The sequence below is a fragment of the Halomicronema sp. CCY15110 genome (assembly GCF_016888165.1).
GTDB lineage: Bacteria > Cyanobacteriota > Cyanobacteriia > Phormidesmidales > Phormidesmidaceae > Halomicronema.
Genome location: NZ_JACSWC010000436.1, coordinates 1 through 40,817 on the forward strand (window position 1 = coordinate 1; position 40,817 = coordinate 40,817).

At 56.2% G+C, this 40,817-nt stretch carries 32 protein-coding genes, 1 tRNA gene and 1 pseudogene; 16 read left to right on the plus strand and 18 right to left on the minus strand.

The features are described from left to right. The 3 genes from JUK32_RS26050 to JUK32_RS26060 form a co-directional block, all read left to right on the plus strand. Positions 1-1,753: ATP-binding protein (locus JUK32_RS26050; RefSeq protein WP_204141805.1), on the plus strand; the 1,753-nt coding region annotated here is incomplete at its 5' end. A gap of 533 nt (positions 1,754-2,286) precedes the next feature. Then, positions 2,287-2,868, plus strand: coding sequence for a transposase (locus JUK32_RS26055; protein ID WP_204141832.1), 582 nt, complete (start codon positions 2,287-2,289; stop codon positions 2,866-2,868). A 95-nt stretch (positions 2,869-2,963) separates the two neighbouring features. Then, positions 2,964-3,209, plus strand: a complete 246-nt coding sequence (locus tag JUK32_RS26060; protein ID WP_204141806.1) for a hypothetical protein — start codon at positions 2,964-2,966, stop codon at positions 3,207-3,209. Positions 3,210-3,508: 299 nt separating this feature from the next. Here JUK32_RS26060 and JUK32_RS26065 read toward each other — a convergent pair whose 3' ends face one another. The 5 genes from JUK32_RS26065 to JUK32_RS26085 form a co-directional block, all read right to left on the minus strand. Continuing rightward, positions 3,509-6,490, minus strand: a complete 2,982-nt coding sequence (locus JUK32_RS26065; protein ID WP_204141807.1) for a cation-transporting P-type ATPase — start codon at positions 6,488-6,490, stop codon at positions 3,509-3,511. A 225-nt stretch (positions 6,491-6,715) separates the two neighbouring features. Beyond that, complete coding sequence (locus JUK32_RS26070) at positions 6,716-7,258, minus strand: DUF5602 domain-containing protein (protein WP_204141808.1); 543 nt, start codon at positions 7,256-7,258, stop codon at positions 6,716-6,718. After that, positions 7,251-8,132 (minus strand): sulfate ABC transporter permease subunit CysW, encoded by an 882-nt coding sequence (gene cysW, locus JUK32_RS26075; RefSeq protein WP_204141809.1) that lies wholly within the window; start codon positions 8,130-8,132, stop codon positions 7,251-7,253. The genes JUK32_RS26070 and cysW overlap by 8 nt, the downstream gene beginning before the upstream one ends. Next, on the minus strand, positions 8,125-8,967 hold the full coding sequence (cysT, locus tag JUK32_RS26080) for a sulfate ABC transporter permease subunit CysT (protein ID WP_204141810.1): 843 nt from the start codon (positions 8,965-8,967) through the stop codon (positions 8,125-8,127). The genes cysW and cysT overlap by 8 nt, the downstream gene beginning before the upstream one ends. Before the next feature lie 93 nt (positions 8,968-9,060). After that, on the minus strand, positions 9,061-10,251 hold the full coding sequence (locus tag JUK32_RS26085) for a sulfate ABC transporter substrate-binding protein (protein ID WP_204141811.1): 1,191 nt from the start codon (positions 10,249-10,251) through the stop codon (positions 9,061-9,063). 236 nt (positions 10,252-10,487) lie between these two features. Between JUK32_RS26085 and JUK32_RS26090 the strand changes: the two genes are divergently transcribed. Next, positions 10,488-11,519 carry a sulfate/molybdate ABC transporter ATP-binding protein gene (locus JUK32_RS26090; RefSeq protein WP_204141812.1) on the plus strand — a complete coding sequence of 344 codons (1,032 nt, stop codon included), beginning with the start codon at positions 10,488-10,490 and terminating at the stop codon, positions 11,517-11,519. A gap of 516 nt (positions 11,520-12,035) precedes the next feature. Then, positions 12,036-12,830 (plus strand): Crp/Fnr family transcriptional regulator, encoded by a 795-nt coding sequence (locus JUK32_RS26095; RefSeq protein WP_204141813.1) that lies wholly within the window; start codon positions 12,036-12,038, stop codon positions 12,828-12,830. A gap of 52 nt (positions 12,831-12,882) precedes the next feature. On the opposite strand, the pseudogene JUK32_RS28885 reads toward JUK32_RS26095, so the two are convergent. Together JUK32_RS28885 and JUK32_RS26105 are read right to left on the minus strand one after the other, a co-directional pair. Then, positions 12,883-13,676, minus strand: a pseudogene (locus JUK32_RS28885) (metal ABC transporter permease). A 559-nt stretch (positions 13,677-14,235) separates the two neighbouring features. Further along, positions 14,236-14,308, minus strand: a tRNA-Val gene (locus tag JUK32_RS26105). 88 nt (positions 14,309-14,396) lie between these two features. Here JUK32_RS26105 and JUK32_RS26110 point away from each other — a divergent pair. From JUK32_RS26110 to mazG, 3 genes are all read left to right on the plus strand, one after another. Then, positions 14,397-14,948: a metal-binding protein gene (locus JUK32_RS26110; RefSeq protein ID WP_204141814.1), complete on the plus strand. Its 552-nt coding sequence runs from the start codon at positions 14,397-14,399 to the stop codon at positions 14,946-14,948. A gap of 18 nt (positions 14,949-14,966) precedes the next feature. Continuing rightward, positions 14,967-15,431, plus strand: coding sequence for an MEKHLA domain-containing protein (locus JUK32_RS26115; protein WP_204141815.1), 465 nt, complete (start codon positions 14,967-14,969; stop codon positions 15,429-15,431). 72 nt (positions 15,432-15,503) lie between these two features. Continuing rightward, positions 15,504-16,322, plus strand: a complete 819-nt coding sequence (mazG, locus tag JUK32_RS26120; protein WP_204141816.1) for a nucleoside triphosphate pyrophosphohydrolase — start codon at positions 15,504-15,506, stop codon at positions 16,320-16,322. A gap of 23 nt (positions 16,323-16,345) precedes the next feature. Here mazG and JUK32_RS26125 read toward each other — a convergent pair whose 3' ends face one another. After that, positions 16,346-18,271 (minus strand): transglycosylase domain-containing protein, encoded by a 1,926-nt coding sequence (locus JUK32_RS26125; protein ID WP_375541609.1) that lies wholly within the window; start codon positions 18,269-18,271, stop codon positions 16,346-16,348. Between the two features lie 240 nt (positions 18,272-18,511). Here JUK32_RS26125 and tyrS point away from each other — a divergent pair, with 240 nt between their 5' ends. Next, complete coding sequence (gene tyrS / locus JUK32_RS26130; RefSeq protein WP_204141817.1) at positions 18,512-19,726, plus strand: tyrosine--tRNA ligase; 1,215 nt, start codon at positions 18,512-18,514, stop codon at positions 19,724-19,726. A 54-nt stretch (positions 19,727-19,780) separates the two neighbouring features. After that, entirely contained in the window at positions 19,781-20,506 is a 726-nt protein-coding gene (gene pyrF / locus JUK32_RS26135) for an orotidine-5'-phosphate decarboxylase (RefSeq protein WP_239113123.1), read from the plus strand. Between the two features lie 126 nt (positions 20,507-20,632). On the opposite strand, the gene rpsU is transcribed toward pyrF, so the two are convergent. The 4 genes from rpsU to JUK32_RS26155 all read right to left on the minus strand — a co-directional run bounded on the left by rpsU (position 20,633) and on the right by JUK32_RS26155 (position 23,782). After that, a complete protein-coding gene (rpsU, locus tag JUK32_RS26140; RefSeq protein ID WP_072041352.1) occupies positions 20,633-20,824 on the minus strand; it encodes a 30S ribosomal protein S21 in 192 nt (63 codons plus the stop codon). A 124-nt stretch (positions 20,825-20,948) separates the two neighbouring features. Further along, complete coding sequence (locus JUK32_RS26145; RefSeq protein ID WP_204141818.1) at positions 20,949-21,239, minus strand: RNA-binding protein; 291 nt, start codon at positions 21,237-21,239, stop codon at positions 20,949-20,951. 688 nt (positions 21,240-21,927) lie between these two features. Further along, positions 21,928-22,494 carry an RNA 2'-phosphotransferase gene (locus tag JUK32_RS26150; protein ID WP_204141819.1) on the minus strand — a complete coding sequence of 189 codons (567 nt, stop codon included), beginning with the start codon at positions 22,492-22,494 and terminating at the stop codon, positions 21,928-21,930. Positions 22,495-22,741: 247 nt separating this feature from the next. Continuing rightward, entirely contained in the window at positions 22,742-23,782 is a 1,041-nt protein-coding gene (locus tag JUK32_RS26155) for a hypothetical protein (RefSeq protein ID WP_239113124.1), read from the minus strand. Positions 23,783-24,059: 277 nt separating this feature from the next. Here JUK32_RS26155 and glmU point away from each other — a divergent pair, with 277 nt between their 5' ends. The 3 genes from glmU (at position 24,060) to JUK32_RS26170 (ending at position 26,915) form a co-directional block, all read left to right on the plus strand. Beyond that, positions 24,060-25,445 (plus strand): bifunctional UDP-N-acetylglucosamine diphosphorylase/glucosamine-1-phosphate N-acetyltransferase GlmU, encoded by a 1,386-nt coding sequence (gene glmU, locus JUK32_RS26160; RefSeq protein WP_204141820.1) that lies wholly within the window; start codon positions 24,060-24,062, stop codon positions 25,443-25,445. Between the two features lie 121 nt (positions 25,446-25,566). Beyond that, the gene (locus JUK32_RS26165; RefSeq protein WP_204141821.1) at positions 25,567-25,947 is read left to right on the plus strand and encodes a hypothetical protein; all 381 of its coding nucleotides are present in this window, start codon (positions 25,567-25,569) and stop codon (positions 25,945-25,947) included. 308 nt (positions 25,948-26,255) lie between these two features. Continuing rightward, positions 26,256-26,915, plus strand: a complete 660-nt coding sequence (locus JUK32_RS26170; RefSeq protein ID WP_204141822.1) for an HAD family phosphatase — start codon at positions 26,256-26,258, stop codon at positions 26,913-26,915. 64 nt (positions 26,916-26,979) lie between these two features. On the opposite strand, the gene JUK32_RS26175 is transcribed toward JUK32_RS26170, so the two are convergent. Together JUK32_RS26175 and JUK32_RS26180 are read right to left on the minus strand one after the other, a co-directional pair. Next, positions 26,980-27,246, minus strand: a complete 267-nt coding sequence (locus tag JUK32_RS26175) for a hypothetical protein (RefSeq protein ID WP_204141823.1) — start codon at positions 27,244-27,246, stop codon at positions 26,980-26,982. Between the two features lie 161 nt (positions 27,247-27,407). After that, positions 27,408-27,977, minus strand: coding sequence for a DUF6232 family protein (locus JUK32_RS26180; protein ID WP_204141824.1), 570 nt, complete (start codon positions 27,975-27,977; stop codon positions 27,408-27,410). A 214-nt stretch (positions 27,978-28,191) separates the two neighbouring features. On the opposite strand from JUK32_RS26180, the gene JUK32_RS26185 reads away from it, so the two are divergent. Further along, complete coding sequence (locus tag JUK32_RS26185) at positions 28,192-29,514, plus strand: DUF58 domain-containing protein (RefSeq protein ID WP_204141825.1); 1,323 nt, start codon at positions 28,192-28,194, stop codon at positions 29,512-29,514. A gap of 109 nt (positions 29,515-29,623) precedes the next feature. Here JUK32_RS26185 and JUK32_RS26190 read toward each other — a convergent pair whose 3' ends face one another. The 3 genes from JUK32_RS26190 to cobN all read right to left on the minus strand — a co-directional run bounded on the left by JUK32_RS26190 (position 29,624) and on the right by cobN (position 35,238). Next, positions 29,624-30,382 (minus strand): hypothetical protein, encoded by a 759-nt coding sequence (locus JUK32_RS26190; RefSeq protein ID WP_204141826.1) that lies wholly within the window; start codon positions 30,380-30,382, stop codon positions 29,624-29,626. A 562-nt stretch (positions 30,383-30,944) separates the two neighbouring features. Continuing rightward, positions 30,945-31,298, minus strand: a complete 354-nt coding sequence (locus tag JUK32_RS26195) for a helix-turn-helix transcriptional regulator (protein ID WP_204141827.1) — start codon at positions 31,296-31,298, stop codon at positions 30,945-30,947. A gap of 82 nt (positions 31,299-31,380) precedes the next feature. After that, positions 31,381-35,238 (minus strand): cobaltochelatase subunit CobN, encoded by a 3,858-nt coding sequence (cobN, locus tag JUK32_RS26200; RefSeq protein WP_204141828.1) that lies wholly within the window; start codon positions 35,236-35,238, stop codon positions 31,381-31,383. Between the two features lie 347 nt (positions 35,239-35,585). Between cobN and JUK32_RS26205 the strand changes: the two genes are divergently transcribed. Both JUK32_RS26205 and JUK32_RS26210 read left to right on the plus strand, forming a co-directional pair. Then, a complete protein-coding gene (locus tag JUK32_RS26205; protein WP_204141829.1) occupies positions 35,586-37,919 on the plus strand; it encodes an ATP-binding protein in 2,334 nt (777 codons plus the stop codon). A 79-nt stretch (positions 37,920-37,998) separates the two neighbouring features. Beyond that, positions 37,999-39,273: a serine hydrolase gene (locus JUK32_RS26210; RefSeq protein WP_204141830.1), complete on the plus strand. Its 1,275-nt coding sequence runs from the start codon at positions 37,999-38,001 to the stop codon at positions 39,271-39,273. A gap of 40 nt (positions 39,274-39,313) precedes the next feature. Here JUK32_RS26210 and JUK32_RS26215 read toward each other — a convergent pair whose 3' ends face one another. Continuing rightward, complete coding sequence (locus JUK32_RS26215) at positions 39,314-40,168, minus strand: universal stress protein (protein ID WP_204141831.1); 855 nt, start codon at positions 40,166-40,168, stop codon at positions 39,314-39,316. Positions 40,169-40,817: the final 649 nt, after the last annotated feature.

The following is a 40,817-nucleotide window of genomic DNA, read 5'->3' on the forward strand; positions in this document are numbered from 1 at the left end:
GGCGGGAGGCGTGGCGGGAGGCGTGGCGTTAGGCGTGGCGGGAGGCGTGGCGGGAGGCGTGGCGTTAGGCGTGGCGGGAGGCGTGGCGTGGATTTTAGGAGTACTGCGGGTCTATTTTTGGTTGCCGGAGTTGCTGTGGCTGTTGTGCCTTGGCTTCCTCGTGCCAGAGGGCAAAGTAGATCGCTTACTGCGCTGGCTGCCCCCCCAGTTTGATGAACTGATTATCTTGCCCTTGCCCTTCATGGCTGAGTTCATTGCCCAGGCTCATCGCCAAAATCCGGTGGCGGCGCGGCAAACCCTTGACTATTTCATTACCTCTACCAATCAACAAGCGGTGGCCGCCCAGGCCATGGCGCAAATTGCCGTTGATGCGCTGGCCCGTTGTGATACCGTGGCCGCCATTGCCGCCATTGCCGATGAGTTAGCCTGGGTGCCCTCGCCCCCCCCCCGACAGGTGGGGCCATTGCTGCCAGAGTTTATTGAGGTGAGTCAGGCGGTGCGGGCAGCTCAAGCCAGCACCTCGGCCTATCGCCAATGGGAATCGTTGGGGCCACCCCTGCGGCAGCTCTCCCAACTCAAGCAGGGTCTGGTGCAACAAGACCCGCTGCTCGCCACCACCTATGGCAGCATTGTCGAAAATTGGCTCGGGGTGCTCAATACGGCCCAAGCCAACCTGCAAGCCCAAGCCCTGCGGTCAGGCGAAATTCCCCCGGTGTATATTGCTGGAGCAGCCCTGGCTCCGGATACAGCGGGGCAACGCTTTCGGGGACGACAAGACCTGTTTCGCGAGATCGAAACTCTGGCGCGGGCGGATGCGCCCCCCACCCTATTGCTCTACGGCGGCAGACGCACGGGCAAAACCTCGGCGCTCAAACATTTGCCCCGCCGGGTTGGCCCTGATTTGGTGCCGCTACTCGTCGATTTGCAAGGGGCGGCCATGAACACCACCCTGGCGGGGACGGCCAAGTTTCTTGCCACAGCGATGCAGCAAGCCGCCCGGCAAGCCCGCAACCTGACGTTACCTGCCCCCGATCAATTAGCTTTGGAAAAGGAACCCTTTGCCGCGTTGCAGCAGTGGTTTGCCACGATTGAACAAACGGCCCGAGGCAAACGCTTTTTGCTCTGCCTCGACGAATTTGAACGCCTGAGCGAAATCGTAAACACTACGGGCAGCCGCGCCCCCCTCAACTTCCTCCGCTACATCATTCAGAACCAACCGGGTTGGATTCTTCTATTCAGCGGTTCACACACGCCAGATGAGCTAGAACCTTACTGGAGTGATTACCTGATCAATACGCAATCTCTACGACTGAGCTATCTCGAACCAGCAGATGCCCGAGCGCTGATCCAGCACCCCATTGATGATTTTCCTGACGTTTATGAACCCGAAGCGGTAGACGCCATTCTTGCGCTCACTCGCTGTCAGCCCTACTTTGTCCAGTTGACTTGTCTCGTCTTGGTCGAATATCTCAATCGTCTCCCCGACCGCCACAAAGCAACTGCCGCCGACGTTAACACCATCGTTCCGAAAGTATTGGAGCGGGGGGGCGAGGTACTTCGAGAGCGCTTCCAAACCCTGCCTCAAGAACATCAAGCAATTCTTCATCAGCTGGCTAGCAGGGGGGCGATTTCTGAGGCCAGTAAAGCGAGTTTGCAAAAGCTGGTGCAGCAGGAAATTTTGGAATTGGGCGATCAGGGTTGCCAATTCCAAATTCCGTTGTTTCAGCGCTATGTCCAGTCCATCATGGTTTAGTTAGCGGCCTATAAGGTTGGAATCCTGCCAAGAAGGACTCTAGCCGCTGTGAGCTGAAACTCCTTTGATGCGCTATCTCCTTTGATACCTGCACCATCTGCGACTTCACCAAAGGCGCATTAGGAACACAGGCCAGATTCAGGCAAACCTCGCCTGTGGAAGTTGCCATCCCAGTGATCACCGTGAGGGAGTTATGCCAGGGCTTGGTGCTCAATTTACATCGGACGCAAACAAATGAACTCGTGATCGCCACCAAACCGACTTCCACATCTCAAGGACATACGACTGAGGGGGCGCGTTCCCCTTAATCGGCCTGGGCATCCTGACCTTGTTCTGCTGTCGCCATGCCCATGCCATACGACCCTGACCACCATCACCCTCCACATCTTCGTAGGGGCGCACGGCCCGGCCGTGCGCCCCTACCCAACCCTGATGCGCCCCTACCCGCCCGACCCTGGATGCATCCCCCTGGCCCAACGATTCGCAGCAGACCGGTTGGGGAATTCTGATCCTATTCCTAGTCGCCTATGCCCATGCCATACGACCCCGACCACCATCACCGTCGATCGATTCGCCTCCAGGGATACAACTATTCATCCGCCGGGGCCTATTTCATCACCCTCTGCACCTTTCAGCGTCAATGCCTATTTGGGCAAATCATCGACGGGGTAATGCAATTGAATGAATGCGGTCAGATCGTGTTTGAAGAATGGTTGAATTCCAGCAGCATCCGGCAGGAAATTGAATTTGATCAATGGGTCATTATGCCCAACCACCTGCATGGCATTGTATTGATCACCCCTGTAGGGGCGCACGGCCGTGCGCCCCTACCCGAACCTGCACCCCGACGGGTGGGGGTGGCATACCGTAAACCCCGATCGCTGTCATCCTTTGTTGCGGGGTTCAAATCGGCCACGACCAAACGCATCAATACCGCCCGCAATTCAACAGGCACCCCGGTTTGGCAGCGCAATTATTACGAACACATCATCCGCAGTGAAGCTTCCTGCCAACGGATTCGGCAATATATCCACAGCAACCCTGCGACCTGGCAAGATGACCAGCTCCATCCGTCTAATCCATCCAAGTTTGAGCGCGATCGCGATAAATCATAAAACCGCGATCGCTTGGCTACCTGATTGCCCCCGGCGCTTTTGCTGCGTCGCGATACCACAGCAAGTGAAGCCTGTTCCCTTCCCTCCCTGGTGCTATGGCGCGGGAGCAATGTGCCGTAGTTGTCAGAGACATGGGCGATCGCACTGACAACATCCGAGTCATCCGCGTCGATACTGCCCTTCTTGCGCAAGCCCTCGACCTCTATCAATTTCGCCCCGATAAAGACTGGGGGCTGACCGACGGTATTTCCTGCATCGTGATGCAGCGGCAAGATTTGGTGGATGTAGTCACCAGCGATCGCCACTTTCGCCCAGCCAGTTTCCACATAGCAATGACATGAGACTGAAGGGGCGATCGGCAGCTCACTGGGGCAGAAAAATATCAGCCACCGAGCCTTGCTCAGCCCCCCAATGTTCAACTAAGCGGGTTAGCGGACAAGGCTAACCTGAAACTGCCAGGGCAACGCTCTCAACGAGAATCAAGCTGACGGCGACCCAAGTCCATACCGTAATTTGGCCAGAGATACGGCTGAATAAGGAATAGAGTACGCAAAAGCTGAGAATCCAGAAGATCACCGTATGGAGCAGATTGATTTGGCTGAAGGTGATTTTTATCGTTTCCTACTGATCTTGAGTCGTTTTAGGGCAAAGTCTGGAGATGTTTGGGGATAGGGTTTTGGTGCCCAGAAGGGGAAAACCTTCGAGCGATCGCCTTCCGCACCTCCTCAGCTCCTAAGACCATGAGCGGACATAGCAACAGCATGACCCACTGCGCTGGATTTAAAGGGGCCGTAGAGAAGATGGCTCGGAGGGGCGAAATCTGAATAATGGCGATGATCAGCGTCCATTCAAACAACATGCCCAACCAGATGAGGGGATTAGAAAACCAGCCCAACCGCCAGATCGAAGCTTTCTCCGAGCGACAGGCAAACACGTTGCCATCCTGACAGGCGACGATCGCCGCCAAGGTCAAGGTGGTCGCCTGGGCATAGATCAGCAGCACCGGGGCAGTAGCCGCGTGGCTCAACAGAGCGGGCGTCACCGCTTGAATCTCGCCCAAGCCATAACCGTGGGTGCGCCAGACCCAGAAAAAGGCGGCCATGCCCAACACCGCTTCCCACAGCCCCAACCAGCAGTAGGCTCGCAATAACAGCGCTCGATCCATCAGGGGATGGGTGGGCGATCGCGGTGGCTGTTGCATGAGGCCCGGTTCTGCGGCTTCGGCTCCCAAGGCGAGGGCGGGCACCATGTCGGTGCCCAGGTCGATCGCCAGAATTTGCATAATTACCAGTGCGGGTGGAATCTTCAGCGCCACCATGAGCAGGAAGGGCACCAGCTCCGCCACATTGGACGCGAGGATATAGGTGATGAACTTGCGGATGTTTTGGTAAACGGTGCGACCTTGCTCGATCGCGCCCACAATGGTGGCAAAGTTGTCGTCAGTCAGCACAATGTCGGCGGCCTCGCGAGCCACGTCAGTCCCGTTCAAGCCCATCGCGACTCCAATGTGGGAGGACCGCAGCGCCGGGGCATCGTTCACTCCATCGCCGGTGACTGCGACGATCGCGCCGGTTGCTTTGTAAGCCTCTACCAGCCGGAGTTTGTGTTCCGGCGACATGCGGGCAAACACTAGCTTCGAGCGGTATTTCAGCATTTGCTGGAGCTGGGCCCCCGAGAGGTGACCCATACTTTCGCCCGTCACTACCCGCACCTGCTCATGGGGATTAAAGCTGTCGTCGAGCAGGCCAATTTGCTGGGCGATCGCCTCAGCGGTCAGGCCATAGTCGCCAGTTACCATGGTCACGCGAATGCCCGCTTGATGACACTGAGCGATCGCCTCCGGCACTTCGGGACGGGGCGGATCAAACATCGCCACCAGCCCGAGAAACGTCAATTCCTGCTCCAAATCCTGCGCTTTCATATCCTTCAGCTCAGCGCCACCGGGCCGCACCGCCACCCCCAGCACCCGAAAGCCTTGACGGGCCAGGGCGTCGTTAGCGGTGACGACCGTTTGCCAATCTTGATGCTGCAATTCGGCGAGCGCCCCATCGCGCACAATATGTTGACAATGGCGCACAACTTCCAACGGCGCACCCTTGGTGAACGCTACCTGTTCTGTCGGTTGGGAAAAGGTCTGGGGCCAGAGGTCATCGCGCCCGTCCAACACCACGGTCATCATGCGGCGGCGCGAGTCAAAGGGGATTTCCCGCCGCCGGGGATAGCGCTGCTGCAATTCCTCCACGTTGAGGCCGCTTTTGGCCGCCGCGACGATTAGCGCCGCTTCGGTGGGGTCGCCCATCTCTTGCCAGCGACTGGGGGCCGTCAGATGCATCAGGCGAGCGTTGGAGCACAGGGCTGCTCCCATCAGCAACAGCTGGGCTTTCCAAGCCAGGGGCGCATCTTCGGATAAATGCACCTGGCCTATCGTCGGGTCATACCCGGCTCCGGTGACGGCAATGTGACCGGCGGGAAGACCGTGCTCTGACGGGGGGAGGTCGTCCTGCGATCGGGGCGGCAGCCAGAGATAGCGCACCGTCATTTCGTTTTTGGTCAGGGTGCCAGTTTTGTCAGTGCAGATCACGTTCACCGCGCTCAAGGTTTCCACCGCTGAAAGTCGCCGCACCAGGGCGTTGTGCCGCACCATGCGCTTGACGCCGATCGCCAGCGAGAGCGTCACGGTGGGCAACAGTCCCTCGGGGACCAGCGCCACGATAATGCCGATCGCAAAAATGAAGCTCTCTTTCACCTCCATGCCCACGAGCCAAGAAGTCAGGGTAAAAATCAGGACTCCCATACTCAGGGCGATCGCCGTAATCACCCGCACAATATGGCTGACCTGGACTTCGAGGGTGCTGGGCTCTCGCTTCACCTCGGTGGTCAAGTGAGCCACCTGACCAAATTCGGTCTGGGTGCCCGTCGCATAAACCACGGCAGTGCCCCGCCCGGAAGACACCGTCGCTCCGGCCAGCACCAGATTGCTGATTTCAGCAGGATTGGCTTGCTCATGGTGGGGGGTTTCACCGGGGCGCGCCAACGGCTTACCGCCCCGCACCGGCAGGGCCTCTCGCTGGCGAACCGGGTGGGGGTTGCGGGCGACGGGCAGGGATTCTCCCGTGAGCACCGACCCGTCCAGATACAGACTTTCCGCCTTGACCAGACGGGCATCGGCGGAAACGCGATCGCCTTCCTCCAACTGCATCACATCGCCTCGCACTAACTCCCTGGCGGGAATCTGCGTCAAGGTGCCATCGCGGAAAACCTGCACCTGGCTCGGCAGCACATTCTTCAACGCCGCCAGAGCCTGCTCTGCCCGAAACTCTTGCCAAAAGCTGAATACAGCATTGATCCAGATCACTGCCCAGATCGCCCAGCCCAGGGCCGCCGTGTGGGAGATGAAGGCCAAAATGCCCGCCACCCACAGCAGCAAGGCCATGAAGTGGGTGAGCTGATCGGTAAAGCGCAACCACAGGGGTCGCCGGGGTGGTTCGGGCAACTCGTTCGCCCCAAATTGCTGAAGGCGTGCTTGAGCTTCAAATGCCTTGAGTCCCTGAGGCGTTGTGCCCAAGGTTGGGTACACCCCTTCGATGGGCAGCGTCCAAATAGGACCGTGGGTGGATGTCATCGCTAAGCCCCTTGAAGTGTGGGAAGCGTAACCTGATCAGTTGTTCGTGGCTTTGCCTGCAAGCCTGAAATGCGAAGCACAGTGCTGAACCTCACACCTACAAATCATCGAGCCTTTTAGAGGAAGAGGCGCTTAGGCTTAATATTTGTTGTTGGGCGATTCACCTTCGGTGAGGCTATAGCCCGATCGGGGAGGCTTCGCGATCGGGCTATAGCCTAACGCCTTTTATCGAGACGCTGCCAATACCCCTTCCCCCCCCAATCGGCTTGGTAAGCGAGCCGATTGGGGGGGCAGTAGGCAAAAATGTTCCCCTGCCTCTGGAGAACCGCTTGCACTGCTGCGGTGATCGCAGTGATCGACGTTGAATTCGAACGTGCCATCAGAGATCCCATAAAGGGCAATTTGTCCATAGCCAGGGACTGCCGCTACAGCGATAGTGCCGCAGTGATCGCTCGGCCCTGTTGTCGTAATCTGCTGACGCTCAGCGTGGGGCAGGGTGAAGAAATGGAAATCCAGGTGCGGGACGGTGTAAACCCCTTCCGGCAAGTGGCCTTGAGGATTCCAGTTAAGCCTAATTTCGGTTAAGGGGGGCTTGGCGATCGCCCTTGGCGGCAATGGCAGATTTACCTCCATCGTCGCTTTAGGGAGATTTTCCAGGGCGGCTTCCGGCACAATGACGCCGATTTTCGAGGGGCGATCGCCCAGGCCCATCACCACGTAGATGTGAACGATAAGGAGCCTCTCTTCATTACCTCTGCGATTAATCACCTCGACGATGGACGCCGGGATTGCGTTCTAAAAAGTGCTTGAGCACCAGGGTGACGATCGCTAGACAGGCCAGCAGCACAGCGGCAGCATAGGCCGATTGGGTGTTGTACTGGATATAAGCGTCTTCAACATAAAGGGGTAAGGTCTGAGTTTTACCGGAGATGTTGCCGGAGACCACGGCAACCGCGCCAAACTCCCCCATGGCACGGGCATTGCAGAGAATTAAGCCGTACAACAAACTCCATTTAATCGAGGGCAGGGTCACTCGCCAGAACGTTTGCCAGGAAGAAGCGCCCAGGGTATGGGCCGCTTCTTCTTGATCGGTACCGTTTTCTTCTAACGCGGGGAGCACTTCGCGGGCGATGAAGGGCATGGTGACAAAAATGGTCGCCATCACCATACCGGGCAGGGCAAAAATCACCTTGATTCCACCAGCTTCTAACGCCGGGCCAAACCAGCCCCGACTGCCGTAGAGCAGCACGAGCATTAACCCTGCTACCACGGGAGAAATGGAGAAGGGCAGATCGATAATGCTGATCAGCAGGGTGCGACCGGGGAAGGTCTTGTGGGCGATCGCCACCGCTGCCGAGAGGCCAAAAATCGTATTTAGCGGCACCGAAATCAAGGCCACAATTACCGTCAACCCTACCGCGTTAAGAAAGGGACGGCTGGTAAACGTTGCCAGAAAACCAGCGATGCCGCCATTAAATGCCTGGACAAAGACATTCAGAGCCGGGAGCAAAATAATTAGCGCCAGGTAGAGCGTCACAAAGCCGATCAGCCCCCATTTGCGCCAGTCAGCAGATGGTGAAATCCTCTTGGTCGGGGATGCATTAGACCGAGTTAGGTTGGGATTTACAACAGGATTAGCCATAACGTTTTCCAAGGGATTGCAGGACATTAATGAGCAATAAACTCAACAGCGAAATCAGCAGCAGCACCGTACCGATGACGGTGGCTCCGGCATAGTCAAACTGCTCTAGCCGCTGAAAGATAAGCACCGGAGCAATCAGGTCTTGAAAGGGGATATTGCCTGCAATAATCACCACCGAGCCATATTCCCCGACGGCACGGGAAAAGCCCATCGCCACGCCAGTCAGCAGAGCCGGCAAGAGGGGCGGCAAAATGACTCGCCGAAAGGTCTGCCAATCCGAGGCTCCCAGGGACCAGGCCGCTTCTTCGATCTCCGCTTCCATTTCCTGCAGCACGGGCTGCACCGTGCGCACCACAAACGGCAGTGAAATATAGACCATGGCCACCAGCACCCCCAGACGAGTGAATGACACTTTGATGCCCAACGGGTCGAGCAGAGAACCGATCCAGCCATTGGAGCTGTAAATCGTGGCCAGGGTCAAGCCCGCCACGGCAGTCGGCATGGCAAAGGGCAGGTCAATGATGGCATCGAGATATCGCTTCCCCGGAAACTCGTACCGCACCAGCACCCAGGCCACCATCAGCCCGACCAAGCCATTGAGACTGGCGGCGGCCAGGGCGGTGAGAAACGTCACGTTATAGGTGGATAGGGCGACGGGGTCAGTGGCAATGCGCCAGATTTCGCTGGCATCGAGCGTGCTCGCCCGGACGACCAGGGCGACAATCGGCAACAGCAGAAAAAAGATCAGATAAATCCAGGTAATGCGCCAGGGCCAGGAGAGATGCCGGAGGCGCTGCCAGAAGGGTTGAAGCGAGGCAGAATCAAGATAAGTCATGGCAAGGTTTGAAAGGGCGATCGTCAACAGTTGCAGAAAAGACGAGGAACGTGAACGTCGGCGTGGCAAGCCCCGTTCAGTTCCCCATCGAAATTACTGGCCGATTTTGGCTTGAATCTTGTCAAACTCAGCGCCATCGGCAAAGAACTTGGATTGCACGGCATCCCAACCGCCTAAATCGTCCACCGTAAAGAGTGTTTCAATGTCGGGATACTGGTCAGCAAATTCCTCGGAGACCCCCGGATCAACTGGACGAAACCCGACTCTGGCAAAGGCCCGCTGGGCCTCGGGAGTAAATAGAAATTCCACAAAGGCTTCAGCAACTTCGCGGGTGCCGTGCTTATCCACATTGGCATCGACCACGGCAATGGGATTATCGATGGAGATGTTTACATCCGGGATGATGTAGGGCTGCACTTCCCCATTCAGGGCGGCCAGCAGGACTTCGTTTTCGTAGTTAATCAGCACGTCTCCCTGACCCCGCTGGTAGAAAACGTCTGTGGCCTCCCGAGCATTTCTGGGTAGCACAGGGACACTTTGATACACCTTGGTGACGTAATCCAGCGCGATCGCTTCATCCACTCCGGTTTGGGTCAGTTGCCCCCACAGGGCCATGAAGTTCCAGCGGGCACCGCCGGAGGTCTTCGGATTCGCCGTCACGACGGAGACATCAGGCCGGGCCAGGTCTTCCCAGCCTTGAATATTTTTAGGATTGCCGTCGCGCATCACTAAAACGGCGACTGACTTATGCACGATCGCGTCATTAGGGGCTTCTTCCTCCCAACCCGGTTCAATCAAGCCTCCTTCTTCCAGTTTCTGGGTATCCAGGGCTAAAGCCAGAGCCACTACATCAGCTTCTAGTCCGTCTAAAACAGCACGGGTTTGTGAGCCAGAACCGCCATAGCTCTGATTAATCACCACGGTCTGCCCGGTTTCGGCCTGCCACTGCTCCACAAACTGAGGAATGATTTCTTCGTAAGCCGCCTGGGTGACGGCATAGGACACCAGAGTGAGCTCCACCGTTTCACCAGCGGCGGTGGCTGTGCCAGAAGCTACTCCGGCCTCTGTATCAGACTGGGTGACAGCGCTGCCGCAAGCGGCGATCGCGCCAGCCACACCAATGCCCACCAGGGTAAGTAGCGCCGTCCTACGCGATACGGCCTGGCCCCACAGCGGTCGATTCAACCAGGTTCCGATGACTCCACGAGACGATTGACTCGCCGCGCGATGGCCCTCTTGGGCCAGTCTTTGACCATCGCGCGGCGCAGGATTAGGTAATGCCATAAAAAAACTCCAAAGACGAGAACCAATGATCGAAGCGCTTCGTTCTTGGAAAAGACTGTAGCACGAAAAAATCGAATTTGAATCGCAAATGTTTTGAGATTCATTTTGAATTTAATTTGACTTGACATGGAAGTGATTTGTGCTTAATTGGTATAAGCCAGGGTTCACTAGTCGCCTTGGTCCTAGTTTCCGGAATGTCAGCAAACCCTTGAAATACTTAAGTTTTAGGAATCACCATGGGTATCAAAATTGAAAATGTGGCAAAGCGGTTCGGGTCCTTTCAGGCTCTGGAGCCCGTTTCCCTGGAGGTGAAGACCGGATCCTTGGTAGCCCTGCTGGGGCCATCTGGTTCGGGTAAGTCCACCCTGCTGCGGATCATTGCGGGGCTAGAAACCCCCGATACAGGCAATATTTATCTGTCAGCCCAGGACGCCACCGATCGCAAAGTGCAGGAGCGCAACGTCGGCTTTGTGTTTCAGCACTATGCGCTGTTCAAGCACATGACCGTGCGCAAAAATGTGGCCTTTGCCCTGGAAATTCAGGGCTGGCCCCAGGCCCGTATCCAGCACCGCGTCGAGATGCTGTTAAATCTGGTGCAGCTAGAGGGATTGAGCGATCGCTATCCGGCCCAACTGTCTGGCGGTCAGCGCCAGCGGGTCGCTCTGGCCCGTGCCTTAGCCATTGAGCCCCAGGTGCTGCTGCTGGATGAACCCTTTGGAGCCCTGGATGCCAAAGTTCGCAAAGACCTGCGGGACTGGTTGCGGCGACTCCACGATGAAGTGCATGTCACCACGGTATTTGTCACCCATGACCAGGAAGAAGCCATGGAAATTGCCGATGAAATTGTAGTGATGAATCAGGGCCGCGTGGAGCAAATCGGGTCGCCCGCCGAGGTGTACGAAAACCCGGCCACGCCCTTTGTGATGAGCTTTATCGGGGCTGTTAACGTGCTGTCGCCTGACGCGACCTGGCAGGCGTTGCATCACCCGCTTCCCGGCAATGGCGAGGTGTTCTTGCGACCCCACGATATTGAAATTTTCTCAACCCCTGTTCCGGGTAGTTTGAGCGCAACGGTGCAACGCCTGATCCATCTGGGGTGGACGATTCGCCTAGAGTTAACCCTGGACGACGGACAAGCGTTAACAGCCCATATCAGCCATGAGCAACTGCGTGATTTCCAGCTTCAGCCCCAGGCAGTGATCTACGTTCGCCCCAAATCAGTTCGCACCTTTGAGCCTGTAGCAGAGGTGAAAACAGCAGTTGCATAAAGGAGGCCGCCACCGCAGGCTACTTCGACCTCGGTGGGGCGGAACAGAAGTGATCAATGAATCTTCTGGAAAGCTGGCACTGTCAGACTCAGGTTAGAGAGCCTAACGTTCATACCATTTTCCTGAATCACGGCTACACCTGTGGGGCGGCTTCCCCAATTCCCTTGACAGGACAGCGACCTCGGGGGAGCCGCAATCTGTCGTGCGATTTTGCCAAATTGGGATGACTGGGCCTAATGCCAGCGCGATCGAGCAGGGCCGTCATGGGGTCGGTTCCACCAGATCTTTTGAAATTCAATCGAATCAGAAATACAATGTAAGTGTTTTATAGTCTGATTCAACTTGAGGCGAGACTTTGTATGCAGTGCCTACTTGCTTTGCATCCTTAGTACCCACGCACTGTGAGTACCTAACTCAGAGCATCAGCTGCTTGTGATTGCAGCGTTTCAGGCTCTGAAGTTGGGGTGACTTTATCAGGTTCTGCGGCGAGCCAAGCGTTGATTCAGAAACACCAGCATGGCAAACCGAACCCCATCCAGCACTGCTTCCTCCCCTCTACAACTGCTAATTCAGGAAAACTTTCTGTTCAAAGATTTAGATGAGGGCAGTCTGAAACTTTATCTGAAAGGCGATGCCCTGATTCAAGAAAAGCTGTATGCTAGTCGGCCAATTTACACCGCCTTCAAACCGAATTCATCTTTAAGCGATCTCTATGCCATTGTGGGGGGTGGCCCTGTGGTGACCCGTAGCACACCATTAGATCGGGTTATTTCGCTGACTTATCCGGGCTCCTGTTTTGGGATGCGTAATTTGCCTTTAGCTTACGGTGAGGCCTGTCGAGCCTTTCCCAGTTTGGTAGAAGCTTATAAAACCACCGATGTCATTAAAATTCCGCTCAGGGTGGTGGAAGCTCTGTACAAAGAGAACGAAGTATTTCGCAGCCGGTATGAACTGCTATTTGAACTGCGGGAAAAATTTCAGTATCACTTGCTGAATTGCAGTACCTATCCACCTCAGGCCGTTGCAGCGTTATTACGGGCATTGGTTTATCAGGAGCGATCGCTGACCAATCAACCCCAAGCAGAGGGGACTTTTGTTTTTGATCTTCCTACCGATCTGATTGCTTGTGCAAGCCAACTCAACCACCGCACAGTAGAGCAAGTGCTGAAAGGCATGATTAAAGCAGGGCTCCTAAAGTCGGGGCAGGCATCCGATACCAGCGACGATATCGTCAAGGTGGTCGATCCTGAAGGGTTGAAAGAGGTTTATGGCGCTACCCGCAGTAAGGTGGCCTGGTGGCCTTTGCGCTAAAACCCATGAACTCTGTTTACAGTTGTAAAACAGCAGCGCCGTCGTCGTCTATTCACATCTCAGGAACGGTCCGATCGCCGCTACCATTGAAGGCACTCTGGCCGTTGCGATCGCTCGCAATCCGGCTCGACGTTTCACCGTGACAAAAGACTAATGGGTAAGTCGTTAAACCTCGCAAAAAAAGTGGGGCGGTAACGGGGGCGTCTGGCACGATGGGGCAGGCGCTGATTGCTGAGTTGCAGCAGCAAGGGGCCACTGCGATCGCCCTCACCTCCATCGCCCTGATGAGCATCATCCAGGGCAGTTCTTTCACCAGCAAATAGGTAGTGGCCGAGGGCGTGACCATTAAGGCCACCACCAAAATCACGCCGACGGTTTGAATGCCCGCCACAATTGTCAGCGTAATCGCCGCCATCAGGCCAAAATTTAGGTATTGAGCGGTAGACCGACGGCTTCTGCCCCCGATGGGTCAAAGGTGAAATAGAGCAGTTCTTTGTAGAACAGCTTGATGACGATTAAAACGCTCAGGGTGATCAGGACAATTTGCCAAACATCCGCCTGAGTGATGTGCAAGATATCGCCAAATAAGAGCGCCTCTAAATCGAGTTGAGTGCGTAGGGTCGTAATCAGCACGATGCCCAGGGAAAAGAAGCTAGAGAAAGTAATGGCCATCGCCGTATCGACCTTGACCTTGGTTTGCGATCGCAACCATGCCGTCCCAGAGGTACTGACCATACCAAACACAAAGGCCCCGATGATGAGAGGGAACGGGAAGAAATTGGTGATCGCTAACCCCGGCAAGACTGCATGAGCGACCACATCTCCCACTAGCCCCAATCGCTGCACTACCAGGTAGGTGCCCCAATCACCGGACAGAGAATCCCCACCAGGATGCTCGCGGTAAGCACGTAGCGCATGAAATCGTAGGCGAACGGATCGGTGAGGAAGGGCATAAGGGAGTGGATGGGTGGAAGAGTCGGTGAGTGAAAGTGTGGATGAGTGGGAGAGTGATGGAGTGGGAGAGTTGCAGAAATTAGGTGGTGGGCGCTGGGTTTCAGGTGTACCCCTGTTAAGGTGACCAAATGTACTAAATAGTCGAGGCTCAACCTGGGTTTTCAGCGCTCAACAGTTAGCTTAAGAAAGGACTGAGCAGCCACTGTAGAGAGCGTACGATGATGATTGATCGCCTCTTTGAGCGGTTCGTTGAAGCCAGCCCTCTGAGCATCATGGTCCGCGCCTTGATGGAACGGGTTTTTGCCGCTGAGGCGTTGGACGAACTGTTTGAGCGTACTGCTGAGAAGCAATACACACGAGAACTGTTGTGTTCCACCGTGGTGAGTCTGATGAGCTTGGTTGTCAGCCAAATCCACCCCTCGGTCAATGCCGCTGACAAGAAAATTTTGAATGGGCGATACTGGGCTCGAACCAGTGACATCCTGCTTGTAAGGCAGGCGCTCTACCAACTGAGCTAATCGCCCCTCTTCACGGTTTATAAATATAACAGACAATGGGGCCATGACGGCCTCACTGCCTCGTCAATTTATCCACCCTTTTGTTCGGTTTGCGATGCCCTCCGGTAAGACCCACGATCGCGTGACTATGTGGCTCACCCCCTGGGTGGCACTAGCGGCCATGGTTGTGACTGGGCAGTGGTTCTACACTGGCTTGGTGGTGGCAGGGTTTCTGTTTGCGGGCTTTATGTTTGGCCCTGATCTGGATATTCACTCCGTGCAGACCAAACGGTGGGGCTGGCTGGAATGGATTTGGCGGCCCTATCGTCGCAGTGTGCGTCATCGCTCTTGGCTCTCCCACGGATTTTTGGCCGGCACCCTTTTGCGATGCTTGTACCTGTTTGTGGTCATCCTGTTGGTGATTCTCTTTGGCTTACAAATCACCAATACGGCTGGCCATACAGCAGTGACCTGGAATGATTTGGGACGCATGACGGGGCAAATTTTGGTGGATGATTGGCGGCTGTGGGGGGCGATCGCGATCGGTATCGAACTGGGAGCCATGAGCCATTACACTGCTGACGGGTGGGTTTCTGCCTGGAAGAAACGCGCCCAGCGCCCCGCCGTTCCTCAAAAGCGGCGCACGGGTAAGCGGCGACGTCGATAAACTCAGCCTCTCTCATTTATGCACCGTTCCCCCGATCAGCAGTCCCAAGCGCAACTCTGGAGTCGGCAGTTGGCCCACAGCTATCAGCACTGGCGACACCAACCGTTAGTGACGGTGACTGAGCTGCAAACTCTGGCGCAAGCGCTCTTCGAGGCTCCGGTGGCGATCGTCTCCCACGGCACCCAAGCCGATCCGATTTTTAACTACGCCAACCGTTGCGCCCTGAACCTGTGGGAATTGGATTGGGACACCTTTACCCAAATGCCGTCGCGACTGAGTGCCGAGCCGATGCATCGCGACGAGCGGGCGCAAATGCTGGCCCAACTTCAAACTCATGGCTTTGTGGACAATTATCAGGGCATTCGGATTTCGAGTCAGGGGCAGCGATTTTACATCCAACAGGCCGTCATCTGGAACGTGATTGACGACACAGGCACCCGTTTGGGACAAGCGGCGACCTTCGCTAATTGGCAATTTTTATAGCTGGCAGCCAGTTCCCGGCGTCATTCTATTTTCCTGGCATAGTGGAAAAGACGTTTTCTCCCCATAACCCCCATGACGACTTCTTCGCAGCCTCGCACGGCAATTCTCCAGGCGCTAGATCGGTTGGTCGAGGTGGTGGCGGCGCTACGGCATCCTGAGACGGGGTGCCCCTGGGATTTACAACAGACGCATAAAACGCTGGTGCCCTACGTCATTGAAGAAGCTTACGAAGTGGTGGAAGCCATTTACAGTGGCGATACGGAGCACATGGCGGAAGAACTGGGCGACTTGCTGTTGCAGGTGCTGCTGCAAGCCCAGGTGGCTCAGGATGAGGGCACCTTTGATTTACAAGTCGTTGCTGATGGCATTGCGGACAAGTTGATTCGCCGTCATCCCCACGTTTTTGGTGATGTGGCAGTCGCCAGCGTTGAGGAAGTGCATCGTAATTGGGACAAAATTAAGGCGCAGGAAAAGGGGCAACCCCACAATCCCCATGCGTTGACTCCCAAGCTCCACAAATACAGTCGGACGCTGCCGCCGCTAATGGCGGCCACCAAGATTTCGCAAAAAGCTGCCAAGGCGGGCTTTGAATGGGATTCCGTCGATGGGGTGTGGGAAAAATTTCACGAAGAATTGGATGAGTTTCGCACCGCGATCGCCCACGAACCTCAGGAAAACCAACTTGCTGAGTTGGGCGACATTCTCTTTACTCTGGTGAACCTTGCCCGCTGGCACGGACTCGATCCCTCGGAAGCTTTGCAAACCACCAATCACCGCTTTGTCCAGAGATTTGAGCAAGTGGAGAATAGTCGCGATCGCCCCCTCACCGATTACTCCGGCGAAGAACTCGAAGCCCTGTGGCAACAGGCCAAAGCCCACCTTAAGCAATAAGCGACATCATTTGCTCTGGGCGATTACGGCTTCGCAAATTCTGAGGGGCTGCGGAATCCTTCGACTGGCACATCCACCAACGCCCGCTGCATAAAGTCGCGCCACACCGGAGCCACATACCCACCACCAGTGGCCCCTGACCCCATCGGCGAGTAATCGTCATTGCCAACCCAAATGGCAGTGGCGAGCTGGGGCACATATCCGACGAACCAGACATCGCGCTGTGAGTCGGTTGTGCCGGTTTTCCCAGCGGCCGGTCGCCCAATCTGCGCTGCCGTTCCCGTACCCCGAGCGACCACCCCTTGCAGCACATCGGTCAGCGCGGCGGTGGCCCAAGGGTCCAGAATTAGCTGCGGCTTAGGGGTGTTATCGAGCAGCACATTGCCGTTGCTGTCGGTCACCTGCACGATGAACGTCGGCTCAGAGTGCCAGCCGTTGCTCGCAAAGGTGGCATAGGCTCCGGCCATTTCCATCGGCGTCAGATCAACGGCCCCCAACGGCAGCGAGATCACTGGCTCCATCGGACTTTCGATACCCAGCAGGCGACAGATTTCGATAATGCGATCGATGCCCACCGACTGACCCAGTTTGACTGCGGGCACGTTGCGGGAAAGCTCTAAGGCTTTGCGGATGGGAATGCTCCCCATGAAGCTGCCGTCATAGTTGCGGGGACTGTAATATTCGTAGCCGTCGGGATAGCTGGCAGGCGTATCTTGAATGATGCTATCGGGGGTGTAGCGCCCTGAGGCAAAGGCCGCATAGTAAACAAATGGCTTAAACGAAGACCCTGGCTGACGCTGGGCCTGCACTGCCCGGTTGAATTGGCTGTCATCATAGTTGACGCCGCCCACCATGGCTTTGACAAAGTGGGTGCGGGGGTCGATCGCTACCAACGCCATTTGGTCCGCGCGAATACCGCGCGCCCGCATCGCTGCATGGTTACGGCGAACGGTCTCTTCGGCCATGCGCTGCATATCGAGCGACACCGTGGTTTGCACCCGCATCCCGCCTTTCACCACCGCATCGTTGCCAAAGGTCTCCTTCAGTTCTTGCACCACCGCCTCGGTCACATACGGGGACGCACTGGTGCGGAATGACGTAATTTCACCCACCAGCAGGGGCTGGGCCCTGGCATTGTTCTCTTCTTCCGGCGTGATCCATCCGAGTTGGCGCATCCGGCCTAGCACCGTGGCCTGCCGTTGTTTTGCTAGTTCATAGTTCACAAAGGGGCTGTACCCCTCCGGTGCTTGAATCAGGCCCGCCATCATCGCGGCCTCGGCCAAACTTAGGTCTTTCGCCGACTTGTTGAAATAGCTTTGAGCTGCCGTCTCGACCCCATAGGTGTTGTGGCCCCAGTAAACCTGATTCAAGTACATTTCGAGAATCTGGTCTTTTGCAAAAATCTGCTCTAGCCGCATCGACAGCACGGCTTCTGCGACCTTCCGGCTGATGGCCTGTTCAGGAGTCAAAAACAGGTTTTTCACCAACTGCATGGTGATGGTCGAGCCGCCCTCGACGGTCGAGCCCGCCTGGACGTTGGCCAGCATCGCCCGCCCGACACTACTGGGGTTAATACCTTGGTGGGAGTAGAAATAACTGTCTTCGATCGCCAGCACGGCCCGCTTGAGATGGGGAGAAACTTCGTTCAGATCAACCACTTCGCGGTTGGCTTCGTCGTGCAGGCTGTAAAGTAGCGTCCCGTTAATGTCATAAACGTAGCTGGTTTCGCTCGGCAAATAGTTGCGGAGCACCCGCACATCGGGCAAGTTCCGGAAGCTGATAGCGAGGCCGACCAAGCCCCCCGCCGCGACCGAACTGACTAACATCGTGGTGCCGAGCAGGGTCGCCACACTGATTTGACCGACATCTTGCACAAACTTGACGACGCCGCTGGTGAGGTGGTTGGAGCGGCGGGCAGCGGTTTGTTTTCGATAGGTGTTAGTCGACACGATGGGCCACGCGATTTACGGTAAGGGTATTAAACGGTTCAGAGTTTTGTAATTATAGAAGTCTGGCTTAAAAATGGTCAGCAAAAAGCCGACTGGCAATAGGATAAAGCAGGAATTCAGCCGCTGCCACTTTATTTTGAGTTCCTTAAGGGAACAACGAGAGGATCAGCGAGAGGGCGATCGCGATCGACGCTGACCAAATTGCTAAAGCAGTGGGGATAGGGGATTTTTTGAGGAGCTATGGGCCAACTTTCGGACGATTTGCAATGGATTTATCGCGGTGTGACGGAGGTCTTTCCAGACCAGCCGGACACTGATAATCCACACGGAAATTTACGGGCGCGGTTGGCACAGGGCGATCGTCCCTTGCGCGTCAAGCTCGGCATCGATCCTACTGGGGCGGAAATCCACTTGGGGCATAGCATTCCCGTGCGTAAACTGCGGGCGTTTCAAGACGCGGGGCACACAGCGGTGCTGATCATCGGCGACTTCACCGCTCGCATTGGCGACCCCACGGGCAAGTCAGAAGTGCGCAAGCAATTGACCGAAGCTGAAGTCAAGGCTAATGCTGAAACCTATTTGGAGCAGGTGCGCTCCATTCTGGATTTTGACACCCCCGGACGTTTGGAAATTCGCTACAACTCGGAGTGGTTGTCTGGTCTGGATTTGAGTCAGATTTTGGAACTCTTTGCCACAATGACCGTCGGCCAAATGCTGGCGAAAGAAGGCTTTGCGGAACGTTACGAAAACGGGACGCCGGTATTTCTGCACGAGTTTTTCTACCCGCTAATGCAGGGGTATGACTCGGTGGCGGTGAAAGCGGACATTGAGCTGGGTGGCACTGACCAAAAGTTCAACATTGCGGTGGGGCGCGACCTCCAGCGACATTTTGGCCTGGAGCCGCAGTTTGGCATGTTGTTGCCGTTGCTGCTGGGCACCGACGGGGCGCAAAAAATGTCGAAGTCCCTGGGCAATTACGTGGGCCTGCAAGAAGACCCGCTCACCATGTATTCCAAGCTGGAAAAGACCCCAGACAACTTGATTGAGCAGTATTTTGAACTGCTAACCCGGTTACCCCTGGCAGAATTGCCGGAAAATCCGCGCGATCGCCAAAAGCTGCTCGCCCTCGACGTGACCCGTCAGTTTCATAGTGAGGCGGCAGCTCAACAGGCCCAAACGGACGCGGTGAATTTGGTGCAGGGTGGCGGCGCGGCGGAGAGTGTGCCGGAGTTTTCCCTGAGTGAGGTCAATTTCCCCGCCAAGGCGTTTTACCTGTTGGGTACCACTCCGCTCTGTGCCAGCAGTAGCGAAGCGCGACGCCAGATTCAAGGGGGGGCGGTGAAGTTGGAGGGCGATCGCCTTGCTGATCCCAACCTGGTTTTCGAGACCCCCGATAATTTGGATGGCAAAGTCCTGCAAGTCGGCAAGAAAAAATTTGTGCGCTTGGTGAAATAGTCACCGGGGGCAGTGTGATGTGGTTTGGCGCAAAAGATTTAGAGAATAACAGTCATGGCCCAACGTGATCCTGCGGAGTGCATTATTGTGCCGCTTGATGTGCCCGATGCCGAGTCCGCTCGTCGTTTAATCGATGACATTCCTGCCGTCAAGTTTTGGAAAGTAGGACTAGAGCTGTTTGTCAGCAGTGGGCCAGAAATCTTGACTGATCTGAAAGACCGGGACAAGCGCATCTTTCTAGATCTCAAGTTCCACGATATTCCTAATACGATGGCGGGGGCTTGCCGCGCGGCGGGACGCTATGGCGTGGATCTCGTCACTGTACACGCTCCTGCGGGCATGGCGGCGCTCCAGGCGGCGCAGCAAGCAGCGACCGAAGGGGCAGCAGCAGCGGGGATGGCGGCCCCCAACCTGATTGCCGTGACGGTATTGACCAGTATTGATCTGCGATCGCTCGCCTTTGACCTCAAAATACCGCTAGAGCTGTCTGACTATGCCCTGCAAATGGCGTTGCTATCGCAGCAGGCCGGCTTGGCGGGCAGTGTCTGCTCGCCCCATGAAGCCGAGTTGTTGCGTCGCTGCTGTGGCCCGGATTGGTTATTAGTCTGTCCGGGGGTGCGACCTGACTGGGCACAAGCCGGTGATCAACGGCGGGTGATGACACCCGGCGCGGCGATCGCGGCTGGGGCTAATTATCTGGTAATTGGTCGTCCCATCACTCAAGCCGATGAGCCCAATGCGGCATTTCAACGCATCTGCGATGAGCTAACGCCAACTTGAGTCCGTTCTTCCAAGAAAAATACTATCCAAACCAAAACAGAAGCCCCCACTCACAAATCCGAAGATTTGTTCTGTTACCTGGGAGCTTCTGCAAGGAATACCTGACGGCTAAAGCTAGTGTAGAGTCTAGCTCTGGCGACGCATCCGTCTTCTCTGACGGCGTCTAGCTACTTCTTTGCGCTTACGCTTTTCAGCGGGAGTTTCAAAATGCCGCTTCTTTTTCATATCGGCAAAGATGCCAGCGCTAGAAACTTTGCGCTTAAAGCGCCGTAGTGCCGATTCTAGGTGTTCGTGTTCTCCGAGTACCACTTGGGCCATGCAGTTGCCTCCTATCAAAGTTCTTATTTTAAAGCATAAAGACGAGGACAGAGGGGGCAAAGTCCCCTTTGTCCTCTCCAGGGTTAATAGCCTCAATGAATAGTAGCCGTATCAGCGATCGCGTCTAACCGCGACCACCCCAGCCACCACCACCACCTGAGGGTTTACGTTCTGTGCGAGGACGAGCCTTATTCACCTTCAGGGTGCGGCCCATCCACTCAGCTCCATCGAGATCTTCAATTGCCTTATCTTCTTCGGCATCATCAGACATCTCCACAAATGCAAATCCGCGCATCCGACCGGTTTCCCGATCAGTGGGGACTTGAATTCTCTTGACGCTACCGTACTCTTTGAAAACTTCATTGAGATCATCTTCGGTGGCGCTGTAGGAAAGGTTCCCTACATAAACGGTCATAGCCCAACCTCGCAAGCAAACTAAAAAACAAAAACGGAATACGGGGATAAGCTATCAAACCAAAAGCCAGAGGACAGAATCCCAGAACTAGCGGACACTCAACCACCGAAACCTCATTCAGTTTACACTATCCTGTCAATCTCTCTCCAGATGCGATCGCGATGCCTCATGACCGGGCATATGGCTCCACTGCCTCAGCGCCAAACCCGCTGCCTGACAAGGTTTCGAGAAGATGCTCACGCAGCCTGATTGAAGGCCGCTGGGAGCATCATCCGCCGATTATCGAAGTCAACGTAGTAAATTAATTCTTCATACTCGACTCATCTTCGTGATCGCCTGAGAAGACGTCAGTTCGACGGGCTGATTTGGCGCGCGCTCCAGACCTCTCTTCCGAAGCGAGAAAGGCTCCAAACCCTGGTTTTTGCGTTGACGATAATGCCCAACTCAAGCTGACATCACAGGCTGGGAATTTTCATCGAACTCACGTTAAGAGGATGTTTTGAAAGGGTTGCTTTGCGTAGCAAAGATGACCTAAGTCCCTTGAGATTGGGCTGAAACGCCTTTTGTATCGTCGTGTTTCTAGGTGTCCCAGGTGGCAAAGCCTTGGCTGGAGAACTTCTCAAACACCCTCTAAGAAGATATCGCATTGCGCCAATAGCTCCGGGCATGGCCATGAGCTTGTGAGGCGTTAGCGCGATTGCCTCACACTCCCACCAGGAAACTCAATATATCGAGGGGGCACCATTTCGGTGAGCCAGACGCCATTTTGGGAGCAGTAAAACTGGTACCCGGCTCGACACATCGCCTCTGCCTGAATAATCAGGACAATGGGATGCCCGTGCCGTTGCCCCACCCGAATGGCATCTAACTCTTCGGCGGCTAAATGCACATGCTGGCGGCTGCCTGGCAACAGCCCGCGAGTGCGAATCGAAGACAGAAAACGGGTCGCCGTACCGTGAAATAAAAGCGTCGGGGGGACCTCCGCCACGAGTTCTAAATCGATCGCGAGGGCGTGCCCCTGGTTGGCACGAATTTTGGTGCGATCGGCATTGTAGGTAAACCGCTCTTGGGTATTTTTTTGCACGATGACATCGAGCAGTTCCTGGGAAATGGCAATCCCGTGCTGGTTGACCAAATCGATGAGCTGCCCCACATCGGCCCAGCCATTGACATCCAGTTGGAGGCCAATGACTTGCGGTTTATGACGCAAGATCAAACTCAAAAATTTGCTGAGTTTCGCTAGATGCTTATCCATAAGTAGAGACAATTCTACGAGTCGAGTCGCCCGGTGCGGTGAGGGGGGAGAGCCATATCGGACGCGACGCCGACTAGAGCACAGAGCCAGGTTACGGGGCAGTTGCCAACGCAATCGCTCTTAATGCGAGAGCACCATCCCCTGAGTGCGTGGATTTTCCGGGCAAACCCCTGGTCTCATCATCTATATATATCGTTGGTATATGTTGTTGGTCTTCCACTCTTTCAGGTGATCGCCCGCACCTCCCTTACGGTTGGACTTGCTTGAGGGCGGCCGGTACATCCATGACCACAAAACGGTCAACGGCCTGATACATCCATTGCAATGGCAATTTGGGATCAGCATGGGTCGCTTGAAATCCTAAGGCTTGGGCTAAGTCGGCATAGCTGGGATGAATTACTAGAGTGTACATATCCATCAGATTAGGAAAATCTTGCTGCATCGCCAGCAGTCTTTGCTGCGCATCTTGAACAAATCGACTGCGTTGGCCACTCAGATGGCTGGGATCGATGACAAAACTGCGCACAAATACGGATCGACATTGGCGATCGCCGGGCAGCGCCATTTTGAACGGGTCTTCGCTCGCCACCTGACTCAAGTGCAACCCCTGGCTCGGCGGTTCAAAAAACTTGATTTCCGAATCGCGCTGGGTGGGATACAGCGCATAAAAGCCGAGGGGATTTTGGTTGTCGCAACGGCGCAGCACCCGCAAGCCTTGGCTGTACTGCTCGGCCCAATCGCGGAGAATGTTGGCAATGCGATAGGGCACGGCGTCGGTGTTGCGGTTTAGCCAGTTGTAGTTCTGCGCTAACAGGTTGGCGATGGGAATGGCGTCACAGCGGGGATCAAAATCGTCGGGCTCAATGTCAGCGATCGCTCCCGCCGTCGGCACAACCTGCAACTCGGGCAGTTCCACCAGGGCAATCTGGGTTGTATTGCCGTCAAAGGTTTTGCGAATCAGGCCCAGGGCGGCCAGCTTATCGAGCATCATGCCCGCTGCGCGATCGCTACCCCGATCGCGATCGCTATAAAACACATCTGCCGCCTCGCCACAGCTACAGTCCACCCAACCGGGGGGCAACGTGAGCTGCGGCAATGGCGTTGGCAACGGTTGGCCCTGTTGATCTGCCGCCTTTGCTAATAAATACAGCCACAGCCGCAAAAAGCACTCTGCCCGCCGCCGGGTCATGCCGACCCGACCCGTGACCACCCCTAAGTAACGCTCATATAGAACGTCCGGGATGAGTTGCCGTAGCGCGGCAAGATCATGGGCGACAGGTGGCGACATAAGCATTAAGACAGCAGCCGAGCAACCAGGTCGCCCGAGCCGCGAATTGTTGGCAGGGTTTACTTATCATAAACATTCCCCGATCTCGGCCCTGACAGAAAAGTGTAGTGTGGCGCTTCGTCAGTTGGCTCGGTCTGTCTCCCTGTGAGCTGCCACCTTCATCCTGTAGCGGAGCCCGGGGCCAGAGTCTATTGAGTGAATCGTTCACAGTCGCTCATCTCCAGACAAAGCGCGGTATACTCCGTGGCGAGGATCGGGATCATAAGGGAGAAGGGTCATGGCAGGAAAGCTGGCGGTTGTGGTGCTAGCAGCCGGAAAAGGGACGCGGATGAAGTCGGCATTGCCCAAGGTGCTGCATCCCCTGGGGGGGCGATCGCTCGTCGAGTGTGCCCTCGATAGTCTCATCGAAGTTGATCCCGCCCATCGTCTGGTCGTCGTCGGATACGAAGCCGACCAGGTGAGAACCGCCCTCGCCCACTTAGACAACGTCACCTTTGTCGAGCAGACCGAGCAGTTGGGTACGGGCCATGCCGTGCAACAGGTACTGCCCCATTTGCAAGATTTTGAGGGCGACCTGCTGGTACTCAATGGTGATGTGCCCCTGTTGCGCCCGTCTACCCTGCGGCAAATGCTTGAAGTGCATCAGACTCGGCAAAATGAAGCCACGTTACTGACTGCTCAATTCCTTGACCCCACCGGATATGGTCGCGTCTTTTGCAACGATGATGACGTGGTGACCGAGATTATCGAACATCGCGACTGCACCGAGGCCCAGCGCCAAAATCGCCGCATTAATGCCGGGGTGTATTGCTTCAAATGGTCAGCTTTATCGAAAATTTTGCCGGAACTCAAAGCCGATAACGATCAGCAAGAGTACTACCTCACGGACGTGGTGAAGGATATGACTCCCGTCGTGGCGGTGGATGTGGACGACGCCCAAGAGATTCAGGGCATCAACAATCGCAAGCAATTGGCCGAAGCCTACAGCATTTTGCAAGACCGCATCAAGGATGAATGGATGACGGCGGGAGTCACGTTTTTAGAACCCGACACCACCACAATAGACATTACCGTGCAGATTGAGCCGGATGTGATTATTGAGCCCCAAACCCACCTGCGGGGGCATACCGTCATTGGCTCTGGTAGTCGCCTTGGCCCCGGCAGCCTGATTGAAAATTCCACTGTGGGAAAAAACGCCACCATTTTGTATTCCACGCTGTCCGATAGTCAGGTGGGTGATGGCGTGCGGGTCGGCCCCTATGCGCATCTGCGCGGACAGACCGTGGTGGGGGATAACTGCCGTATCGGTAACTTTGTGGAAATCAAGAAATCGACGCTGGGCGATCGCGTCAATGTCGCGCACCTCTCCTACCTCGGCGATGCGACCCTCGGCAATCAGGTCAATGTGGGGGCGGGCACCATCACCGCCAATTACGACGGTGTGAAAAAACACCCCACGGTGATCGGCGATCGCACTAAAACTGGCTCCAACAGCGTCTTTGTCGCCCCTGTGACCATTGGCCCAGATGTCACGGTCGCGGCGGGTTCCGTCGTCACCAAAGACGTGGAAGCGGACGCCCTCGTCGTTGCCCGCGCCAAGCAAAGTACGATTCCGGGCTGGCGTTCCAAGCGCTATGACCAGTCTGACGACACCTCAGCCTGACCGCTGGCAGGCAAGATCACCCCAATTGTCTGCTATCGGCGGGCAAACATGTCATTTTCTGCAAAGTGCTGTAGCCAGCGGGTGTGGATACTAGAACCAGCCCCTAGCGAGGACTGCAGACATGTTTGAAACGCTGATTGCCAGTGGCCTGTGCTTTTTGGTCAACGCCCCAGGGCACACCATTGAAGTGAGCGATCGCTGTGTCAGCTCGGCCACCGCCATGGAGCAAACCCCATACACTGCCAGGGAATCGGCCTTTCTGGCCGAGTACCGACAGCGACACCCCGACAGCATCTTTACCGATGCTGAAGCGCTCTTGAGTGGTTGGGTCAGCTGTGGCGAAGGGGCCGTCACGGCCTCGGCAGAAGCGTCGGACGAGTTCATCACAGATGCGGACGCCGCCGAGTTGGTCACAATGCTGATGCAACATTGGGAAGCCTCGCACCGAGCCGCGCTATCGCAGCTATGCCCCGACCTGCGCCCTGTTTCCGAAATTCACTAAAGCTGTTTGTCCGCAGTCGTAACGGTCAGCGTTGTCGGAATTTTGCAGCAATTCTCAGTAGGGCTTGGTGGCTTCAGTCATATCGCTTAGGCTGAGCCTGTCGTGGGCGCTGCGTCTCTCAAAGAGAGGAAGCTGGTTCACCCTTCGACGAGCTCAGGGCAAACGACAAGTTGACAAACATGAGCATTGCTGGGAATTTTGGGCGATACACAGCTTCAGGAGCCGCAACTGGTAAAATCCACAGCGAGTTATGAGGCAAAAACAGGCCCCACCCTCACCCCCAGTCACCCTCACCCCCAGCGACTCCTATGCTCCAGGCGGTACTGTTCGACCTTGACGGCACCCTGACCAACACCGACCCGATTCACATCAAAGTCTGGCGCGACATTTTAGAACCGGAAGGCTATACCGTTGACGACGATTTTTTTAAGGAACACATCAGCGGTCGGCTCAACGAGTACCTGATCAAAGAACTGCTGCCCCACCTCTCCGCCGCCGAGGGCGAACAATTAGCGGTGGATAAAGAAGCAACATTCCGCGAGTTGGCTGCCAGTGAACTCACGCGGATGCCCGGATTTGACGAACTCTATGACTGGATCAAACGCCAAGGGCTGAAAACCGCTGTCGTCACCAATGCACCCCGCGCCAACGCTGAATTTGTGCTCCAGATTTTGCAGCTCGAATCGGCCTTCGATTTTTTGCTGATTGCAGGCGAGTTGCCCCGCAGCAAACCCGACCCGTTGCCTTATCAAACGGCACTTGATCGATTTGAGATCTCGGCAGGGGATGCGATCGTGTTTGAAGACTCGAAAACTGGCATTCAGTCGGCGGTATCCGCCCAAATTCCCACCATGGGTGTGGCCTCGACCCACGCCCCGGATGTGCTGTACGGCTACGGGGCCAGTCTCGTGATTGAGCAATTCAACGATTCGCGCCTCCAAAAGTTTGGTCTGTTCCAAGCCAACTAAAAAACCCGATTCCCATTGAGCATGAGAACCGGGCCAATTGTTGGTTCATCAACTTAATGCGCTGTCAGCTTTTCCAACCTTCGATCGCAGCCACCACCACATTCACATAAGGATTGTCCAAAAACTCCTCAATGGCCGTTCGGCCACCTGCGATCAGGGCTTTCACCAGCCGTTTTTTCACTGGCTGGGAGGTTGTGATGTTCAGTAATGTTTGCGCCTCGGCCTCGGTGACATCGGGGTTGTCCTGTTTTACCTCGGCTAACTTGGCTTGCAATGCTTGTAAATCGGCAGCGAGCTGTTGCTTGGCTGGATCCGCTGAAGTAGGAGTCATTGTGTTACGCGAGGTCAGTCGAATATCTCTAACTGTCCCCGTGTTGATGGCGGAGCCTATGGCGGAGCCGTCAATTTGCACTGATCGATTTGATGTGTCACCCATGATAAAACCTCTAATGAACTTAAAAACTGAATAAGGATCGTTAATCAGACTCTCTCCTATGTGCTTAAATTTCTAGCCGATCCTGAATTAAAGGCACTTCCGTAAACATCTCCGCCCACATTTATGGAGTGATTTTTGTGAACAAAATTAATTTTCCTGACTTTATTCGTCACAAAGTTCGCGACATAATTTTCGACATGCCTAGGATTTTCGATCTTTTGTTTCAGTACCTCAACAACTTCATGCAGAAAACGCGGATTTTGACTTTCAAAACATTCCTCAAATCCAGAGTCAAAATGCAATAGCAAAACGTAGATATATCCTAGATGCTGGTATTCACTCTTGATATACAAGCCAAGCGCAACGAAGATCATCAGAAATCCAACAAGCAGAATCATGAGTTCTTCTGCGATCGCTGTCATCAGAGACCCTAAAAACAGCCAGCCTAGTGGCACAGAGAGCGGAATTGAATAGTCTTCAACTCGTTTCCACTTTTCGACGGTAGCGTAGGCAATGTTACTGATTTGGTAAATGGTGTCTTCAAAAATCAGTGCATTATCTTTGATGTGGATTTTGTCAGGCTTTTTAGGATCGAGCCGGAACTTTTCTTTGGTGATGCTAATCATGAGTTGGAATCCCCGACCGAGAATGATTTGATGTTATCAATCTCGTTTGATTAGCGAAATCAGGTTTTGCTCAGTTTTGTTCAGGCGTAGTTCAGTTTTCTGCGGGTAATGGAAAACTTGTGTGCTGTTGATTAATTTATGGAGCGGGTGATGCCACTTCATTCGCGACTAAAATCGGAAGTATGTAATTGCTGCTGCGGCTAGGCGAGTTGACATGACCCCAACGCTGAAACTGTATGGCTTGCTGGCGATCGCGGGTGCCCTCGCCACCGCCCTGGATGCGTTGGGGCCAACTGAAGCCGTCATTTCCTTGCCGCTAGAGGCGATGCTGTTTGTGAACGGCATGATTCTGCTGTTGATGGTGGTGGACTGGGCGCAGGTGAATGGCCCCCAGCGGGCGATCGCCCAGCGCGAACAACTGCCTCGCCTCTCCATTGGTCGCGACAATCCGGTTACGCTCAAAGTCTCTGCCCCCAAAGCCGCCGCCAAACTGCAAATCTTCGATCGCTATCCCACCGACTTTGACGACATCCCAATGCCACTCACGGTGGATTTGCCCGCCAAAACCGCCACTCAGATTACCTATCAAGTTTTACCGCGACAGCGCGGCGAATATCAGTGGGGCGACCTGCAGATGCGCCAGCTAGGACCGTGGGGCTTGGCCTGGCGCAGTTGGACGCTTCCCGCCGAGCAAACTGTCGCCGTCTATCCCGATTTGGTCGGGCTGCGATCGCTCTCGGTCAAACTCGCCATCCAATCTACCGGCAGCATGCGCCAGCGCCAGCGGGTCGGCATCGGCACCGAATTTGCCGAACTGCGCGAATACGCCGTTGGCGACGACCCGCGCTTCATCGACTGGAAAGCCACGGCCCGCCGCAGCGCCCCCCTTATCCGGGTTTTGGAACCTGAACGCGAACAATCCCTCATTGTGCTGCTCGATCGCGGTCGCCTCATGACCGCCAACGTCAAAGGGCTTTCCCGCTTTGACTGGGGGCTGAATGCCACCCTTTCCCTTGCGCTGGCTGGACTGCACCGGGGCGATCGCGTCGGCGTCGGCGTCTTCGATCGCGAAATGCACACCTGGATTCCCGCCACCGGGGGCCGCCAGCACCTGCAACGCCTGATCGAAAAACTCACCCCCATTCAGCCCGCCATGCTCGAATCTGACTATTTAGGCGCGGTGACCAAAGTGGCGACCCAACAACACCGTCGCGCCCTCGTCGTCGTCATCACCGATCTGGTCGATCAAACTGCTTCTGCCGAATTGCTCACCGCTCTGACCCGCCTCAAATCGCGCCACCTGCCCTTTTGTGTCACCCTGCGCGATCCACAAGTCGATACCCAGGCCCACGAATTTGCCGATGATGTCAGTGCGGCCTACCGCCGCGCCGTCGCCCTCGATTTACTGGAACAGCGCCAGGCCGCCTTTGCCCAACTCAAGCAGGCGGGCGTGTTGGTACTCGATGCCCCCGCCGACCAAATCACCGATCCGCTGGTGGAAGACTATCTCCGCATCAAAGCCCGCAACCGCTTATAAAAAGCTGCAAAGCGGGCCGGATACGCACTTTGCTGCACGCTAGTTGTGAGTCAAGTTGTGAACCGCGATCGCTAGAGCAATGGCGACCTTCTCGCCATACAGCGAGACGTTACTGTACAACTTCACGGTTGTTAGGAGACTGAGCATCAGGCGAAATTACACCGCTGGTGCTGTTGTTCATCTCGTCTGTACCTGAGGTGCTCTGACGAGTTGGTACCACTTCACTATCTACGCGTTCCCGATTGTTGGGGGACTGACTATCAGGCGAAATCACACCGTCAGTCAGGTTGGGATTTTCGGTCTCCATGACATCACCCGTCACGCCTTCATCAGGAATGGCCCGGTTATTCGGGGACTGACTGTCGGGAGAAATAATGCCACGGTTCGGTGCTGATGAGCGATCGAACTCGACTCTTTCACCAGTCTCGCGATAAATGTCAAAAGCTTCTTGAAAGCTCATCGGTTCATCACGGGTTTCGGTTGCGCCACTGGGCAACTCGCGATTGTTAGGCGACTGGCTGTCGGGCGAGATAATGCCGTCGATCAAATCGGGATTTTCGGCATCTACCCCATTGCCAGCGACACCTGCATCAGGAAGGGTGCGATTATTCGGCGATTGACTATCGGGCGAGATAATGCCGTCAACCCGGTTAGGGTTCTCCGTCTCTATCATTTCAGGCGATTCAACATTGTCAGTCGGAATCTCACGGTTATTGGGTGACTGACTATCAGGAGAAATCACACCTTCAGTTGCATCAACACTGGTTTCTGGCATTTCTGATGCATTGCTGTGCATATCGGCACGAGCAGTTGCCCCCAGTGTCAGAGCCACGGTGGCCGACAGAGAACATAAAATAAAGCGTTTCATACGATACCTCTAAAGCTTCAAGCCAAACAGCTGATGCTTTTGTTCATCAATTCAATTCAGGAAAGTGTTCAATCCGAGAAAGTAACGATCAATCCATTGATGACAGTGACTCTCTAAAGTCATTAGCGTTAGCACTGGCTGTTTCGGCTGTCTTTATTTAAGTTAAGAAAGAATAGAATTTATTTGATGACCCTTAAGGAAGGTTAGGGGTCATCCAGAAGTTGGACTTTTGTATAGAGTGCTACGTTTTTGTCTGGTAAGTCGTAATGGCAAATGAGTCCTTCCCATTCGGCCAGCACACGGTCATGCCCAGGGTTGGGGGGCGTCTCTGAATCCCAAACGATCCATGCTGACCTTGCGTTGTCCCTACTGACGGCAAGGATCGACGGGCAAATCACATTCCGACTGATGGTCGTGGAACGATTGCCGGGGGGGATGAATGTCGGAACGGCCCCTTTTTTGGCGTGGATACTTTTATTGTCAGCGGGTTGCTGACTGTGGCATGACTGGTTAACGGGCCACATTGTAATCATCGCGACTGGATTGCCGACTGGCCGTTGGGTCAACCCTCACGGGGCGAGGGGGCCAGGCTGAAGGCGCGAATGCTTTGGGCTTGCTGCTCGACGCGGGTAGCGAGGCGATCGCACACTAGGGTACACAGCTCGTAAGTCAACTCATCGGTCACGCTGTAGTAGGCGGTGGTGCCCTCACACCGTCGCGCCAACATGCCCGCTTGCAGCATCACTTTAAGATGCTTGGAGACATTGGCCTGACTGGTCGCCGTGGCTGCCACCAGATCCTGCACGCATTTTTCGCCATCGCGCAACAGATTCAAAATCTTGAGCCGCATGGGTTCGCCCAGAATGCTGAAGTATGCCGCGACCTGTTGCACCACGTCCGTGGATACAGGCTCCATGGGTTTAACTCCAAACTGTGTGTGAAAGGAACGATCCCCGCTATTTTAACAGTGAATATTTAATTGCCCAGGGGCGAGCTTGCTAGTTCACAAAGGCTTGTTGATGGTCTTCAATATCGGCCTCAGCGCTGTGGACAATGTCGCGAAGGGTAGCCAGGATATCGGTTGGGGCGTCTGACCAGAGATGCCGCTGGTGGGCTTCGAGCAGGCGCTCGGCCATATCGCGCAAAGCCCACGGATTCGCCCGTTGCACAAAGGCGCGGGTGTCCTCATCCAACACATAGGCCTGGGCAACGCCGGTGTACATATGGTCGGCGACGCAGTGGGTGGTGGCGTCGTAGGCAAAGAGATAATCCACGGTGGCGGCCATTTCAAACGCGCCTTTGTAGCCGTGGCGTTTGACTCCCGCCAGCCATTTCGGATTCACCACGCGAGACCGATAGACGCGGGCGATTTCTTGGGCGAGCGATCGCACTTGCGGATTCTCGGCCACGGCGTGATCGCCGAAGTAGGTTTGGGGCGATCGCCCCGACGCGGCCTTGACCGCTGCCGTCAGCCCCCCTTGAAACTGGTAGTAATCATCGGAGTCCAGCAGATCGTGTTCGCGATTGTCCTGGTTGTGCAGCACGACCTGCATAGTTTGCAAGCGCGCCTGAAAAGCTTCTGGCGCTGACCGCCCCTGGGCGTGGCGACCATAGGCGTAGCTGCTCCAGTTGACGTAGGCGCGGGCGAGATCCTCATCGGTCGTCCAGTTTTGCGCTTCGATCAGGCCCTGGAGTCCGGCCCCATAGGCTCCTGGCTTAGAGCCAAAGACGCGGTAGCGCGATCGCTCCCGCGCCTGCTCTGCGGTGAGTCCTTGCTGTTGCCAAGCATGGGCTTCCGCTGCTGCTTTCGCCGCCAGGGGATTCTCTTCAGCGGGCTCGGGCAGTTGCGCGACGGCCTCGACCGCCTGGTCAAACAGGTCGATCAAATTGGGGAAGGCATCGCGAAAGAAGCCAGACACCCGCAAGGTGACATCCACCCGGGGCCGCCCGAGGAGCGCGATGGGTAAGATTTCAAAATCTACCACCCGCCGCGAGGGGCCATCCCATACGGGACGCACCCCGAGCAGGGCCAGGGCTTCGGCAATGTCGTCGCCCCCGGTGCGCATGGTCGAGGTGCCCCACACCGACAACCCCAGGCTTTGGGGATATTCGCCATTTTCCTGAGTGTAGTGTTCCACCAGCACTTCCGCCGCCTTGCGCCCCACATCCCAAGCGCTCTCGGTGGGAATGGCGCGAATATCCACCGAGTAAAAATTGCGTCCGGTGGGCAACACATCGGGGCGGTTACGGGTTGGGGCACCGGCGGGGCCACTGGGGACGTAGCGCCCATCGAGGCCCGCAAGCAGGGCAGAAATTTCCCGATCCGTTTGCCGCAGGTTGGGCAATAGCGATCGCTGAATCCAGTGCAGTTCTGCTGCTAAGACCGGGGGCGGCGCTGCCGTTAAGGCTTGTGGAGACGGTTCAATCAATGCCTCGACCGATTGTTGGGCTTGCGCTTCGAGCACTGCGACCAGATCCCCCACCGTGCGACAGGCTTGGGCGGCGGTGTGCTGCTCAGGCGGAATTTGATGTTCGGCAGGGAGGTGCCACGGCTGGCCCAAATCGTCGATCAGGGGGTCGAGGTCGAGCTGCCAGGCTTGGGCGATCGCCCGTGTGAGTCCGAGCCTTTTACCCGAAGGGTGGCGGGCGATCGCGATGACTAAATCCCGCAGTTGTCGTCCCGTCGGACAGCATCCCAAAATATGCAACCCGTCGCGAATCTGGGCTTCCTTCAGCTCACAGAGATAGCCGTCAACGGAGGGTAGCAGCGCGGTAAATTGGTCGTCATTCCCAGCGGTGGCGGTGGGGACGGTGGCGGCGCGATCGCCCGCCAAATCCTCTAGCAAGTGACTGGTTTGGAGCACGTCGAGGAGGCGATCGCGAAGGGTCGGTAACCGACTCGGATCCAGGCTTTGCGCTTCATAATATTCATCCACCAGTCCTTCCAGCTGTTGCAGCGGCCCATACAGCTCAGCGCGAGTGAGGGGCGGCGTTAGATGATCGATAATGACGGCTTGCGCGCGCCGCTTTGCCTGCGCCCCCTCCCCCGGATCATTCACGATAAAGGGATAAAGGTGGGGCATGGCCCCCAATGCCGCTTCGGGATAACAGTCCGCCGACAAGCCGATGCCCTTGCCGGGTAGCCATTCGAGATTGCCGTGCTTGCCCACGTGGACGATCGCCTGCGCGCCAAATTGCTGCCGCAGCCAGCTATAAAACGCCAGATAGGCATGGGTCGGCACCAGATCGGGGGCGTGATAGTTCAGCGATGGATCGAGGTCATAGCCTCGGCTCGGTTGAATGCCCACAAACACATGGCCCAACTGCAAACCCGCCACGGGCCAGGCATCGTAGGGTGGGGTGGGATAGCGCGATCGCTCCGCGTCAGGGGTGCCCCACTGCTGGGTCATCCCCCCTTGCACAGGGGCAGACAATTGCGACCAAAATTGCTCATAGTCAGCCATTGTGAGGGTTTGGGCGACGGGACGCATGGCCCAGCTTTCTGGATCATTGGTGACGCCTGCCGTGAGCCGCTGGATCAATTCGTCGCCATCCTGGGGCAGATCGGCAACCGTGTAGCCCTCGGCTTGCAAGGCCTGGAGAATTTCGACACAGCTTTGGGGCGTATCCAGACCCACCCCATTCGCGAGCCGCCCGTCACGGTTGGGATAGTTGGCCAGCACCAGGGCGATACGCCGGTCGGCAACGGGGGTGCGATGGAGCTTGACCCAGTTAGCGGCTAAATCGGCGACGAATTCAATGCGATCGCCCACCGGCTCATACGTCACCACATCCGTTTCGAGGCGATCGCTGCGCTGGGCGGCGGTTTTGAACGACACCGCCCGCGTAATGATGCGACCATCCACCTCCGGCAGGGCCACGTTCATGGCAATGTCACGGGGACTCAAGCCCATGGGATTTTGCTGCCAGGCGGCTTGCGTGCCCCCGCTGAGAATGACTTGCAGCACCGGGACATCCAACTGCTGCCAGAGATCTAAGTGGGGCGTGTCCGTGTGAATTTTGGCGATCGCGAAGCTGGTGGTATTGAGCAATAAATCGACCCCTGGAGCATCTTTGGGTCGCAGCCAATCGAGCAGGTCGGCCTGCATCTCCGGGCTTTGCAGCGATGACACAAAGAGGGGCCGTGGTTGCAACCCGCGCGCCTGCAACGCCTGACACAGCGCCTCAATGGGGGCCGTATTGCCCGCTAGATAATGGGCGCGGTAAAACAAAATGCCGACTTGGGCCGATGCGGCTGTCGTGGCAATATCGGGCGTCTGGGGGGACGGAGTCAATCGCCCCTGGCCCGGTTGATAGTGGCCTAGCGGTGGCACGGGGGTGGGCTCTGGTGGCTGCCAGTCGGTGTGCAGATAGCGATCGCACACGGCCATCAGACCATGTCGCCAATTATCACTGCCCCCTTCGTTCAAATAGCGCCAGAGCTGGTGAGCGACCGTCAGCGATACCGTCGAATGGCTGATCAAGTCAGGATCGGGGCGATCGTCCCCCGGCAGTACCAGCAGCGCGGTCTCGTTTTCAGCGGCGATCGCTTTGGCGACTTCCAGCCCGTACGACCAATAGGCGCGCCCGCCCAGCAGCCGAATAATGATCACCTGGGCTGCGCTCAGCACCGTATCGGCATAGGCATCGATCGCCAATTGCTGTTGGAGCTGTAACAGATTAGCGACCCGCAGGGCGGGGGCCGACTCCGGCCAGTGCTCCGCCACCCGCGCCAAGCACTGAATATCGGTATCCGCCGCCGTCAGCACCACGATCGGCGCAGGGGTCTGCTCCACAAAAATCACCCCATCTACCTCGGGATTCCAGCCCCCCGGGGTCGCTGCTAATCTATGCATCTCAATTCCTTAATGCCCAAGCATGAAATCTGAAGGAACTCTAGCATCTGCCCAGGGATGCCGAATTAGACCGCTACCATGTGTGGGACGTTGTTTTAAGCTCCCAGGTGATGTGCTGGGCAGTCGATGACGGTGCAGCTTCGGTCAGCCCGGCTATTCGATTGCTTGCGCCTGACTGGGCAGCACTGCGGCTGTCACCGCTGATCGAAACAGTTACTCAGCATTGGCCAATGTCCTCACTGTTATTGAGGATGTGCCAGTGTTCATGATCCGGTGGTCAGCCGACATGACTATTCAGCGTCATTACGACCCAGCGTCAGAAAAGTGCGCCCTAACGACAGAGATTTATGACTCTATTCCCTAAAAATTCAGAGTTAGTGGTGCGGACTCTACCAGAGTCAGCTTATCGGCAGTTGCGGCGATCGCTCTGGCAGCTGGCCGACGAGGCCAAATCGTTACGCCTCTCGGAAGTCGATCGAGCCTTCCCCCGGCTGCACCACAATGAGCCATCGACAACCTCCCAGTGGCAAGACTGGCTGCTGGTTGTGACCCCCACGACACAGGCTCTCTTGGTGCATCAATCAGGGTTGGCCGCTGACGCGATCGCCGCCCCGGAGGCGACCCATACGGTTGGTTTGATGACCGAGCCGCAGCAAATCCTGGCGGTCGTCACCTACTGGGGCCACAACCTCTGGGCCCAACCGATCGCCCAACCGTTGGCCGTAGCCGAGCATCATCTGCGCGATCGCACAGTGACCTCTGGCACCGAGTTGCTCCTGACCCTGCTGCCGATCTTGGCCGTGCCGCCGACCGACCCGCCGACCGAGGCCAGTACCGAGGCCACGGCGGCGGCTTCTAGGAACGTCCAGACCCGCCTGGATCGCGAGCTCGAACAAGGCGAACTGCTGAGTCAGGTGATTGCTAAAATTCGCGACAGCTTGGACTTAGACGTCATTCTCTCGACCACCGTGGCCGAAGTGCGCCAGTCCTTATCTACCGATCGCTTGCTAATTTACCAATTTCCATCGCGGGAAGCTGGCGCATCTAGGGATATTTCCGCCGTTTCAGATGCCCCTTCAGCCACCGCGACCCCGGGCCACATCACCTATGAATCGCTGGCTACCGCCACGATTAATTCCGTCAAAAACTTTCACGAGCAATATTGCTTTGACGACCAGACCCACTGCCGCCACAAGTATGGCTCTGGTATCCCCATCGCCATCAATGACGTGGCAGTGGCCTATCGCGATGTCCCCTGTCTGCACAACTTTTTGCAAAAAGCCCAGGTTCGCGCCAAGGTCATCGCGCCCATTTGGGCCAAGGGCGAGCTCTGGGGCCTGCTCATCGCCCATCAATGTGCCGCGTCGCGAGTGTGGACTGCACAGGAACTCAAGTTTTTGCAAGGCATTGCCGAGCATTTATCCGTGGCGATTCAGCAGGCCGAACTGTATGCCCGCCTGCGAGAACAGGCGCAGTCGCTGGAAGTGTGTGTGATCAACCGCACCCAGGATCTCAAAGATGCCCTGGCCGCGGCCCAATCCGCCAATCTGGCAAAAAGCGAGTTTTTGGCCACAATGAGCCACGAACTACGCACTCCCCTCACCTGCATTATTGGCATGTCGGCGACGCTGCTGCGCTGGTCTTTGGGCGAGTTGAATGAGCGCCAACGCACCTATCTGCAAACCATCTACGACAGTGGTGAGCGGCTGCTGGCAGTCATCAACGACATTTTGGAGATGGCGAAAATCGAGTCGGGCCGCGTCATTTTAGAAATCCAAGAGGTTTCCCTGACGCGACTGGGACAGCGATCGCTCGATCCGTTCCGCAAAACTGCCCGCGATCGCAATATTGAAATCAACTTTGAGTCCACCCTGATAGAAAATCAGGATGCGTTTACGGGCGATCCGCGCCGCATCACCCAAATTCTGGATAACTTACTCAGCAATGCCCTGAAATTCACCCACGAAGACGGCACCATTAATCTGCGGCTCTGGCGCGAACAGCAATTCGCCGTGTTTCAAATCGAAGATACGGGCATTGGCATCCCAGAAGAGCAGTTGTCACAGCTGTTTCAAACCTTTCAGCAGCTAGAAACCAGCCGTCAGCGCCAATATTCTGGCACCGGCTTAGGCCTCGCCTTGACCAAACAACTGGTGGAACTCCACGGTGGCACCGTCTTGGTCAACTCGCGAATCGGCGTGGGCTCCGTGTTCACTGTGCGACTGCCCGCCCAACGGCTCAGCTCGGCCGCCGCCCGCAACACCCCGACGCCAGAAGAGATCCAGTTGGTGCAGCCGATTGTCGGGCGCATTGTCTTGGTGGAAGATCAGGAAGATCGGGCTGGGATGATCTGCGATTTGCTGACGGCGGCGGGCTACCAAGTGATTTGGATGATTGAGGGGTCGCGGGTGGTGGAACAAGTCGCCCTCTTGCAACCCACCGTCGTGATTCTCAATATGCAGATCAACAGCATCGATGGTCAGCGCATGATTCGGGCGCTGCGAGAATCACTGATCACGACCAAGGTCAAAATTCTCGCCTTGAGTGATAATCAGGTGGCTCGCGAGACGACGCATCACGCCGACGCGATCGCCCTCCTCCCCCTTGCCCCAGAGCTTCTGCTAGAGCAGGTCAATGCCTTGATCGCGGCGGAACTAGGCAGCGCCGCCGCCAACTATTAAAGCCCAGCGTTGTGGGTGCAACATAACGGCAAAGGTCTTTTATAATCGCGACAGTTTGCTCAATGAGCCCCCGCGCCCTATGGCAGTGCCGTTCCGCTATCGATGGTCGAAATACACACTGTGGCGAGATTTGCCCCTGGCGGGCTTGGTCGTTGGCATGCTCACGGCCATCAGCGTTCACGAGCTCCCACGGGCGGCCAGGCCCGCCGGATCAGCGTTAGAGCCGACCGTCTGCCAGGCCGCCACAGCTTCCTCGCGGGCATTTCCCCAGAGGAGCTGTAACGAGGTCGCGCTGCGTTGGCAGCGATCGCCCGTTCCTCCAGCTCAGCTGCTCACTCAAGGCCTAGGATTCCTTGATGACCTGGCGGCGGTGAGCGATCGGCCCCGCTACCCGGTGGTGGCTCAACCGCCCTTTTGGCAGTCGGAAACCCCGGCGCAGTCGCCGCAGCTAAGGCAAATTGTGGATGGGGCAGTGGCGTTAATTGCGGCCCAGGGCTTACCCACTGAGTCCGTTTCCATCAGTTTGGTCGATTTGACGGGGGACTGCTGTGACTATGCGGCCTACCAAGACCAGCAACCGCGCTATCCCGCCAGCATTGTCAAGCTGTTTTGGCTGGTGGCGCTGTATGGCTACTACGATGCGGGCACCTTGTTGCCCGAGGTCGATGTTTACCGCGACGACGAAGCCTTGATGGCCCACTATTCCAATAACGGGGCGTCGAGTCGCATTGTGGATGCTTTGACCCAGACGACCTCGGGCGACACCCTGCCCCCCGCCGAATTGCCGACCTGGGTGGCGGCTCGCACTACCTTGAACGACTATTTTTTACGGGCCAACTACCCGGACTTGAATATTGCCCACAAAACGTTGCCCATTCCCGATTTGGGTATGGAAGAGCGCACGGGGCGCGACTGGCAACTTGCCCATGAGACACCCGAGGCGGCGGGACATGACACGCGCCAACGCAACTATCTGACGACGGCGGCAGTGGCGCGGCTGTTGTACGAGATTGATACCGGACAAGCGATTTCGCCCGCCGCCAGCGATCGCATCAAGCAATATCTTTACCACAGCCCTGACCCAGCCGAATGGCAGTGGACAGAAACTAATGCGATCGCGGGCTTTTTCGGCGAATACCTGCCGCCCGATGCGAGGCTGTATACCAAACTCGGCTTCACCTTTGACGATGGTCGCCAAGAGGCCGCCATCATTACTTCACCCGATCAGCAAGTACGCTTTGCGCTGGTTGTCTTTGCCAATGATGCCGTCTTTTCTGAGCACGAGACCATCCTGCCCGCGATCGCCCGCTACAGCTATGACCAAATGCACCGACGAGCTGCCACCCCTAACTAAACGATGACTGGCCAGTCGGTGACTCCCGTTCGCTGCTGCGTTAATTGGCAATGCGAGTGAGCAAGACCGGGCAAGGCGTGTAGACCCGCACATAGTCAGACAACGATTCGCCCAGCAGGCGATCGAGGTCGGGCATGCCCTTCGCGATGGAGGGGCGGCGATCGGGCGATCCGAGAATAATTAAATCCACATTTTTGTCGTCAGCCAGTTGGCAAATGCGGCGACCCGCCTTGCCTTCCGGCGCTGCCAACGTTGATTTGATGCCATAGCGCTTCGCTTCTGCCGCCGCTGCGGTCAGCACCGGGTCTTTGCTGGGGTCAGGTTCGGTCTCATCAAAGGGCCGCGCCTTCAAGTTCGAGACCGTATGGACCAAGACGAGTTCGCCGCCACTCACATCGCGCAGTAAGCTAATGCCCAGCTTCAACCCTTCTTGGGCCGAGTCCGACTTATCCATCGCCACCATGACTCGCTTCACTGAACGAATGCTGTAGAGATCGTCCTTCACCAGCAGCATGGGCCGCGATGATAGCTGAAACACGTACTGACTCACGGAGTTATCCAAAATTGCTTTCAGACCTTTCAAGCCCCGAGACCCCATGATGATCAGGTCAGCATCAATTTCTTTTGCCACCGTGATCACCACATCCTTGGGGTCACCCTCGCGCAGCATCGCGGTCACATGCCCCGGATCGAGATTTAGGTTTTTGATTGCTTCGGCCAGTGTGCGCCCCCCGGCTTCCCACTTTTCAGTCATGCCCTCAGCCGACACCTGCGGCGACACCACATGTAAAACGGTGATGTTGGCTCGCTGAATCAGCGGAATTTCCATCAACACCTTCATCATTGCTTCGGTGTTGCCGGTGCCAGAGTCCGCTAAAAGAATTTTTTCGATCATGATGACCTCATTCGAGTGCGCCGCTTATCAGTGGGGCACAGTGAACAAAAGAGTTTTCTTTAATTAATGGAAACGCATGTAAAACCCCTGTGAGATAAGGGTTTTGTACTCCATGTCAATAATAGTCACCTGGCTTGACGCAGTTTTGAACGATTTCATAATTCGTAGTAACCCTATGGCTCTGCTCTCGCCTAACGGGACGCCGCCCGCCCCCCCGCGATCGCGCCCCGAGTTTTGCGACCAAAGGTAAACCAGATACAGGCTAAAGCCGCGTATCGGGCATCCTAAAGCAGTCGTTTTACGGAGCGGCCAGAGCCGCATCACCGCGATCGGTTCCTCAATAGGGTTGGCAACTTTGCTGTTCTGCCCCAGGAGTCGGGGCGTTGGGCCGCTAAACCAGGTAGCCCTGGCGAACACCGCTGAGTATGAGACCCAGTGTCGCCAGCGTCATCGTCGCTTCATTCTGGCCACCAATGTCCTCGACGAGCAATCCTATCCAGCCGAGCGCCTGCTGCGCGAATCACAAAGCTCAGCAGCATGTTGAGCTTTGTGATTCGCTTCCTTAAAGACCCCCAGGGTAAGCGCAAGAAAAAAGGGTCTGTGACATGCTAGAGGCAACCCATCACTGTGCCCCCTGAGAGTTGCCATG

Bases quoted from the DNA above. Each gene is read 5' to 3' on its own strand.
- JUK32_RS26055 (WP_204141832.1), top strand. From the start codon at position 2,287: ATGCCATACGACCCCGACCACCATCACCGTCGATCGATTCGCCTCCAG.
- JUK32_RS26060 (WP_204141806.1), top strand. From the start codon at position 2,964: ATGGCGCGGGAGCAATGTGCCGTAGTTGTCAGAGACATGGGCGATCGC.
- JUK32_RS26065 (WP_204141807.1), bottom strand. From the start codon at position 6,490: ATGACATCCACCCACGGTCCTATTTGGACGCTGCCCATCGAAGGGGTG.
- cysW (WP_204141809.1), bottom strand. From the start codon at position 8,132: ATGGCTAATCCTGTTGTAAATCCCAACCTAACTCGGTCTAATGCATCC.
- cysT (WP_204141810.1), bottom strand. From the start codon at position 8,967: ATGACTTATCTTGATTCTGCCTCGCTTCAACCCTTCTGGCAGCGCCTC.
- JUK32_RS26085 (WP_204141811.1), bottom strand. From the start codon at position 10,251: ATGGCATTACCTAATCCTGCGCCGCGCGATGGTCAAAGACTGGCCCAA.
- JUK32_RS26090 (WP_204141812.1), top strand. From the start codon at position 10,488: ATGGGTATCAAAATTGAAAATGTGGCAAAGCGGTTCGGGTCCTTTCAG.
- JUK32_RS26095 (WP_204141813.1), top strand. From the start codon at position 12,036: ATGGCAAACCGAACCCCATCCAGCACTGCTTCCTCCCCTCTACAACTG.
- JUK32_RS26110 (WP_204141814.1), top strand. From the start codon at position 14,397: ATGCCCTCCGGTAAGACCCACGATCGCGTGACTATGTGGCTCACCCCC.
- JUK32_RS26115 (WP_204141815.1), top strand. From the start codon at position 14,967: ATGCACCGTTCCCCCGATCAGCAGTCCCAAGCGCAACTCTGGAGTCGG.
- mazG (WP_204141816.1), top strand. From the start codon at position 15,504: ATGACGACTTCTTCGCAGCCTCGCACGGCAATTCTCCAGGCGCTAGAT.
- tyrS (WP_204141817.1), top strand. From the start codon at position 18,512: ATGGGCCAACTTTCGGACGATTTGCAATGGATTTATCGCGGTGTGACG.
- pyrF (WP_239113123.1), top strand. From the start codon at position 19,781: ATGGCCCAACGTGATCCTGCGGAGTGCATTATTGTGCCGCTTGATGTG.
- rpsU (WP_072041352.1), bottom strand. From the start codon at position 20,824: ATGGCCCAAGTGGTACTCGGAGAACACGAACACCTAGAATCGGCACTA.
- JUK32_RS26145 (WP_204141818.1), bottom strand. From the start codon at position 21,239: ATGACCGTTTATGTAGGGAACCTTTCCTACAGCGCCACCGAAGATGAT.
- JUK32_RS26150 (WP_204141819.1), bottom strand. From the start codon at position 22,494: ATGGATAAGCATCTAGCGAAACTCAGCAAATTTTTGAGTTTGATCTTG.
- JUK32_RS26155 (WP_239113124.1), bottom strand. From the start codon at position 23,782: ATGTCGCCACCTGTCGCCCATGATCTTGCCGCGCTACGGCAACTCATC.
- glmU (WP_204141820.1), top strand. From the start codon at position 24,060: ATGGCAGGAAAGCTGGCGGTTGTGGTGCTAGCAGCCGGAAAAGGGACG.
- JUK32_RS26165 (WP_204141821.1), top strand. From the start codon at position 25,567: ATGTTTGAAACGCTGATTGCCAGTGGCCTGTGCTTTTTGGTCAACGCC.
- JUK32_RS26170 (WP_204141822.1), top strand. From the start codon at position 26,256: ATGCTCCAGGCGGTACTGTTCGACCTTGACGGCACCCTGACCAACACC.
- JUK32_RS26175 (WP_204141823.1), bottom strand. From the start codon at position 27,246: ATGACTCCTACTTCAGCGGATCCAGCCAAGCAACAGCTCGCTGCCGAT.
- JUK32_RS26180 (WP_204141824.1), bottom strand. From the start codon at position 27,977: ATGATTAGCATCACCAAAGAAAAGTTCCGGCTCGATCCTAAAAAGCCT.
- JUK32_RS26185 (WP_204141825.1), top strand. From the start codon at position 28,192: ATGACCCCAACGCTGAAACTGTATGGCTTGCTGGCGATCGCGGGTGCC.
- JUK32_RS26190 (WP_204141826.1), bottom strand. From the start codon at position 30,382: ATGAAACGCTTTATTTTATGTTCTCTGTCGGCCACCGTGGCTCTGACA.
- JUK32_RS26195 (WP_204141827.1), bottom strand. From the start codon at position 31,298: ATGGAGCCTGTATCCACGGACGTGGTGCAACAGGTCGCGGCATACTTC.
- cobN (WP_204141828.1), bottom strand. From the start codon at position 35,238: ATGCATAGATTAGCAGCGACCCCGGGGGGCTGGAATCCCGAGGTAGAT.
- JUK32_RS26205 (WP_204141829.1), top strand. From the start codon at position 35,586: ATGACTCTATTCCCTAAAAATTCAGAGTTAGTGGTGCGGACTCTACCA.
- JUK32_RS26210 (WP_204141830.1), top strand. From the start codon at position 37,999: ATGGCAGTGCCGTTCCGCTATCGATGGTCGAAATACACACTGTGGCGA.
- JUK32_RS26215 (WP_204141831.1), bottom strand. From the start codon at position 40,168: ATGATCGAAAAAATTCTTTTAGCGGACTCTGGCACCGGCAACACCGAA.